This is a genomic window from Streptomyces zingiberis (genome assembly GCF_012034935.1).
Lineage (GTDB): Bacteria > Actinomycetota > Actinomycetes > Streptomycetales > Streptomycetaceae > Streptomyces > Streptomyces zingiberis.
In genome coordinates this window covers 173015-229870 of the sequence record NZ_JAATEN010000002.1, presented here as the reverse complement: position 1 = coordinate 229870, position 56856 = coordinate 173015, and the positions used below count along the sequence as shown (strand labels likewise).

At 72.1% G+C, this 56856-nt stretch carries 50 protein-coding genes and 1 tRNA gene (2 of these 51 only partly in view); 27 read left to right on the top strand and 24 right to left on the bottom strand.

Annotated elements, in window-relative coordinates; translation table 11 throughout:
- A protein-coding gene (locus HCK00_RS03220) for a class I SAM-dependent methyltransferase (protein WP_168100189.1) crosses the window boundary here: on the bottom strand, positions 1-206 show its 5' end (the start). Its footprint begins 448 nt before the window's first position; the window shows 206 of its 654 coding nt (coding positions 1-206); the start codon lies at positions 204-206; its stop codon lies beyond the left edge, outside the window.
- Positions 207-562: 356 nt separating this feature from the next.
- Between HCK00_RS03220 and HCK00_RS03215 the strand changes: the two genes are divergently transcribed.
- From HCK00_RS03215 to HCK00_RS03200, 4 genes are all read left to right on the top strand, one after another.
- The gene (locus HCK00_RS03215) at positions 563-1237 is read left to right on the top strand and encodes an HIT family protein (RefSeq protein ID WP_168100188.1); all 675 of its coding nucleotides are present in this window, start codon (positions 563-565) and stop codon (positions 1235-1237) included.
- 28 nt (positions 1238-1265) lie between these two features.
- Entirely contained in the window at positions 1266-1985 is a 720-nt protein-coding gene (locus HCK00_RS03210; RefSeq protein WP_168100187.1) for a (d)CMP kinase, read from the top strand.
- Positions 1982-3082 carry a thiamine-phosphate kinase gene (gene thiL, locus HCK00_RS03205; protein WP_168100186.1) on the top strand — a complete coding sequence of 367 codons (1101 nt, stop codon included), beginning with the start codon at positions 1982-1984 and terminating at the stop codon, positions 3080-3082. The genes HCK00_RS03210 and thiL overlap by 4 nt, the downstream gene beginning before the upstream one ends.
- Before the next feature lie 609 nt (positions 3083-3691).
- Positions 3692-3988: a hypothetical protein gene (locus HCK00_RS03200; RefSeq protein ID WP_168100185.1), complete on the top strand. Its 297-nt coding sequence runs from the start codon at positions 3692-3694 to the stop codon at positions 3986-3988.
- 44 nt (positions 3989-4032) lie between these two features.
- Here the strand turns inward: HCK00_RS03200 and HCK00_RS28625 are convergent, their stop codons facing one another.
- The 3 genes from HCK00_RS28625 to HCK00_RS03185 form a co-directional block, all read right to left on the bottom strand.
- Positions 4033-4464 (bottom strand): HIT family protein, encoded by a 432-nt coding sequence (locus HCK00_RS28625; RefSeq protein ID WP_168100386.1) that lies wholly within the window; start codon positions 4462-4464, stop codon positions 4033-4035.
- A gap of 932 nt (positions 4465-5396) precedes the next feature.
- Entirely contained in the window at positions 5397-6377 is a 981-nt protein-coding gene (locus HCK00_RS03190; protein ID WP_168100184.1) for a dipeptidase, read from the bottom strand.
- Between the two features lie 293 nt (positions 6378-6670).
- On the bottom strand, positions 6671-7648 hold the full coding sequence (locus HCK00_RS03185; RefSeq protein WP_168100183.1) for an IPT/TIG domain-containing protein: 978 nt from the start codon (positions 7646-7648) through the stop codon (positions 6671-6673).
- Between the two features lie 593 nt (positions 7649-8241).
- On the opposite strand from HCK00_RS03185, the gene HCK00_RS03180 reads away from it, so the two are divergent.
- Positions 8242-8706 (top strand): hypothetical protein, encoded by a 465-nt coding sequence (locus HCK00_RS03180; RefSeq protein ID WP_168100182.1) that lies wholly within the window; start codon positions 8242-8244, stop codon positions 8704-8706.
- 262 nt (positions 8707-8968) lie between these two features.
- Here HCK00_RS03180 and HCK00_RS03175 read toward each other — a convergent pair.
- Positions 8969-9043, bottom strand: a tRNA-Val gene (locus HCK00_RS03175).
- A gap of 303 nt (positions 9044-9346) precedes the next feature.
- Here HCK00_RS03175 and HCK00_RS28355 point away from each other — a divergent pair.
- The 3 genes from HCK00_RS28355 (at position 9347) to HCK00_RS28790 (ending at position 13094) form a co-directional block, all read left to right on the top strand.
- Positions 9347-10234 (top strand): DUF4097 family beta strand repeat-containing protein, encoded by an 888-nt coding sequence (locus tag HCK00_RS28355; RefSeq protein ID WP_168100181.1) that lies wholly within the window; start codon positions 9347-9349, stop codon positions 10232-10234.
- A gap of 800 nt (positions 10235-11034) precedes the next feature.
- Positions 11035-12450 (top strand): coiled-coil domain-containing protein, encoded by a 1416-nt coding sequence (locus tag HCK00_RS03165; protein WP_168100180.1) that lies wholly within the window; start codon positions 11035-11037, stop codon positions 12448-12450.
- A 416-nt stretch (positions 12451-12866) separates the two neighbouring features.
- Complete coding sequence (locus HCK00_RS28790; protein ID WP_168100179.1) at positions 12867-13094, top strand: FmdB family zinc ribbon protein; 228 nt, start codon at positions 12867-12869, stop codon at positions 13092-13094.
- Positions 13095-13540: 446 nt separating this feature from the next.
- On the opposite strand, the gene HCK00_RS03155 is transcribed toward HCK00_RS28790, so the two are convergent.
- The 4 genes from HCK00_RS03155 to HCK00_RS03140 form a co-directional block, all read right to left on the bottom strand.
- Positions 13541-14341, bottom strand: coding sequence for an O-methyltransferase (locus HCK00_RS03155; RefSeq protein ID WP_168100178.1), 801 nt, complete (start codon positions 14339-14341; stop codon positions 13541-13543).
- Between the two features lie 14 nt (positions 14342-14355).
- Positions 14356-15258 (bottom strand): HAD family hydrolase, encoded by a 903-nt coding sequence (locus HCK00_RS03150; protein WP_240965184.1) that lies wholly within the window; start codon positions 15256-15258, stop codon positions 14356-14358.
- Positions 15255-18470, bottom strand: coding sequence for a phosphoribosyltransferase (locus HCK00_RS03145; protein WP_240965183.1), 3216 nt, complete (start codon positions 18468-18470; stop codon positions 15255-15257). The genes HCK00_RS03150 and HCK00_RS03145 overlap by 4 nt, the downstream gene beginning before the upstream one ends.
- Before the next feature lie 131 nt (positions 18471-18601).
- Positions 18602-19777 carry an HpcH/HpaI aldolase/citrate lyase family protein gene (locus HCK00_RS03140; protein ID WP_168100177.1) on the bottom strand — a complete coding sequence of 392 codons (1176 nt, stop codon included), beginning with the start codon at positions 19775-19777 and terminating at the stop codon, positions 18602-18604.
- Between the two features lie 187 nt (positions 19778-19964).
- On the opposite strand from HCK00_RS03140, the gene HCK00_RS03135 reads away from it, so the two are divergent.
- Positions 19965-20864 carry a TerD family protein gene (locus tag HCK00_RS03135; RefSeq protein WP_206319855.1) on the top strand — a complete coding sequence of 300 codons (900 nt, stop codon included), beginning with the start codon at positions 19965-19967 and terminating at the stop codon, positions 20862-20864.
- Positions 20865-21126: 262 nt separating this feature from the next.
- Here the strand turns inward: HCK00_RS03135 and HCK00_RS03130 are convergent, their stop codons facing one another.
- The 6 genes from HCK00_RS03130 to HCK00_RS03105 all read right to left on the bottom strand — a co-directional run bounded on the left by HCK00_RS03130 (position 21127) and on the right by HCK00_RS03105 (position 25857).
- Complete coding sequence (locus tag HCK00_RS03130) at positions 21127-21882, bottom strand: TerD family protein (protein WP_168100175.1); 756 nt, start codon at positions 21880-21882, stop codon at positions 21127-21129.
- A gap of 177 nt (positions 21883-22059) precedes the next feature.
- A complete protein-coding gene (locus tag HCK00_RS03125; protein ID WP_168100174.1) occupies positions 22060-23196 on the bottom strand; it encodes a DUF475 domain-containing protein in 1137 nt (378 codons plus the stop codon).
- Positions 23197-23243: 47 nt separating this feature from the next.
- Positions 23244-23819, bottom strand: coding sequence for a TerD family protein (locus HCK00_RS03120; protein ID WP_168100173.1), 576 nt, complete (start codon positions 23817-23819; stop codon positions 23244-23246).
- A gap of 151 nt (positions 23820-23970) precedes the next feature.
- Positions 23971-24546, bottom strand: coding sequence for a TerD family protein (locus tag HCK00_RS03115; protein ID WP_168100172.1), 576 nt, complete (start codon positions 24544-24546; stop codon positions 23971-23973).
- Positions 24547-24728: 182 nt separating this feature from the next.
- On the bottom strand, positions 24729-25187 hold the full coding sequence (locus HCK00_RS03110; RefSeq protein WP_168100171.1) for a peroxiredoxin: 459 nt from the start codon (positions 25185-25187) through the stop codon (positions 24729-24731).
- A 229-nt stretch (positions 25188-25416) separates the two neighbouring features.
- On the bottom strand, positions 25417-25857 hold the full coding sequence (locus tag HCK00_RS03105) for a DUF3052 domain-containing protein (RefSeq protein WP_168100170.1): 441 nt from the start codon (positions 25855-25857) through the stop codon (positions 25417-25419).
- Between the two features lie 724 nt (positions 25858-26581).
- Between HCK00_RS03105 and aceE the strand changes: the two genes are divergently transcribed.
- On the top strand, positions 26582-29314 hold the full coding sequence (aceE, locus tag HCK00_RS03100; RefSeq protein WP_168100169.1) for a pyruvate dehydrogenase (acetyl-transferring), homodimeric type: 2733 nt from the start codon (positions 26582-26584) through the stop codon (positions 29312-29314).
- Between the two features lie 187 nt (positions 29315-29501).
- Here aceE and HCK00_RS03095 read toward each other — a convergent pair whose 3' ends face one another.
- The 3 genes from HCK00_RS03095 to HCK00_RS03085 form a co-directional block, all read right to left on the bottom strand.
- Positions 29502-29807, bottom strand: a complete 306-nt coding sequence (locus HCK00_RS03095) for a small hydrophobic protein (protein ID WP_168100168.1) — start codon at positions 29805-29807, stop codon at positions 29502-29504.
- 351 nt (positions 29808-30158) lie between these two features.
- Positions 30159-30629 (bottom strand): peptidase inhibitor family I36 protein, encoded by a 471-nt coding sequence (locus HCK00_RS03090; protein WP_168100167.1) that lies wholly within the window; start codon positions 30627-30629, stop codon positions 30159-30161.
- A 281-nt stretch (positions 30630-30910) separates the two neighbouring features.
- Positions 30911-32515: an MFS transporter gene (locus tag HCK00_RS03085; protein WP_168100166.1), complete on the bottom strand. Its 1605-nt coding sequence runs from the start codon at positions 32513-32515 to the stop codon at positions 30911-30913.
- 121 nt (positions 32516-32636) lie between these two features.
- Here HCK00_RS03085 and HCK00_RS03080 point away from each other — a divergent pair, with 121 nt between their 5' ends.
- The 3 genes from HCK00_RS03080 to HCK00_RS03070 all read left to right on the top strand — a co-directional run bounded on the left by HCK00_RS03080 (position 32637) and on the right by HCK00_RS03070 (position 35796).
- A complete protein-coding gene (locus HCK00_RS03080) occupies positions 32637-33326 on the top strand; it encodes a TetR family transcriptional regulator (protein WP_311765118.1) in 690 nt (229 codons plus the stop codon).
- A 266-nt stretch (positions 33327-33592) separates the two neighbouring features.
- Complete coding sequence (locus HCK00_RS03075; protein WP_311765117.1) at positions 33593-34825, top strand: alpha/beta hydrolase; 1233 nt, start codon at positions 33593-33595, stop codon at positions 34823-34825.
- 56 nt (positions 34826-34881) lie between these two features.
- Positions 34882-35796, top strand: coding sequence for a DUF4429 domain-containing protein (locus tag HCK00_RS03070; protein WP_168100164.1), 915 nt, complete (start codon positions 34882-34884; stop codon positions 35794-35796).
- Positions 35797-35920: 124 nt separating this feature from the next.
- On the opposite strand, the gene HCK00_RS03065 is transcribed toward HCK00_RS03070, so the two are convergent.
- Both HCK00_RS03065 and HCK00_RS03060 read right to left on the bottom strand, forming a co-directional pair.
- On the bottom strand, positions 35921-36943 hold the full coding sequence (locus tag HCK00_RS03065; protein ID WP_168100163.1) for an aldo/keto reductase: 1023 nt from the start codon (positions 36941-36943) through the stop codon (positions 35921-35923).
- Complete coding sequence (locus HCK00_RS03060; RefSeq protein ID WP_168100162.1) at positions 36940-37383, bottom strand: MerR family transcriptional regulator; 444 nt, start codon at positions 37381-37383, stop codon at positions 36940-36942. The genes HCK00_RS03065 and HCK00_RS03060 overlap by 4 nt, the downstream gene beginning before the upstream one ends.
- Before the next feature lie 350 nt (positions 37384-37733).
- On the opposite strand from HCK00_RS03060, the gene HCK00_RS03055 reads away from it, so the two are divergent.
- Complete coding sequence (locus HCK00_RS03055) at positions 37734-38549, top strand: serine hydrolase domain-containing protein (RefSeq protein ID WP_168100161.1); 816 nt, start codon at positions 37734-37736, stop codon at positions 38547-38549.
- An 80-nt stretch (positions 38550-38629) separates the two neighbouring features.
- On the opposite strand, the gene HCK00_RS03050 is transcribed toward HCK00_RS03055, so the two are convergent.
- From HCK00_RS03050 to HCK00_RS03040, 3 genes are all read right to left on the bottom strand, one after another.
- Entirely contained in the window at positions 38630-39538 is a 909-nt protein-coding gene (locus HCK00_RS03050) for a nucleotidyl transferase AbiEii/AbiGii toxin family protein (protein ID WP_168100160.1), read from the bottom strand.
- On the bottom strand, positions 39535-40143 hold the full coding sequence (locus tag HCK00_RS03045; protein ID WP_311765116.1) for a type IV toxin-antitoxin system AbiEi family antitoxin domain-containing protein: 609 nt from the start codon (positions 40141-40143) through the stop codon (positions 39535-39537). The genes HCK00_RS03050 and HCK00_RS03045 overlap by 4 nt, the downstream gene beginning before the upstream one ends.
- 142 nt (positions 40144-40285) lie before the next feature.
- Positions 40286-41077 (bottom strand): pirin family protein, encoded by a 792-nt coding sequence (locus HCK00_RS03040; RefSeq protein WP_446459011.1) that lies wholly within the window; start codon positions 41075-41077, stop codon positions 40286-40288.
- Positions 41078-41184: 107 nt separating this feature from the next.
- On the opposite strand from HCK00_RS03040, the gene HCK00_RS03035 reads away from it, so the two are divergent.
- The 5 genes from HCK00_RS03035 (at position 41185) to fabF (ending at position 46227) form a co-directional block, all read left to right on the top strand.
- A complete protein-coding gene (locus HCK00_RS03035) occupies positions 41185-42378 on the top strand; it encodes a PucR family transcriptional regulator (RefSeq protein WP_168100158.1) in 1194 nt (397 codons plus the stop codon).
- A gap of 89 nt (positions 42379-42467) precedes the next feature.
- Entirely contained in the window at positions 42468-43439 is a 972-nt protein-coding gene (locus HCK00_RS03030) for an ACP S-malonyltransferase (RefSeq protein ID WP_168100157.1), read from the top strand.
- Positions 43440-43451: 12 nt separating this feature from the next.
- Positions 43452-44486, top strand: a complete 1035-nt coding sequence (locus HCK00_RS03025) for a ketoacyl-ACP synthase III (RefSeq protein ID WP_168100156.1) — start codon at positions 43452-43454, stop codon at positions 44484-44486.
- A 153-nt stretch (positions 44487-44639) separates the two neighbouring features.
- The gene (locus HCK00_RS03020) at positions 44640-44888 is read left to right on the top strand and encodes an acyl carrier protein (RefSeq protein ID WP_168100155.1); all 249 of its coding nucleotides are present in this window, start codon (positions 44640-44642) and stop codon (positions 44886-44888) included.
- Positions 44889-44958: 70 nt separating this feature from the next.
- Positions 44959-46227, top strand: a complete 1269-nt coding sequence (fabF, locus tag HCK00_RS03015; protein WP_168100154.1) for a beta-ketoacyl-ACP synthase II — start codon at positions 44959-44961, stop codon at positions 46225-46227.
- Between the two features lie 227 nt (positions 46228-46454).
- Here fabF and HCK00_RS03010 read toward each other — a convergent pair whose 3' ends face one another.
- Complete coding sequence (locus tag HCK00_RS03010) at positions 46455-46949, bottom strand: DUF3145 domain-containing protein (RefSeq protein WP_168100153.1); 495 nt, start codon at positions 46947-46949, stop codon at positions 46455-46457.
- Between the two features lie 703 nt (positions 46950-47652).
- On the opposite strand from HCK00_RS03010, the gene HCK00_RS03005 reads away from it, so the two are divergent.
- The 8 genes from HCK00_RS03005 to HCK00_RS02970 all read left to right on the top strand — a co-directional run.
- Positions 47653-48429: a GDSL-type esterase/lipase family protein gene (locus tag HCK00_RS03005; RefSeq protein ID WP_311765115.1), complete on the top strand. Its 777-nt coding sequence runs from the start codon at positions 47653-47655 to the stop codon at positions 48427-48429.
- 438 nt (positions 48430-48867) lie between these two features.
- Positions 48868-50028, top strand: coding sequence for a mandelate racemase/muconate lactonizing enzyme family protein (locus tag HCK00_RS03000; protein ID WP_168100151.1), 1161 nt, complete (start codon positions 48868-48870; stop codon positions 50026-50028).
- Positions 50025-51047, top strand: coding sequence for a zinc-dependent alcohol dehydrogenase (locus HCK00_RS02995; protein ID WP_168100150.1), 1023 nt, complete (start codon positions 50025-50027; stop codon positions 51045-51047). Before HCK00_RS03000 ends, HCK00_RS02995 begins: the two co-directional genes overlap by 4 nt.
- Before the next feature lie 104 nt (positions 51048-51151).
- Positions 51152-52126 carry a hypothetical protein gene (locus HCK00_RS02990; protein ID WP_168100149.1) on the top strand — a complete coding sequence of 325 codons (975 nt, stop codon included), beginning with the start codon at positions 51152-51154 and terminating at the stop codon, positions 52124-52126.
- 32 nt (positions 52127-52158) lie between these two features.
- Complete coding sequence (gene chvE / locus HCK00_RS02985) at positions 52159-53265, top strand: multiple monosaccharide ABC transporter substrate-binding protein (RefSeq protein ID WP_168100148.1); 1107 nt, start codon at positions 52159-52161, stop codon at positions 53263-53265.
- Positions 53265-54875, top strand: coding sequence for a multiple monosaccharide ABC transporter ATP-binding protein (gene mmsA, locus HCK00_RS02980; RefSeq protein WP_168100147.1), 1611 nt, complete (start codon positions 53265-53267; stop codon positions 54873-54875). The genes chvE and mmsA overlap by 1 nt, the downstream gene beginning before the upstream one ends.
- On the top strand, positions 54872-56125 hold the full coding sequence (gene mmsB, locus HCK00_RS02975; protein ID WP_168100146.1) for a multiple monosaccharide ABC transporter permease: 1254 nt from the start codon (positions 54872-54874) through the stop codon (positions 56123-56125). Before mmsA ends, mmsB begins: the two co-directional genes overlap by 4 nt.
- A 90-nt stretch (positions 56126-56215) precedes the next feature.
- A protein-coding gene (locus HCK00_RS02970; protein ID WP_168100145.1) for an aldose epimerase family protein crosses the window boundary here: on the top strand, positions 56216-56856 show its 5' portion. The gene runs 550 nt beyond the window's last position; the window shows 641 of its 1191 coding nt (coding positions 1-641); its start codon is at positions 56216-56218; its stop codon lies beyond the right edge, outside the window.

Below are 56856 nucleotides of genomic sequence, written 5' to 3'. Positions count from 1 at the left end.
TCGACCGCCACCACGTGATAACCCAGAGCGGTCAGCCCAGCCGCGTCCCTGCCCGAACCGGCGCCGAGATCGGCGACCCTGGCCGGCGGGGGTGGGAAGAGCGGCAGCACCTCGCCGTGAACCTCCTGAAACGAGATGCTCTCGTACTGAAGTGCAAATATCTCCGCCGCGGGTCCGTAGCCCACTGTGCCGGCGACGACAACCATGAGATTCCCCCGCACCACTGATCAGCCGAGAGCGGGCGTCCGTCCCCGTCATGCCGTCACCCGGAGCCGACAACTCAGCGGAGGCCCGCACCACCACTCTGACACTTGGCTCAGGCGTCCATCTTCCGGTAGACGCGAGACCCACACCATCATCGAGAGGATGATGGACTTCCCCTGTAGTCAAAATAATTAACTGATTCAGTATGAACGATCACCAACATCGGCCGGAAGATCCCACGCAAGGGGGAGGATCTCAACGCTTGCGCAGGCACATGGAAGTCCGTACACTCCTGCCACCTATTCACTTGCAGGTTCTCTTCCCTTCCACTCCACACGCCCTGGACCAGGGGTGAAATATGAAGCACGAACTCCGGTGCGTCGAGTCAGATTTTTGCAACGAAATTTCAGGCCAGGAAGACACCACATTCTCGGCGATCTACGAGGGAAACCCTCCCGGCCGGGTGTTATGGGAATCGGGTAATTTTCGACTCCTTGCCGACATGTCCCCTCTTTGCCCCGGACACCTCTTACTGTTACCCATTGAACACCATCTCAGTTTTGCAGATCTCATCGAAACACACGGCGAGACGCTCAGCGGCATCCTGTCCACCGTGATCCCGATGTACCGGGAGACATTCGGCCGACTCACCTTCCTCGAACACGGCTCCTCCCTCGCCATGAAATCGGGTGCATGTATTTCGCATGCCCATTGGCATCTCCTTCCGGTCGACGGAAGAGGCGTCGACGCCCTCATCACGGCTGACGGACTCCCTTCGAATCTTCTCGAACACCTTGGGCAGTTGGCGACATTCTCCGGAAAACCATATTTTCTATGTGGCCACGAAGGCGAGTTTCGCGTCTACAACGGGGAACGCCCGATGCGGAGCCAGTATCTCCGTTCCGTGGTCGGCCGAATACTCGGAATCCCCGATCCTCTCTGGGACTATGCACTGGTCGTACGCAAGGAAATTCTGCGGGAGACCATGGATCGCGCAAGTCACTGGAGAACCCCCTTGGCTGATGCCGGCTGATTTCATTCACACTGACGGAGAGCGGCCCGTGCCTCGCATCTCGATCTCGATCGACGGCCCCACGGCCAGCGGAAAGACCACTTTGGCCACAGACTTGGCGCAATTCCTCGGGCTGGCTTTCCTGGACACCGGACTGACCTTCCGAAGTCTGGCCCTCGCGCATTTCAATGGGGATACCGAAAACCTGCACCATCATCTGGGATCTCATCTCAAACATCATCCTGCCGTGTACGGGACATCGGGAGAACTGGTACAGCGCCACAGAATTTTCCTGCACGAGAAAGAAATCACGGAAGACATCTGGAACCCCTCCATGGACGACTCCCTCAAGACGGTTTCCAGAGACCCAGCTGTTCGGCGAAGCATTCTGCAACTGCACCGCGAAGTCGTCGGCACATACGGTGACATCGTGGTCGTCGGGCGGGATGTGGCCGTCACCCTCCTCCCTGCGGCAACCCTGAAGATCTATCTGACGGCCAGCCTTGCCGTCCGAAGGGAGCGAAGACGAGCACAGTACCGTCTGCGAGGCCGATCGACAGCGGTAGGACCACCGACAGAACGCGACGCCGAGAATCGCGTCGCCGTCCGTTCTCTCCCCGACTCGGTCGAAATTGATTCGACTTATCTGCCCGCATCGGCCGTGTCGGCATCGGCCATGAACCGGCTGCACGCGTCCGCGGCATGGCGGTCGGCAGTGCCGGCGGAAGGCCGCGTCACACGTCCCGAAGAAAGGTGTGAAGAGGCGTGACCTTCAGCGAAGAGAAGTACTCGGATGAGCCGACACGGGTCCAGCAACTCGTGAAGGATTTCTTCAGCGATCAGTCCGGCGCCGATGTGGGAGCGGACGGTTTGCCCGTGACGCTCGCCCTCGGGGCGGACGCCAAGGACGATTGCGCTGTGTACGACATCGGGGCACCGGTCACTCTCGTCGTGGGGTCCGACTACATCAGAGGGCCTAAATTCATCCTCTATGAGATGGGACTTCTCTCCAATTTCGACATCGGCTACTACCTGGCCGCAGCCAATATCAGTGACGTGGCCGCGATGGGCGCCACCCCCATCGGACTGCTGAGCGTCATCCGCTACCCACACGAGCTGGATGATGCGGGTTTTCAGGATGTGGTGGCAGGCGTACATCAAGCCTGCACAGATTTCGGCACGCTCAACGTAGGCGGAGACATCGGGAATGCCGAACGTCTGATTCTCTCCGGAACGGCCCTGGGCATCTGTCCGCCGGGAAAAACGTTGAAACGGTCCGGCGCCCGTCCGGGAGACCTGCTCTGCGTTACAGGAACGTGCGGCCTCCTGGGAGCCGCCGTCGCCTACTTCCCCAAGCGGGACTCCTTCACGCACACGCTCCCTGCGGACGTGGAGAAGGAGTTGCTGGACAGTTGGCGGAAACCCCGTGCACGAGTGGCCGAGGGCCGTGTACTCGCCCAGAAATCCTTCGCCACGTCTTGTCAGGACACCTCGGACGGGCTCAAGGCGACGATCGAGCAGATCATGCATGCCAGCGGGGTCGGGTTCCGCATCGACGAGCGCAACGTTCCCGTTGCGCCGGCCGTCCGCATGGTCGCAGAGTTGATGAAAGTAGAGCCCTTGGCTCTGACCATGAGCGCATCGTCGGACTTTCAGCTGACTTTCACAGTTGCTCCGGACGACGTGTCAGCCTGCCGTGCGGAATTTACAGATCTGGGTCTGGATTTCCATGTCATCGGTGAGGCAACCGAGGAGAGAGGAGCGAGAGGGCTGGATGGCGAACGCAGCCGTCCACTGCCAGGAGTGGCCTGGAAGCATCAGAAATCGGACATCAGCCTTCTGGCCTCCGAACCATCAGACCCATGAAAAACCCTGATAACCGGAGCGGACAGCATAGGAAGGGACACTTCCCGCCGCACTGGCGGCCAACAGCGCAGTGCCGATTCTCAAAAGTGCCTCATAGCCCACTGGTGAGACACCTCGAATCTCAAATATCATGGCCCGATGAGGACCTCAACGGCCAAAATCATGGATCGGTCCATCCTCCTCGCAGCCACCCTGGGGCTGGCGGCACGCCAGTACGGCCTACCGGACGAGCAATTCTGGTCCCATATGGCCCGAGACAATCCCTGCACTTTGTTAGCACTTGTCTGCGCCGTCGGAATTTTCGGAGCCCTTCCTCCCTTCCAGGCATTCGCGAACAGGCAGAAATTGGAGCGCCGGTCCGTTGTCCGACAACAGGTATTGGTTCATTTCGGCAGGATGCTCAACGTAACACGAAGATCACGTCCAGCCATCGATATCGGAGATCTCGGCTTACACATATGGCTGATTCGGCGATCCTTTCGCCACCCGTTACGCGGACATCTCCGACGTGCTGTCACCTACCGTTTGGGGAGCACCCCGACCACCAGGTCCTTCGCACCGGTCAAAGGGGTGGGCGTGGTAGGGCTGTGCTGGAAGCGGAACGCAGAGGTGTCCTTCGACGTCTTGAGTCTGTCGAGCCGGTTGACAGATCAGCAAGAGTTCGACGCCTATCGTTCCGAAGAAGGCGCTGACGCCGTCATGGGATTCACCTGGTCCGAGTTCCTTCGCGTCTCCCACCGAGGAGCGGTCTTCGCAAGCCCCATCAGAAGCCGGAAAGGCGATTTCATCGGATGCATCAGTGTAGACGCCCGACACGGCCATGCCGCCATGAATGTGGACGACTTCTGGCATGAGGTGAATTCACTGTGCTCACGACTCGGGCACGACGACTTCGACGTTCTCTGAGCCTCAGGACCGGCCCACGGCAGACACGGCAGACACGGCACACTTCAACTGCGACTGAGCCGGACGTTGGTGAGCAACCTGGACCCGGCGTGGCCCTCCCCGTCGGACTTCTGAGTCCATACATCGGGATCACAGTTCGGCACAGCTTGCCTGATGCCCCCGCGAGGGTCCTCGACATCCCCGAAGTGCCTGGGAATCAAGTGAATATGAAGGTGATCGACGGTTCGTCCGGCCGCTCGCCCCTCGTTCACTCCGATGGTGAATCCATCCGGCCGGTACTCGTCCATAATCTTTTTCCGCGCGGCCAGGATGAGAGCATAGGCGTCCTTCAGTTCTCTGGGTGTCAACTCGAAGAACGACTCCACATGACGCTTGGGCACCACTTCAACATGGCCGGGCGCGGCCGGAAAATTATCATTACGGACGTAGAATGTCTTGTTCTGCTGAACGATCCGGTTGAGATCAGGCCGGCGCATCTCACAGAAAAGACACGTACGTTCATTTCCTTCCCCTCTCCGCCCGGAAGAACCCTTCTTTCGACTCCCTTGGAATACCCGAATCTTCACGAAATCCCGCAGAACGGAAGGTCCGAGCTTTACCGAGAGGCGGCGCAAAAACAAGAGGAAACCACTCGTTCGCAATTCGCCGAAAAGGAATGTGGACGTTTGGGATTTAGCGTTCATTACCTGCTCCGCTTCATCTGGAAGGCTCATACGTTACCGACTGGACACTGATGAGCGCACCTGAACGGCCGATCGTGAACCTTCCGCGGAGGCCTCCTGGGGCACGAGAATCCCCGTCGCCGGATGCCGCGCCGTGCAGATATTAAGGACATACTCATGAGGGCACCCACGTGAACCGCAACGGCAGCGAGCATCCTGGAATCTTGGCGAAAAGCTCATGGGCCGTTAGTTTAGGCTGCCCACACGTTGTGACACAACGGTACCGGCGAACAGGGCAGTCGTCCGTTTGTTCATCAGGGCTTGCCCGCAGAACTGCTAATTTTGTGCGACCGCTCCCCCACGGTGTCGATCTTGGGGGGTGACCCATCGGCTCCGTGGGGCCGGCTTCGGCCCGCTCGGGTTGAGATTCCACCTTTTCGCAGGTTGAAGGCCCGTACGCCGCTTCGACGAATCCTTCGGGGGCCCGCGGCTTCCGGCGAAGGACGCACACCTCACGGACCCCGGTGGATAGAGAACAGAGCGCGCCACTCCGGCCAGGGAAATTCGGGCCCACGGCTGGAACCCGCCGTCGGCACCAGAACGGGCAAGGAAGGGCGTGAACGGGCGCGCGAAGTCCCGTGAGCGCGCCCGATTGGTCACTCCGTGCCGTACCCGGTCGGTGTTCGCACCGTTCGTCGGAGGCCCGGCCGGCTCGACCTCCCTCGCGGGCCAGGGCGCGGTTCGCGCTACCGCCACACCTGCTGGGCCACGCGCCGGAAGTTGCCGCCCAGGATCGCCGACACGGCGCTGCCGGGGTAGCCCCGCGCGAGCAGCGCGTCCTCCACCGTCAGCAGCCCCTCCGGGGGCAGGAAGTCGATCTCCCCCCAGCGGGTGAAGCAGTCGGGGAACAGCTCGGGGTTCTGCGCGAGCATCGCGTTGAAGTCCTCGTGGTCGAACGGGTAATCGGTCGACAGGCCGACGTGCTCGGGGCCGACGAGATCGACGGCGTGGTCGATGTGACGGACCAGCGCCTCGACGGTCGCCTCGTTGGGGCCGAGGAAGATCCCGACCCCCGTGATCCCGACGACCCCGCCCGTGGCGGCACACGCCTCGGCCTGCTCGTCGGTGATGTTGCGGGGGTGGTCCCACACCGCGCGCATGCAGGAGTGGCTGTAGATCACCGGCCGTTCGGAGACCTCACACATGTCCAGCCCCGTGCGGGCGCCGCAGTGCGACCCGTCGGTCACCATGCCGACGGCGTTCATCTCCCGTATCAGCGCGCGGCCGTACGGGGTGAGCCCCTCGTCGACCTCGTCCAGGCAGCCGCCGCCCGCGGCGTTGCGGTTGTTGTAGCTCGGCAGCAGCGTGCGCACACCGAGGTCGTAGAACTCGCGCACCCGGTCCAGCCGCCCCTCCAGCGGGCCGGAGTCCTCCAGGTCGAAGGCGACCGCCACGTCCCCGGCCCGGCCCGCGGCGTTGACGTCGTCCACCGTCACCGCCGGCCGCAGCCGGTCGTCCGCGTCGATCCGCTTCCGCCAGCTCGCGATCAGACCGGTGACCTCGTCGGCGCCGTGCGGCGCGTACCCCACGTTCACCGAGACGAAGCTGCCGCCGGGCCTGCGGTACCGCGCCAGTTCACCGACGTCGGCACGCCGCTCCAACGGCAGACAGCAGTGCTGCTCCCACAGCAGGGGCGGACGGCGCGGCGACAGGTTTTCCTTCGGCATACCACCGATCATGCCCGTATCGGACCGGATCCGGACCACATGCCCAGGACGAGAGGCGGCACCGGAGGGTCGATCGACTCCTCGTACCGGTCCGGCCGAGACCTGCCAGGATCCACGGATGATGAGACGCGAACCGGCCCGTGGTGGTCGGCGCCGCCCGGCCGCCGGCCCGTACCCGATGCGATGAACGGTCCCAAGTGCCGGCCGCCGGATACCCGCCCGGCGGCGCCAAGGCCCGCACCGAGGACGGCCGGCAGAGGGCGCGCCCTGCTGCTCAGCGGTCGACGGCGTACTCAGTCGCTGCTCGTCGCCTTCGTGTAGGTGTAGGAGACTTGTACGTTCAGGAAGGTCGCCGACCCGTGGTCCTGGGCGCGGACGGCGAGCAGGTTGCAGCACTCGACGTCGCTCGCCGGAACGACGACGTCAATGGCGTTGGGCCGGCACCAGCCGCTCCGGACGCTCTGCACGAGGCTGCCGTTGAAGTAGACCTGCGCGTCGTTGTCGACCGTTCCGCTGATGCGGACCTGCTGCGCGCTGCGGGGGATGTAGACCCAGTGCCGCACCAGAAGGTCCGTGTTCGGGGTCCAAATGGTCTTGACCGTTTCCCTGTTGTTCCAGGGACAGGGCCCGTGGATACTCCCGAAGGCGGCCTGCCCGGTCGGCCAGTCGCTGTCGTCGAAGCCGCGCTTGTAGAACGAGGGCTGGTCCGCCGCGGGCGGTGCCTGCAGGTACCGCCAGTCGGTGCTGTCGAAAGCGAGCACGATGGTTTCGGCCGTTTCCACCTCCCCGTATTCGTAACAGACAGTATTACTGGAACCCGCGGGAGAGGCCACAGAGACGGACACAGCTCCCACCCCTGGCGGTGCGATCGCCACGATGCTCGTGTCACTGTTCACGGTGAAACTGGGCACCGGAGTCGAGCCGAATGACACCGTGGTGACTCCGGTGAATCCGGTACCGGTGATGACGACCGCGTTTCCTCCCGTCTCCGGGCCGCCGGACGGCGAGAGGGACGTAATCGACGGGGCCGAGACGTAGGTGTAGGAGGCCATGTGGAGCTCGGCATCCGCGGTGACGGCCACAACCGCCGCAGTGCCCGTGCCCGGCGGCGCGTTGACAACGACCTGCGTGTCACCGACGTGACTGACGATCTCAGCCGGCTGATCTCCGAACCTCACCGACGTGACCCGGGACAGACCGCTGCCGGTGACGGCCACCGGGTTCCCTCCGGCGGTGGGCCCGGAGTACGGCGTCAACGTGAAGGACGACATGGTTCCCACTCCTCGTGGTCGCTGGTGAAGCACACAGGTCCACTGTGGGATCGCCCTCAGCACGCGAACAGGGAGCGAAAGAGGCAGACGATGCACCTGATGGGGTCCCCTATGAATTCCCGATGAATACCCCCTGCGGAAGCGCACGCCTGGCTGATGAGGAAATACGCCCACCCACTCGGACCACCGCCTCATACCGCTCCCCGCGGGACGGTCTCGGAGAGCACAAGCGGCGGGAGAATCCGCAGAGCAGCAGCCGGCCGCATCCGATGCGCGACGGACCGGCAGGACATCCGGCAAGGTCGAGCACCCCTGCCGAACACCACCGTGCGGAGCGGGTCCCGGTGGCGGGCTGGGGATAACCCCCGAAGGGATACACAGGCCAACGGGCGGGCCACGGCCGTGTCGTGCTTGGAGTATCGGGAGCGCTGCTGATCGCCCCCAGCTCCCTCTCATGGATCGAGGTCACTGTGCCACGCTCTACCCGACAAGGTGTTCCCGCCGGCCGCGCTCGCGCCTCAGCCGAGACGCGTACGGCGGCCGATGCCCAGAAGCCACCCACACCGCTGCTGGCGGCATTCGTGTTATGGGTGGTGGCTGTTGCCGCCGGTGTTGTCGAGACGATTCTGGCGGTGGGCAGCATGGCCGCCGAGGGCTCCGGCTCCACCGCCGAGATCGTTACAGGTCTCGCGGTGAGGCTGCCCGTCTTCACCGCAGCGCTCTTGGTGGCCTCCCGCATGCGCCAGGGTCACAGCTGGGCTCGTACGACGTTGACGCTCGGCCTCGGAGTGGTGGGGACGGCGTCGATGGTGGTTGCCCCGATCCAGGCCGTGCTGCAAGGGCGCACTCCCGGTATGGTGCTGGCGGAGGCAGGACCGGCAGATCTTGTTTTCGGGGCCAGCCGAGTGGTGCACGTGACTGCCGTGCTCTCGGCTGTGGTGCTGATGTTCCTCCCCGCTGCCAACAGATACTTCCGGCGCGTCCACATCGACCGCACGCCCGGAGGCAACGGACGGACGCTCCTCCGTCGCGTGCGCATTCGCCGGTCTCCCGTATGACACGTGCCGCAACTGGACCATCACGCGGGCGTTGACGGCCCGCGTGGCGCGCGCCGGTCCAGCGGTACCCGTCAGCCATGGTCCCCGGCCCATCGCCGATCACGGGGACGAACGGATCCGCCGAACCAAGGGGACGGCCGGGCGGCACCGGCGGCCGCCATCTGGCACGCCCCTCCGGGAGCCTCCCGGCGGAGGGGCACGGCGAAGGCCCAGGTTTCCGGTTCAATACCGATTGACCTGGGCCTCTGCCGTGCTCGGAAGCTGGTGGGCGCAGACGGGTTCGAACCGCCGACATCTGCTTTGTAAGAGCAGCGCTCTACCGCTGAGCTATGCGCCCCGGGGGATGGACCGACAGAGTACATCGCTTCCGCTCCGCCGCCCCAAACCCGGCGGGGGCCGGACCGGCTTCCGAGGCGGCGCCCCGGCTGCGGCCCGGAAGGGTGCGGCCGGTCGGACCGCCCGGCGGCGGCGGCAGCAGCGGCAGCAGGGAGGAAATGGCCGGGGCGCCCGGCCGGGGTGGGGTTTCCCCCACCACGGGCGCGGTGGGCCGCTGGATCGTGGGTGGTGAGCCGGATCCGTACGGTCAGGGGGTACCGGCGGCGCCCTCCGCCGGTCCAGCGGCCTCTACCGGAGAGTCATCGTGATTCCTCAGCACCGCACCCACCAGTCCGGCCCCGCCGCCCCCGTCTCGCGCCGGTCGCATGACTCGCGCGTGGTCTCGGGCCCCCGTCGCCGTGCCGTGTTCGCCGCCGGTGGCGTGCTCGTGCTCGTCGCCGGCCTCAGCGGATGCGGGGCCGACGCGGGGGAGGACGGCGCTCCCGAGCGGCGGTCGTTCGCCTTCAGCGGGAAGACGCTGACCATCGACGCGGGCAACACCTCCCTCGACCTACTGCCGGACGACGGCAAGGGTGCCGGTGACGGTGACGGCAAGGCCGGTGGCGACGGGGGCGCGTCCGGCGACGTGCGGGTCACCCGCTGGTTCAGCGGGTGGTCGGCACTCGGCGGCGGGGTGAAGCAGGTGTGGGAGATGAAGGGCAACACCCTGCGGCTCGACACCGACTGCCAGGGGCTGATCGACAACTGCGACTCCCGGCACGAGGTGCGGGTGCCGCGCGGGGTCGCCGTGGTGGTGAACGGGGACAACGGCTCCGTCACCGCCACCGGTTTCGACACCGGCCTCTCGCTCACCACGGGCAACGGCTCCGTGCGCGTCCGGGACGTGAGCGGCGCGCTGCGGCTGGAGACGGACAACGGCAAGGTGAAGGGGACGGGCGTCACCTCGCGCCAGGTCTCCGCCACGGCGAACAACGGCTCGGTCGAGGTGGGGTTCCGCAGCGTTCCGGGCCGGGTGGACACCGTCACCGACAACGGCTCGATCTCCCTCGGGCTGCCGGATGCCGCCTACCGCGTCGAGACCAGGACGGGCAACGGGCGGGTGGACGTCTCCGTGGACCGTGACTCCGGCAGCGCGCACCACATCACGGCCCGCACCGGGAACGGCCGCATCTCCATCCAGCCGGCGGACTGACGCCCCTGGTGGGTGGGGCTTCCCGTCGGCCGCCTTCCCTGACGGCCACTTCCCTGACGGCCGCTTCCCCGACGGCCGCTTCGCCGACGGCCCGGCGCCGAGACAGGCCGGCGCCGCGGTGGACCGGTGCCCGAGGCCGACCGGCGCCCCCGCCGGACCGAAGCCCGAGGCCGACCGCTGTCCCCGCCGGTCCGGCGCCCGCGGCAGACCCGCGTCCCGCGGCGGGCCGATGTCCCCGGGCGGGCAGAGCGTTCCCAGAGGCCGGCACCTACCGGTGACCCGGCGTCCTGGATCCGCCGTGGGCCGCGTCGACGGGGACGCCCGCGCGCTCGTCCGTCCGTCGCTCGCCGAACACGCGGATCCGGCCGGCGCGGCACCCCCGGAGCAGCGCGCGTCCCGCGGCGAATCCCCCCGAACCATGCCCTCCCGGGCACCCCCGGTACCCGGCGGTGCCCGGTCTGTGTACGCGCCCGGCCGGGGTGGGACAATGGTCCTACCGGCGGTGATCCGCCGGCAGGGCGGACGCGGCACGGGAGAGGGATGTGACGGCGAGACCTACGCAGCCGTACGGCCGGCGACTGCGCCGCTTTCTGTCCGCCACCGGGCCGCCCTCCGCCGGGGCCCTTCCGGTCCCCCGCGCGCTCACCGGCCGTCCGCAGGTTCTCCCCGGCCTCCCCGGCCGCCCGCCACGCGACCCCGCGCCCGCCGGCCGGCTGCCCCGCCCGTCCGGCGCCGTGCCCGATCCGGCGCCGGACGCCGGGCGGGCGCCGGACGCCGGGTGCTCGCCGGACGCCGCCACCATGCCGGAGCCGCGCGCGATACCCGGACGGCCCGGGGCACGCCCCGGCGCCCCGGCCCCCTCCCCCGCCCCGTCCCCCTCCGTCCCGCCGCCCGGCGGCCGGCGGCCCCGTCCGGGCTTGGTGCTCGCGCTCCTGCCGCTGCTGGCCGCCGCGGCCCCGTACGCCTTCTCCGGCGGGTCCACCCGCCGCTGGTTCGGCGGCGGGCGGGACACCCAGCGCGCCCGCGCGCAGGAGGCCAAGGACGCCGCCGCGACCGCCTTCTACGAGCTCGACTCCGCCCAGCGCGACCTGCGGATCTCCGTGGAGACGGTCACCGCCGTGGACGAGTCCCCGCCCGCCCGCCGGGCCGCCGCCGACTTCGAGGCGCTGGGCCGGCGCATCGACGAGGTCAGCCACACGTACATCACGGCCGTCGACGCGCACGACCTCGACCGCGACGACCTGGACTCCTCCACCGCCTCCCGCGCCCGCGCCGACCTCGACCGGGCAAGTGAGGAGCTCCGCCGCACCAAGGCGGAGCTCGACCGGTTCGCCGAGAGCCTCACGCCCCTGCTGGACGCGGCGGAGACGCAGCTCGCGCGGCTGGCCCCGGCCGTGGAGCGCGCCCGGCAGGCGCTGCTCGCCGCCACCCGTGAGCTGGACACCGTCCGCGCCTCCGGCCTGCGCGCCGACGATCTCGCCGCCCGGCTCGCCGCCCTCTCCCCCGACCTGACCAAGCTCAACGAGGGCGCCGGCCGCCACGGTCTGCGGGAGACCCTGCGCCGCGCGGACGAACTGCTCCGCGCGGCCGAGGGGATCCGCAGTGAGGCGGCCCAACTCCCCGGCCGCGCGGCGGAGATCGACCGGCGGCTGGTCACCCTCCGCACCCGCGCCGAGGCGATCACCACCCGCACCGAGGGCGTCGGCCCCGTCCTCAGCGAGCTGCGCCGCCGCTACAGCGCCGCCTGCTGGCAGGATCTCCAGCGGGTGCCGGACGAGGCCGCCGCCGCGGTGGCCCAGGCGGAGGAGAAGCTGCGGGAGGCCCGGGAGGCGCGCCGCGAGCAGCGCTGGCCCGACGCGCTGGCCCGGCTCGGCACCGTACGGACCCTGCTGGACGGGGCCGACGAGGACGTCACCGCCGCGGGCGACCGGCTCCGGCGGCTGGACGAGGTCTCCGCCGACCCCTCCAAGGAGACGGAGCGGACCCGGTTCGCCATCCGCGACGCGCAGCGCCTCGCGATGGCCGGCCGCGCCACCCCCGACCCGCGCCACGCGCGCCCGCTGGACGACGCCGTCGCCCGGCTGGACCGCGCGGTGGCCGAGCTGGAGGGACGCCATCCCGACTGGTGGCGGTTCCTGACCGAGACCGAGGCCGTGCGCCGCAGCGTGGCCCGGGTGGTCACGGACATCCGGGAGGACCTGGGCGCGGGGCGCTGACCGGCCCCGGCCGCGCCCCCGCCGACTGCACCGGCCCGGAGACGGGCGAGCCTGTCCCTCCCGAGCCGGGCGTCGGCCACCTTCCCGCGGCTGGTCCCCGCGCGACGGCCGGCCGCGGCCGTTGACGGCGGCCGAGGTGTTCACCGTCACCCTGGCCACGGCCCCGCCCCGCCCCGCCCCGCCCCGCCCCGGCAGCGTCACCCGGCGCCGGGCCGGCTCCGTCCGCTGGACGCCCGGTCCGCCCCCGGTGACGCCGGAACGCCGGAGGAACGACGGGCCGACGGGGCCGACGGCACCACCGTCCTCCCGGTCCCCGCGAGCCTGAGTCCCGGGCCCGGTGAACGACCGCCCGGAGGCGACGGGATCCCCCGTCCCTCAGCGCTCCACCGGGGCCGCGCGCCGGTTAACCTGACGCCATGCCTCGTTACGAGTACCGCTGCCGCTCCTGCGGCGACACCTTCGAACTGAGCCGTCCGATGGCCGAGTCGGCCGCTCCCGCCGCCTGCCCTCAGGGCCACGACGACACCGTCAAGCTGCTCTCCACCGTGGCCGTCGGCGGAACCGCCACGGGCCGTGGCGCCGGTCCCGCACCGGCCGCCGGTGGTGGCGGAGGCGGGTGCTGCGGCGGCGGCTGCTGCGGCTGACGGGCGGCCCCGGGACCCGGGACGGACCCGGACGGACCCGCGGGTGAACGGACCGGCACGGCGCCGGGCGGACGGGCCCGCACCGGGCAAGGGGTGGGCGGAGCCCCGGCGGGCGCGTACCGGCCCCACCGCCGCGGTGTGCCACCGGCGACGGGGAGATCAGCGGAGCGGCAGGGTGCCGTCGCCGGCACCGCCCGGCCGGGGAGCACCGAGCCGCGTTCCCCTGGCCCGGGCGGAGACGGCCCGGGCGGGCGGAGGCGGCCGGCCGCAAGGGGGACGTACCGGCGGACGGCCGGGGGAGGGAGCCCCGCCCGCGAGGGCAGCCACCCGGCCCCCGCCGTGGACCCCCGCGCCGCCGGGTGACCGGCGTGCACCGCCCACCGCCCGGCCCACCGCCCGGCCCACGCCCGGCCCGCACCGCCCACCGCCCGGCCCGCGCCCGTCGCTCAGCGCTTGCGGGCCAGGGTCAGGCCGTCGGCGACGCTCAGCATGACCGTCTCCACGCGCTCGTCGGCCAGCGCGTGATCGTTGAACTCCCGTACCGCCGCGGCCGCGCCCGTCGCCTTCTCGTCGGTCACCCGGCCGTGGAGGAAGACGTTGTCCACCGCGAGCAGCCCGCCGGGGCGTGTCCGGGGGACCAGTTCCTCCCAGTAGTTGATGTTGTTCTCCTTGTCCGCGTCGATGAAGGCGAGATCGACGCCGGGTTCCCGCGGCAGGGCCCGCAGGGTGTCCAGCGCCGGGCCGATCCGCAGGTCGATCCGGTCGGCGACGCCTGCCTCCGTCCACGCCGCGCGGGCGAGCGCCGTCCACTCCTCGGAGACGTCGCAGGTGATCACCTTCCCGCCGGGTGGCAGGGCTTCCGCCATCCACAGCGCCGACATGCCGGTGAAGGTGCCGACCTCGACGATCAGCCGGGCCCCGGCAAGCTTCGCCAGGAACGCCAGGAGCGGCCCCTGCTCCTCGGAGATCTGCATCGCGGCGCGGCCGCCGAGCCGTTCGTAGGTGGTGTCGACGAGCCGCCGCCGCACGGCGTCGAGCGGCGGGTTGTGGCGCAGGAGGTAGTCGTAGAGTTCCGGGGTGAGCGGCGTGGTCTGCTCCGGGTCGAGCGGGCTGCGCCGGTCCGGCTCACGGACCGCCCCGGAGCCACGGCCCTGGCTTCCCGCCCCGGCTGCCGGGCCGGTTCCCGTGCCCGTCCCGCTCGCTCCGGTGTCCGTCCCGCTCGTTCCGGTGGTGAAATTCTCGGCCATGGCGCCATCCTGGCCTACGTCTCCACCGCCCGCAGCAGCGCGCGCAGAATCTCCTCCCCGGCCGCGACCCCCCGTTCCGGGACGGGGGTGACGTGCGGCGCGCCCCAGCCGGACTCGGCCAGCTCGCCGTGGCCGGGGCGCCAGCCCTCGTCACCGGCGAGCAGCAGGTCCGCGTCGAGCAGGGAGTCCCCGGCGGTGAGGACGCGGCAGGCGCCGGTCCGCCGGGCCACCTCGGCGACGGCCGCGCTCTTGGTGAGCGGTTTCGGCACGGCGTAGATCTTGCGGCCCTGGAGGGAGACGGTCCAGCCCTGGCCGTCGGCCCAGTCGGCGAGGTCCTTGACCCAGGTGTCGGGCAGCAGGGCCCGGTCCACCACGAGATACGCGAACAGGTCCTCGGCCACCCGCTCCTTCAGCAGCCACTCGGCGTCGGCCGACGCGAGCAGGTGCTCGCGGACGGTCGCGAGCGGGGCGCAGCCGGCGTCGAGCGAGCCGCGCACCTGCCGCTGCCAGTCGGGGTCGGACACGCCGTCCACCAGGACGTGCCCGCCGTTGGCGCAGATCGCGTAGGGGACCGGCGGGCCGGGGAGGTGGATGCGGCCGTACTGCTCGCGGGTGCGGGTGGTGGCGGGGACGAAGACGGCGGCGCGGGCGAGCCGTTCGAGCAGCGCCGCGGCGGCCTCGGTGAGGTAGGACAGCGGCCGGCGCTCGTAGACCTCGACGCAGAGGAGGCGCGGGGCGAGGGTGTCGGGGACGCCCAGGGCGAGGGCGGCCGCGGAGTAGATCAGGGTGCGGTCGAGGTCGCTGGCGACCAGGACGGGGGTGCCGGCCTCCGCCGGGCCGTCCCCGGCCGGGCCGTCCCCGGCCGGGCCGGGCCGGGGGACGTGCTCGGGGCCGTGGTGGGGTGCGGAACCGGTCATGCGGGCGTCACCGCCCTGCCGTCCGCCCCGGTGGCGCCGCGCGTGTAGCGGGGGTGGATCAGCCCGACGCAGCTGTACGGCAGCGCGTCGACCTCCTCCACCTCGACCCCGCGCTGCGCGGCCAGCAGCCGGATGTGGTCCAGGTCGGCGCCCGCGCCGCGCCGCGCCAGGACGCGCCAGGGCACGCGGCGCAGCAGCACCCGGGTGGTCTCGCCGACGCCCGGTTTGACGAGGTTGACGTCGTGGATGCCGTACTCCTCACTGATGCGTTCGACGGCCGCCCAGCCCTCCCAGGTGGGGGCGCGGCCGGTGGTGGCGAGCAGCGCGGCGGCGGCCTTCCCGGCCTCCTCGCGCACCTCGGCGAAGCGGGCGGTGACGGTGTCGAGGAACTCCGCCGAGACGTCGTCCCCGGCCAGGTCGCGGTAGAACTTGGCGCCGTGGAAGTCCCCGGGCCCGACGAGGTCGGCGCGGAGCACCGTGCGCGAGACCAGCCCGGAGACGGTGGAGTTGAGGCAGGCGGAGGGGATGAGGAAGTCCTCCCGGGTGCCGTAGGTGCGGACGCAGCCGCCCGGGTCGGCGAGGACCGCGATCTCCGGGTCGAAGCCGGTGACGCCCGTGGTGGCGGCGAACCCGTCGAGCGCGGCGGCCAGTTCGCGGGTGATCGCGCCCTTGCCGGTCCAGCCGTCGACGAAGACGGCGTCCGCCGGGTCGTGGTGGCGGGCGAGCCAGCGCAGGGCGGTGGCGTCGATGCCGCGGCCGCGGACGATGGAGACGGCGTAGTGCGGCAGGTCCAGGCCGTGCGCGTACCGCGCCCAGCGGCGCATCAGGATGCCGACGGGGGTACCGGCGCGGGCGAGCGAGACGAGCACCGGCCGGCCGGTGCCGCGCCCCGCGCGTTCGGCCAGCACCGTCTCGGTGACGGTGCCGACGGCGCGGGCGATGCGGGCGGCGGAGGCGTCGAGCGCGGCGCGGAACAGCCGCTGGTACGCGGCGTCGGGCTGGTACTCGACGGGCAGCGACTCGGCGTAGTGCGCACCCCCGCTCTGCACGGCCTCCTCGCGCTCCTCGGTGGGCGCCTCGAGGGTGACGGCGGAGAGGTCCTGGAGCAGCCAGCCCACCTCGTCCGGGCGGTACGAGGAGAAGGCGGGACCGCGCAGCGGCCCGGGCAGCGGCTCCGGGTCCCGCCGGTGCGGCGGCGCGCCCCCCGCGGAGGCGGCGGGGGCCGCCGGGCGCCGGTACGGGCCCGCCGCGCGCCCGGACGGGTCCTCCGCCCGGGGGGACGGGGGCTCGGTGCGCGGGGACGGTCGCTCCGGCCGCTGCGCCTGGTCCGGCGGTGCGGCCCGCTCCGGCCGGTGGGACGGGACGACGGCGAGCAGCAGCCGGCCGGTGTGCGCCGCCACCGCGGCGAGCAGGCCGTCCGGGGCGTGCAGCGCCGGGGTGTCGGCGGCGGAGTCCACGACGGCGACAACCGCGTCGAAGCGGCGGCGCGGGTCGGCGCCGGGGGCGACGTTGTAGGCGTACCGCTCCCCCGGCCCGTCCGCCGGGGCGTCGTGCGCGGGGAAGGCGATCCGGGTGCGGATGGCGTAGCCGGGGTCGTCGACGGCCAGCACGGGTGAGCGGGTCGTCGTGGAGTAGCGCACCTCGGCGGTGTCCCCGAGGTGGTGGCTCAGGGCCTGGGCGAGCCGCAGAGGCGCGTACATCAGCTCCTCACAGCCCAGGACGAGCACCCGGCCACCGGCGGGGCGGTCCCCCGGCGGCGGGAGGGGAGCCGGTCCGCCGGGCGCCGGGAGGCCGTGGGGGGCCGGGAGGCCGTCGGCGGCCCCCTGTTCCGGCGCCCGCAGCGCCCCGGCGAGGCGGGCCGCCATCGCGGGCAGCGCCGCCTCCAGCCGGGCCCGGTGGGCGGGGGTGAAGCCGTGCCGCCCTCCGTCGGGCAGGCCGGTGGGCCAGCCCAGCTCGACCCGCCGCACCACCGCCCCCGGGCCACCGGGGACGCCGGGACGGGCCCCAGCGGCGGTACCGACAGCACCGGTGGCACCGGCATCCGCGGCCTCGCCGGTGCGGCCAGGGGCCGGTGCCGCCGTTCCCGCCGGACCCGTCCCGGTGGCTGGGCCGCCGCCCGCCGCGGCCTCGTACTCCGCGACCAGGGCCCGTCCGCGCGCCAGGACGTCCGCCGGCAGTCCGACCGTCCCCGAGGCCAGGGTGACCAGGTCCACCCGGGCGCCGAGGTCCGCCGCGAACTTCCGCAGCGCGTCCCGGTGCTCCGGGGTGCGCAGGTCGACGAGGGCGCAGATCACGTAGTGGGTGCGGGGGAAGCGTTCGTGCAGCGCGCCGATCGTGTTGAGGACGGTGCGGCCGGTGGAGAACTCGTCGTCCACGAGCACCAGCGGCCCGTCCCCGGCGAGCAGCCCCGGGTCCTCGGGAAGCAGCAGATGTGAGGTGGCGTGGCTGTGTTCCTCCTCGAAACCACCGACGGGGGGCACACCGGGCACCGGCCGCCGGGTCGAGTGCAGACAGGTGGCGAGTTCCAGCCCGTCGGCGACGCTGTGGCCGAGCCCGGTGGCAGTCTCCGCGTACCCGAGGACGACGGCGCGGGCGGCGGCCTCGTCGCCGAGCAGGGTGCGGACCTCGCGGCCGAGGCGGAGCCCCGCCCCGTGGACGGTGTCGGGGCACTGCGGCACATGCTTGCCGAGCACCTGGGAGACGAGCAGGTGGGCGCGTTTGGGGTTGCGGCGCAGGGCGAGTCCGAGCAGGTCACGCAGGCGGGGCCGGGCGGACGGTGCCGCGGGGCCATCCCCGGCGGGCTCGAACGGCCCGGACGGCCCGGACGGCCCGGACGGCCCGGACGGCCCGGACGGCCCGGACGGCCCGGACGGCCCGGGCTCCGGGGAGCCCCCGGCCGCGGGGAGGCCACCGGCGTGCCCGGAGGGGCCCGTCCCCCCGGAGGTCCCGCCCGACGCGGGCCCGGCGCCCGGCGGCACGGCGGGCACCGCCCCTTCGCCCGCTGCCCCGGCGACCGCGGGCCCACCGGCCCCGGACCCGGCGCCCGCGGCCCCATGCGCGGACTCCGCGGCTCCTGCGGTGCCCGCCGGACCGCCGGCGCCCGGGGCCGCCTCCGCGGTCACGGGGCCGTCCTCGTGCGGATCGGCCTCCCGCAGCTCCACGCCGAGCCGCTCGGCGACCCATTGCCCGGACCACACCTGCCGTTGTCCCATCCCGTGAACGCCCCGTCTCTCCGCCGTCATCCGCGCCGCCGTCATCCGAATCGACTGTTCCGTCACCGCTCGTATCACGTCCGTGGCCTCTGTGTCTCGCGTCCCGCGGGGGCCTTCCGGTCGCGGTCTCCTCACGTGCCCCGGTTCCCCGGCGTGATCCCGGCCTCCAGCAGTTCGACGAAGCTGACCTCCTCGCGCGCCACTCCGAAGATCTCGGCGCGCAGCAGGGTCCGCTCGGCCCAGGCCCGGTGCGGCTTCACCTCGTTCATCTTGTTGGTGTAGGCCGAGCGCAGCACGCCGCCGCCGTCCCGTCCGGGCCGCAGGATGTCCCGCGCGTCGCTGTACTCCTCGTGGCTGACCACGGAGAGGGCGTGCACCGGGGCGACGTGCGAGGGATGGATGCAGGTCTTGCCCATCAGGCCGTTGGCGCGGTCGAGTTCGATCTCGCGGAGCAGGCCGTCCATGGCGTGCTCGATGAGCGAGGTGCGCAGCTGCTCGGCGCGCCCGCTGAACGGGGAGAGGCGGAGCTGCGGCTTGAACATGCGTTCGTGGATCCGGAAGTACTCCCACACGGGCCCGGTGACGGTGTACCCGGTGCCGTCCGCACGGCCGAGGGTGTTGACCACGTCGGCGATGACGGAGGCGATCAGCTGGACGTCGTACGCCGTCATGTCCGGCGATCTGCGCAGGCCATAGGCGGAGCAGAAGTCGGTGACGCCGAGGCGCAGGGCGAGGACCCGGTCGCGGTACTTGTCCACGCTGCGCCGGATTCCGGACAGGGTCTCGGCGCGGGTCTCCAGATGGAGGAGTTCGGGGGATTCCAGCACGGGCATCGCGAACAGTCGTCTGCCGCAGGCGGCCTCGGCCTCGGCGAGCGCCTCCAGGAACGGAACGCCGCGTTCCTCGGTGTACTTCGGGAGCACGAATCCGGACAGCAGCCGGACCGCGGATCCGAGCCGGCGGACGAGCTGGGTGATCTGTTCCGGCCACCGCACCCGGATGAAGAGCAGCGGCAGTTCCCGCTCCAGTCCGGCCAGTTCGCGCAGGTGCCGGACGAGGTTCTCCTCGGCCGCGAACACCTCGGTGTCACCGATGGAATCCTCCAGGCAGAGCACCATGGAGACGACTCCGCGGTCCATCTGCTTGACCACGTCCGCCGCGATACCGGGCCGCGTGGCCGGGCTGTAGAGAGTGGCGCCCAGTGCCATGGCGAGCCGCGGGGCCGGGGAGGCGGAGTCGAAGAGGCCCGGCTCCCGGTGGAACAGGGCCTGCCGTGTCCCGGGTGATACGTACCCGAAGTGACGCATAGGGCTCCCCAGTGCTCGGGTCGCGATGTGACGCGATCTGGCCGATAATCGTACGTTGCAGTCAGACTCGAAAGCCCTTGCGAGAATGAACATCGCGTTATCCCCGTGTGGACCCGCCGTGTCCGGTGCTGATCAGCCACCCGCCCCGCGTTGTCCCGCCGGGTGGGGGGAAGGCAGGATGGCGGCTATGACGCACGCGATGGTGAAGGGCTCGAACATCCCGCTGGAGGCCGGAGCCGTGAGGGCGGTGCTCCGCTGGGCCCCCGGCCCGGGGGTGCCCGACGTCGACGCCTCCGCCCTGCTGCTGGGCGCCGACGGCCGCGTGCGCGACGACGAGGACTTCGTCTTCTACAACCAGCCCACCCACCCCTCCGGTCAGGTGCGCCACCTGCCCAAGCAGCAGCTGGGCGAGTCCCTGACGGACACCGTGGAGGCGGAGCTCACCGGGCTCGGCCCGGAGGTGGACCGCGTGGTGCTGGCGGCCTCCTCCGACGGCGGGCCCTTCGCCTCCGTGGGCGACCTGCGGCTGGAGCTGTTCGACGCGGCCGGACCCGGCCCGGAGGGCGGGGACGAGCCGCTCGCGGTGTTCGACGTCGTTCCGGAGACGGGCGACGAGTCGGCGCTCATCTGCGGAGAGCTCTACCGGCGCGGGGACGCCTGGAAGTTCCGCGCCCTGGGCCAGGGGTACGACACCGGGCTGATCGGCCTGGCCACCGAGTACGGGATCTCCGTCGAGGACGGCGGGGCCGGCGGATCCGGGGACGACGGCCGCACGGCGACCGAACCGGACGGCGTCACCCAGCAGGTGCCCCCGCCGCGCCCCGAGCCCTCCGGCCCGGGGCCGGACGACGCCCCGCCGGAACCCTCCGGCTACGGCTATCCGGCGCCTCCCGCGCAGCCCCCGTTCCCGCCGCCGCCCGCCGCGCCGGCCCCCGTTCCGCAGGCGCCCCCCGCGCACGCCCCGGGCTACGGCTATCCGCACCAGCCCGTGGGGGCGTACGGCTATCCGCACCCGCCCGCGCCGCCGGTGGCCGACCCGGCGTTCGCCCTGCCGCCGCAGGGCCCGCAGTTCCAGCGGAACCGCTGACGGGCCCCGTCCCCACCCCGGCGCCGGGGGCCTCGGGGGACGGGCCCGCAACCCTGCTCAGGGCCGCGCGCCGGCGGGATCACCGCCGGTCCGGCCCCCTGCTCAGCCGCCCCCGGCAGGCGGCGGGAACGGCTCGCCACCCCGCGCCGTCACGGCCTCCACCGCCCGGGCCGGAACCAGGGCGGGCGGAACCGGGGCGGGACGGCGGCAGCGGCGGACCGGGGACGGCGCCCCGCGGGCGGCAGAGGCGGCGGGGGCCGGGTCAGACCTTCTCCTTCGTTCCCGGACCCCACTGAAGGCCCCAGCCGTACAGCCGGTCCAGCTCCGCCTGGAAGCCGTAGACGTAGCGCACCTCACGGCGCACCACCAGCTCGCCCTTGACGTTCTCGATCAGCAGCACGGCGCAGGACCGGGCCTGCGGTGCCCGCTCGTCCAGGCCGATCTCCAGCCGCGGCCCGTTGCTCGGGTAGAGGGTGACGACGGCGTGCGTGCGGTCGAACGCGGGGGTGCCGTCGTAGATGTAGACGAAGACCAGCAGCCGCTTGAACTCGTCCTTGTAGTCGAGATTGATGTAGATCGTCTCGCCGGAGGAGCCGCCGAAGCGGTCGTCGCCGCTGAGCTTCATGTACGGCGGGCTGTTGATGTCGCCGAGGAAGTTGCCGAGCGGCTGGACGACGCCCTTCGTACCGTCCTTCATCTCGTACAGGCAGGCCAGGTCCAGGTCGATCTTGACCACGGCCGGGCCCTGGGCCTGCACGATCTCCGGTTTGAACAGGCTCGTCGGGTTGCGCAGCAGCCCGCCGCGCCGGGTGGGGCCGCCGATGTCCGAGGTCCGCATCCGCCAGGAGAGGTTGACCCGGAGGTTGCCGGTGGCGGCGCCCTGCTTGCTGAGCGAGACGGTCTGCCGCCGTTTGGTCAGCTCTATCGCGTTGGTCGCGGGATCACCGCTGTCGAAGACGGTGCCGCCGCGCGACCACCGCCACCACCCCTCGCCGCTCCCCTTGTTCCAGAAGGCCACGCCGACACCACCCCCACCTGCGAAAAATCCCGACGCCCGCCCGCGGGGCGCGGACCGGGCAGCACCGCGGGGCGGCCCCGGACCGGCGCCTCCCGGCTGTCCGGGTGGATCCGATACCTGGCGGCCGCCCCGCTCAGAGCGTTCCTCATTTGGAGCGTGGTCACACTCCGAAAGGGGTCAGACCCCCGGTGAGACCTTGGTCTTCTCGTCCTCGCCCGCCGCGGCCAGCGCGCGGTTGCGCCGGACCGACGACCAGAAGGAGGCGGCGATCAGGCCGACGCCGATGAGGCCGGTGATGACCTCGGAGACGTGCCACTTGATGGTGATGAGCAGCAGCGTGGCCAGGGCGCCGATCGCGTAGTGGGCGCCGTGCTCCAGGTAGACGTAGTCGTCGAGGGTGCCCTCGCGGACCAGGTAGACCGTGAGGGACCGGACGTACATCGCGCCGATACCCAGGCCGAGCGCCATCCAGAAGATGTGGTTGGTGACGGCGAAGGCGCCGATGACGCCGTCGAAGGAGAACGAGGCGTCCAGCACTTCGAGGTAGAGGAACATGAAGAAGGCGGCCTTGCCGGCGAGCCCGACCATCGACGGGTCCTTGCCCTGGCTGCGGGCCTGCTCCTGGGCGGCTTCCTCCGCCTTCTCCTCGTCCTCCTCCAGCCGGTCCTCGAAGTAGCTGGAGAGACCGCCCACGATCAGATAGGTGACGAGGCCGGCGACGCCGGCGAGCAGGACGGTGCCCGACTTGTCGGTGTGCCCGCCCCCGTGCTGGACCGCCTCGGTGGCGATGGTGGTGGCCGAGATCAGCAGGACGATCAGCCCGATGCAGACGGCGAGCCCGTCCACCTTGCCGAGGCGGGCCAGCGGCTTCTCCAGCCACGGCACCCAGTGGTGTTCCTTCTCGTCGAAGAGGAAGTTGAGGAAGATCATCAACAGGAACATGCCACCGAAGGCGGCGATGGCCGGATGGGCGTCGGTGACGAGCATCTCGTACTGATCGGGGTCGCGCATGGCGAGCTCGACGGCCTCGATCGGGCCGACCTTGGCCGTGACGGCCACGATGACGACGGGGAAGACCAGCCGCATGCCGAAGACGGCGATCAGGATGCCGATGGTGAGGAAGATCCGCTGCCAGAAGGCGTTCATCTTCTTCAGCACACCGGCGTTGACGACCGCGTTGTCGAAGGACAACGAGATTTCCAGGATGGAGAGTATCGCCACCACGGCGAAGCCCTGCCAGCCCCAGAAGTAGGCCGCGGCGGCGAGCCCCACGGCGGTGACGCCGAAGGACCAGCCGAAGGTTTTCAGGAGCACTGGCCACCCAATCGTGAGTAGGGGTCCCCCGCGCGCAGTGCGCGGCTTTACGAAACGTTGACCCCGAAGTCTAGGACGATCCCCCGCAGCCCCGACGCGTACCCCTGTCCGACCGCCCGGAACTTCCACTCACCGCCGTAGCGGTAGACCTCACCGAAGATCATCGCCGTCTCGGAGGAGGCGTCCTCGCTGAGGTCGTAGCGGGCCAGCTCGCTGCCGTCCGCCTGGTTGACCACCCGGATGAAGGCATTGGCGACCTGGCCGAAGGTCTGGCCCCGCACCTCGGCGTCGTGGATCGAGACCGGGAAGACGATCTTGTCCACCTCGGCCGGGACCCGGGCGAGGTCCAGCAGCAGGGACTCGTCGTCGCCGTCGCCCTCGCCGGTGAGGTTGTCCCCGGTGTGCTGGACGGAGCCCTCGGGGCTGCTGAGGTTGTTGTAGAAGACGAAGTACTCGTCCCCGAGCACCCGGCCCTGCCGGCAGAGCAGCGCGCTGGCGTCCAGGTCGAACGGCGCTCCGGTGGTGGACCGCGCGTCCCAGCCCAGGCCGACCAGGACCTCGCGCAGGTCCGGCGCGGCCTTGGACAGGGATACGTTGCCGCCCTTGGCGAGCGTGACTCCCATGATGTGTTCCTCCCCCTCGTGACGCTTCCGGTGGCGCCGCCGCCCCGGGCTCCCGGCGCCGCCCCCGCCGTCACCGGTGGGCTACCGGTGACGGCGGGGGCGGCGCGGGCCGGGACGGCGGTCGTGGTGGGTGTGCGGCGGCGGCCGTACGTCAGACGTTGACGCCGAAGTCCTGGGCGATGCCGCGCAGGCCCGAGGCGTAGCCCTGGCCGATGGCGCGGAACTTCCAGTCGCCGCCGTGCCGGTAGAGCTCGCCGAAGACCATGGCCGTCTCCGTGGAGGCGTCCTCCGTCAGGTCGTAGCGGGCCAGCTCGCGGCCGTCGGCCTGGTTCACCACGCGGATGAAGGCGTTGCGCACCTGGCCGAAGCTCTGCTGGCGGCTCTCGGCCTCGTAGATGGAGACCGGGAAGACGATCTTGGCGACCTCTGCGGGCACCGCGGCCAGATTGACCTTGATCGACTCGTCGTCGCCCTCGCCCTCACCGGTGAGGTTGTCCCCGGTGTGCTCCACCGAGCCGTCCGGGCTCGTGAGGTTGTTGAAGAAGACGAAGTGCCGGTCGGAGAGGACCTTGCCCTCGGCGCTGGTCAGCAGCGCGCTGGCGTCGAGGTCGAAGTCGGCTCCGGTGGTGGTGCGGACATCCCAGCCCAGACCCACGGTGACCGCCGTCAGGCCCGGCGCCTCCTTGCTCAGAGAGACATTGCCGCCCTTGCTGAGACTGACTCCCACAAGTCCTCCCCTGGGTATACGGGGGGGCGGCGGACACGGCCCCGCCCCCGTCGTGCGATGGCGTCGGATCGACGCTTCGATCCTAGTCAGCGGCCACACTCCGGGGACAGGGCCCTCGGCGGGCCGTCCCCGGAGCACCCCACACGGCGGCGGTGCCCGGGTGGGCCGGCCGGCGCCCGCGGTCAGAGCTCGCCGAGCGCCTTGACGTAGTCGTTCAGGTCACGGGCGTCCGGGATGGCGTTGACGACCGTCCAGCGGACGACGCCCTCCTTGTCGATGATGAAGGTGGCGCGGACGGCGCACCCCTTCTCCTCGTCGAAGACGCCGTAGGCGCGGGAGGCCTCGCCGTGCGGCCAGAAGTCGGAGAGCAGCGGGTAGCTCAGCCCCTCCTGCTCGGAGAAGACCCGGAGCGAGAACGGGGAGTCGTTGGAGACCGCCAGCAGCTGCACGTCGTCGTTGACGAACGCCGGCAGCTCGTCGCGCAGGGCGCAGAGCTCACCGGTGCAGACGCCGGTGAAGGCGAAGGGGTAGAAGAGGAGGACGACGTTCTTCTCACCGCGGAAGTCGGAGAGCTTCACCAGCTCGCCGTGCTGGTTCTTCAGCTCGATTTCGGGGGCCTTGGTGCCGACGTCGATCGCCATGGGTGGTGGGTGCCTCTCGTCGAGGGGGAACGGTCACCCCCAGTCTGTCACCACGCTCCGTCACCGCGCTCCGCGGGGAGACCCCCACCGCACGGCCGGGAGGCCACGCGGCGCGCCCCGGGGCGCACGCCGCGTGCCCCCGCGGCGAAGGAGCCGCGGGGGCACGTACGGGCGGGTCAGGGCGGGGGCGCGGTCCTACGGGGCCGCCGGGCGCCGGGCCCGGGTGGTGTCACCGCTTGCCGGAACGGGCCGCCTTCGGCGTGACCAGACGGCTGCCGGCCCAGTCCTTGCCGGCGTTGACACTGCTCGTCTGGGCGAGCCCGGCGGTGGCGGCGGCCTCGCCGATGTCGCTCGCCTCGACGTAGCCGTCCCGGCCGGTCTTGGGGGTCATCAGCCAGATCGGGGCACCCGCGTCGATCATGGTGGTGGCGTCCACCAGCGCGTCCGTCAGGTCGCCGTCGTCATCGCGGAACCACAGCAGCACGGCGTCCGCCACGTCGTCGTACTCCTCGTCGACGAGTTCGGTGCCGGTCAGCTCCTCGATGGCCGCACGCAGATCCTGCTCGGTGTCGTCGTCGTAGCCGAGCTCCTGGACCACCTGCCCGGGCTGGAAACCCAGCCTCGCGGCAGGGTTGGTCCGCTCCTCCGCGTGGTCCGCGGTCGCGCTCACGGATTGCCTCCTGTCGTATTTCGTATCGTTTCGGTGCCCCACGCACGCGCGAGGCTTGGGCGTAGTCCACACGTGCCGGGCGGATCGCGCAAGTACCTCGCCCTCCATCCCGCCCAAACGTTGACTTGTCGTCGCAAGACGCACGCCGCGGGTACGCGCCGCGCGCCGGTCCCCGGGCGGCCCGACACCGCTTTCCGGCCCCTCCCGGCGGGACCGCGGGAGGCAGGTGACAGGGTTGCGCCGATCAGCCGTGAGGGCGGCGGACCGCGCACGCCCGGAAGGGACGCCCGGGGCCCCGGCACCGCCACCGGCAGGGGAGAGCGGCCCGCTCCCGCGGCCCGCGGGAGCGGGCGGGCGAGGGCCGGCAACGAGGGGCGCGCGGGAGAGAGCCGCACGGGAGAGGCGTGCGGAGGGGAGGCGCCCCGCGCGGGCCGGCGAAGCCCGGAGCAGGGAGAAGACCGGCGCCGGAGGAGGGCGGGGCGGGGCCGCGGGACGGCTCGGCGTAAGGTGGCGAGTCGGCCGAGCCACCCAAGTCGGCCGCAACCGGTCGACAACCGGTCAACCGGTCGCCGTCTCGCAGAGTGGCGGTTACCTCACAGTACAGCTTATTACCGATCAGTAGAGATGACGTACGCGCCTCTGCGGTCCACGATGGAGGCGGCGCGACACCAGCAGAGCACGATTCCACAGCGTGCACGGTACGAACGAATAGCGAAGGAACAGCGTGGCTTCCGCATCCGATCGCAACCCGATCATTATTGGCGGCCTTCCCAGCCAGGTCCCGGACTTTGATCCCGAGGAGACCCAGGAGTGGCTCGACTCGCTCGACGCGGCCGTCGACGAGCGAGGCCGGGAACGCGCCCGTTACCTGATGCTCCGCCTCATCGAGCGGGCACGCGCCCAACGCGTCGCCGTCCCGGAGATGCGCAGCACGGACTACGTCAACACCATCGCCACCAAGAACGAGCCGTTCTTCCCGGGCAACGAGGAGATCGAGCGCAAGATCCTCAACGCGACCCGGTGGAACGCGGCCGTGATGGTCTCGCGCGCCCAGCGCCCGGGCATCGGCGTCGGCGGCCACATCGCCACTTTCGCCTCCTCGGCGTCCCTCTACGACGTCGGCTTCAACCACTTCTTCCGCGGCAAGGACGCGGGGGACGGCGGCGACCAGATCTTCTTCCAGGGGCACGCCTCCCCCGGGGTCTACGCCCGCGCCTACCTCCTGGACCGGCTCTCCGAGACCCAGCTCGACGGTTTCCGCCAGGAGAAGTCCCGGTTCCCGGACGGGCTGTCCAGCTACCCGCACCCGCGGTCGATGCCGGACTTCTGGGAGTTCCCGACGGTCTCCATGGGCCTCGGCCCGCTGGGCGCGATCTTCCAGGCGCGGATGAACCGCTACATGGAGGCGCGCGGCATCGCCGACACCTCCCGCTCCCACGTCTGGGCCTACCTCGGCGACGGCGAGATGGACGAGCCCGAGTCGATCGGCCAGCTCTCCATCGCCGCCCGTGAGGGCCTGGACAACCTCACCTTCGTGGTCAACTGCAACCTGCAGCGCCTCGACGGCCCGGTGCGCGGCAACGGCAAGATCATCCAGGAGCTGGAGTCCGTCTTCCGCGGCGCCGGCTGGAACGTGATCAAGCTGGTGTGGGACCGCAGCTGGGACCCGCTGCTCGCCCAGGACCGGGACGGCCTGCTGGTCAACAAGTTGAACACCACCCCCGACGGCCAGTTCCAGACGTACGCCACGGAGAGCGGCTCCTACATCCGCGACCACTTCTTCGGCGACGACCAGCGACTGCGCACGATGGTCGAGAACATGACCGACGACCAGATCCTGCACCTGGGGCGCGGCGGCCACGACCACAAGAAGATCTACGCGGCGTACAAGGCGGCCAAGGAGCACAAGGGCCAGCCCACGGTGATCCTGGCGCAGACCGTCAAGGGCTGGACGCTCGGCCCCAACTTCGAGGGCCGCAACGCGACCCACCAGATGAAGAAGCTGACGGTCGACGACCTCAAGATGTTCCGCGACCGGCTGCACCTGCCGATCCCGGACAAGGACCTGGAGTCCGGCCTGCCGCCGTACTACCACCCCGGGCCCGACTCCGAGGAGATCCAGTACATGCACGACCGCCGCAAGGCGCTGGGCGGCTACGTGCCGACCCGGGTCGTGCGCGCGAAGCCGCTGCCGCTGCCCGCGGACAAGACCTACGCGACGGTCAAGAAGGGCTCCGGCCAGCAGCAGATCGCCACCACCATGGCGTTCGTCCGGCTGCTGAAGGACCTCATGCGGGACAAGGAGATCGGCAAGCGCTTCGTGCTGATCGCCCCCGACGAGTACCGCACCTTCGGGATGGACTCCTTCTTCCCGAGCGCGAAGATCTACAACCCGCTGGGCCAGCAGTACGAGTCGGTCGACCGCGAACTGCTGCTCGCCTACAAGGAGTCGCCGACCGGCCAGATGCTGCACGACGGCATCTCCGAGGCCGGCTGCACCGCCTCGCTGATCGCGGCGGGTTCGGCGTACGCCACCCACGGCGAGCCGCTCATCCCGGTCTACGTCTTCTACTCGATGTTCGGGTTCCAGCGGACCGGCGACCAGTTCTGGCAGATGGCCGACCAGCTCTCGCGCGGTTTCGTGCTCGGCGCCACGGCGGGGCGGACCACCCTGACCGGTGAGGGGCTCCAGCACGCGGACGGCCACTCGCAGCTGCTGGCCTCCACCAACCCGGCGGCCGTCTCCTACGACCCGGCCTACGGCTACGAGATCGCGCACATCGTCAAGGACGGCCTCCGCCGCATGTACGGCGAGGACAGCGAGGACGTCTTCTACTACCTCACCGTCTACAACGAGCCGATCCAGCACCCGGCCGAGCCGGAGAACGTGGACGTCGAGGGCATCCTCAAGGGCCTCTACCGCCTCAGGCAGGGCGAGCGGGGAATGATCCCGGCGCAGATCCTCGCCTCGGGCGTGGCCGTGCCGTGGGCGCTGGAGGCACAGCGCCTCCTCGCCGAGGAGTGGGACGTCCGGGCGGACGTCTGGTCGGCCACCTCCTGGAACGAGCTCCGCAAGGACGCCGTCGCGGCCGAGGAGCACAACCTCCTCCACCCCGAGGAGGAGCAGCGGGTGCCGTACGTCACCACCAAGCTCCGGGACACCGAGGGGCCGAAGGTGGCCGTCTCCGACTGGATGCGCGCGGTGCCGGACCAGATCGCCCGCTGGGTGCCGGGCACCTACCAGTCACTCGGCGCGGACGGTTTCGGCTTCGCGGACACCCGGGGCGCGGCGCGCCGCTTCTTCCACATCGACGCGCAGTCGATCGTGCTGGGCGTGCTCACCGAGCTGGCCCGGGACGGCAAGGTGGACCGCTCCGTGCTGAAGCAGGCCATCGACCGCTACCAGCTGCTGGACCCGACGGCGGCCGACCCGGGCGCCGCGGGCGGCGACGCCTGACCTGACCGGCCGCCGGCTCCCGGAAGGCGGGCCGGCCGTCACCGGACACCCGGAGGGCCGGGTTCGGACCAAGGATGCTTGGTCCGAACCCGGCCCTCCGGCCGTGGCGCGCCCCGCCCTCACGGGCGGTGGCACGGCGCCGGCCGGTGCCGTCACGCGGCGGGCGGGCCCTCCGTCTCCAGATGCGTCAGAGGGCTCCGCCGCCGTTCAGCCCGGTCAGCCACAGCAGGGCCATCACCGTGTCGATGGCGCCGAGGACGACCGCGACGAGCGCCGGTACGGAGGCGCCACGGAAGTTCCACGTGCGTCCCATCGACAGCCAGCCGCAGACGATCGCCGCCGGTCCGAGCACGATGCCCAGAGCGAAGAATCCGGCGATCGCGCAGACCAGCCCGATGATGCCCAGAGACGCGCTGTCCAGCCCGTTCCACGACCCCGTCCGGCCGCTCTCACGGGGGTTCCCGCGCGCGCTGGTGTTCCACGAGCCCGCCATATTCCCTCCCGGGGGTCGACGTATCGGGCTGCTCTCCGTATGCCCCCGCCCCCGGGCGGAATGCACGGGCCGGCCGGAGGCGGGGCGGACAACGGGCGACGCGCCCCGGGGGGGCGGTGAGTGGCGCGCGCCGGTCCCGCGGGGCGGGGGACCCGGCAGGCCCCGCCGGACAGCCGGGCCCAGGGCCGAACGGCCCTGGCCCCCGGATCAGTTCGCGTGGAGCTGCCGGCGCCGTCCGCTGCGGGGCCCGGGTACCACCTGCGGCCCGGTGACGGCCCCCGGCGAGCCGGCGAGCCCCTGCCCGGCAGGAAGACAACGCCGTTCAGGGGCTCGCCCGCCGGTGCCGAACCCTCAGTTCTCCCAGATCTTGAACGCCCGCACCTGGTAGGGGGAGGCGGGCACCCAGGTGCCGTCACCGGGGTAGGTGTCGAACTCCCCGGTCTCCCCGCACACGGCGCTCTGGTAGGTGGTGACGGGCCGGCCCGTGCGGTTGGCGAACGACTCCGCGGTGGTACCGGCGGGCAGCGGGACGCAGCTCTCGATGTCGGTGGCGGACAGCTCGTGGGTGCGGCGCTCGCCGGTGAAACCGGCTCGGTCCCAGAGGCAGAGCGCCCCGACGGGACAGGCGCCGGCGGCAGGCCCGGCGGTCGGAACCACCCGGCTCGCCGCCACCGGGCTTGCCGCGGCCCGGTTCGCGGCGGTCGGGTCCGCGGCAGCCGGGTTCGCGGCAGCCGGTGCGGCCGGCAGCAGGGCGACGGCCGTCAGGGCGGCCGCGGCGGTCAGGGCGGCGGTCAGGGCGGCGGTCGCCGGAAGGGTACGCATCAGGATCACTCCCCCGTGAGGTGCCGCCCCTGCCGGGCACGGCACGGTTTCCGCCGCCGGGCCGGACGGCCGGCGGCGCTCGCGGGACGAGCCTTCCCGACGCGGGACGGCCGCCGCCAGAACCGGCGGCGCGGTCCACCCGGATAGGGGACAATCCTGCCGAGGCTGACGCCAACAGGACGCCGCACAACCGGAGTTGACGATCCCGGCGCACTGCGCGGTCGGCGCCCGGCACCCGGCCCGGGGCCGTCACCGCACCGCGCGACGCGGCCCCGTCCGTCTCAGATGTGCGCCCCCGGGACCCCGGCCTCGGCGTTCTCCCCGCGCCGGGTCAGGAGGGCGACGAACACGGCCAGCACCGCCACGCCCCCGGCGACGGTGAACGAGAAGCCCATGCCGGACACGAACGTGTCATGCGCGACGCCGGTGATCGTCTCGGCGATCTGCGGCGGCGTCCCGTCGGGCACGGGCGCGATGCCCACCTCGACGGCCTCGGACATCCGCGCCATCTGCTCCGGGGTGACCGGCGGAAGCTGTGCGTCCGCCCAGTTGCCGGGCAGTTCGCCGTCGACCCGGGCGGCCATGGTGGCGCCGAGGACGGCCGTGCCGAGGCTGCCGCCGACCTGCATGGCGGCCTGCTGGAGACCGCCCGCCACGCCGGAGAGCTCCAGCGGCGCGTTGCCGACGATGACGTCCGTCGCGCCCACCATCACGGGGGCCAGGCCGAGGCCGAGCAGCGCGAACCACAGGGACATCACCCCACTGCCGCTGTCGCGCTCCAGGGTCGCCAGGCCGAAGCTGGCGGCGGCGGTGAACGCCATGCCACCGACCAGCGGGACCCGCGGCCCCACCTTGGTGATCAGCGCTCCCGCGACCGGGGAGGCCACGATCATCATGCCGGTGAGCGGCAGCAGATGGAGCCCGCTGTCCACGGGGCTCATGCCGTGCACGTTCTGCAGGTAGAAGGTGACGAAGAAGATCCCGCCCATGAAGGCGAAGGCCATCAGCACCATCAGGACCGTGCCCGCGGAGAGCGGCACCGAACGGAACATCCGCAGCGGGATGAGCGGTTCGCGGACCCGGGTCTCCCAGACGGCGAAGGCGATGAACGCGCCCACCGCCGTGGCGAGGAAGAAGAGGGTGACCCCGTCGCCCCAGCCCCACTCCGGGGCCTTGATCAGCGCCCAGACCAGGAAGAACATCGCCGAGGAGAGCAGGACGATGCCGGGTATGTCGAAGGTGCGCGGCGCGTTCGGGGCGCGGTGGTCGACGAGGATCACCAGGCCCAGGGCGAGCGCGGCGGCGCCCACCGGCACGTTGATGAAGAAGACCGACTGCCAGTTGACGTGCTCGACCAGCAGCCCGCCGACGATCGGGCCGGCCGCGGTCGAGGCGCCGATCACCATGCCCCAGATGCCGATGGCCATGTTGAGCCGCTCGGCGGGGAAGGTGGCGCGCAGCAGGCCCAGCGCGGCGGGCATCAGCAGCGCGCCGAAGAGGCCCTGCAACACGCGGAAGGCTATGACCAGCGGCACGGTGGTGGAGAAGCCGATCGCGGCCGAGGCCAAGGCGAAGCCGACGATGCCGATGAGGAAGGTCTGCCGGTGGCCGAAGCGGTCGCCGAGCTTGCCCGCGGTGATGAGGGAGACGGCCAGCGCGAGCAGATAGCCGTTGGTGATCCACTGGACGTCGGCGAGCGAGGCGCCGAGGTCCCGCTGGATGGCCGGGTTGGCGATGGCGACGATCGTGCCGTCGAGCGCGACCATCATCACGCCGAGCGCCACGGAGAAGAGGGTGAGCCAGGGGTGGCCGCGCAGCCCCGTACGGGGAGCGGCCGTCTCGATACGGTCCGGCGCCGGTTCGGCGACGGGAGTCTGGGACGTCATGGCCGGGAGATTATGTCAGCGACTGACAGTTGACAAACCCTTTCGGCCGGGAGTAACTGTCAGCGCCACCCCACCCTTCCGACCAGGGAGAACAGCCATCGACCCCAGGGAGGAACACCCGGTGACGACACGGCGACCGGTGAGCGGACCGTGCGGACTGCGGGAGCGCAAGAAGCAGCGCACCCGGGCCGCGCTGATCCGCGCCGCCCTGGGGCTGTTCACCACCCGGGGCTACGAGCGGACGACGGTGGACGAGATCGCCGAGGCCGTGCAGGTCTCCCAGCGCACCTTCTTCCGCTACTTCTCCGGCAAGGAGGACGTGGCCTTCGCCGTCCAGGAGAGGGTGGAGGAAGAGATCCTGGAGGCGTTCGCCGCCCGGCCCCCGGACGAGCCGCCGCTGGCCGCGCTGCGCGGCGCGCTCTCCGCCGGCTGGGACCGCATCGCGGAATCGGTCACCGACACGGTCGAACCCGAGCTGCACCTGCGGATGTTCCAGGTCATCGAGTGCACCCCGGCGTTGCTCGCCGTGATGCTGCGGCGCTGCGCCGCCTGGGAGGACCGGCTGGCGCGGGAGATCGCCCGGCGGACGGGCACCGACCCCGGCACCGACCCGCGCCCCCGGGTACTGGCGGCCACGTTCATCGGCGTCACGCGCGCCGCGGGGCAGGTGTGGGGCGCCGGCCCGGACAACTCGGCCGAGGCACTCCGCGCGATCACCGAGCGCCACCTCGACCAGCTCGTCCCCGCACTGGCCGAGGACTGGCACCGTCCCGCCGCCGCGCCCTCCGAAACCGCGTCCGCACGGCGCTGACGAGGGACGACGGACACGGGGACGGCGCCGCCGAGCCCCGGTGGCGCCGGCGTGGCGCGCGCCCGGCGGCGGGCCCGTACGGGAGGAGCGCCATCGGTGCGCCCCCGGAGATCACCGAGGGTTACCGGCCGCTCAAGGGCCGTGACGCAGCGCGGATGCCCAACCTGTCCCTTGTGGCCGCTTTGCCCGGCCGTAAACGTGAAATGACTCACGGTGGGACGCCGGATAACGATTCGGCAGCGGTCCGTCTCCTAGGGTGTCCCGCAGTGTCTTCCATCTCCGAGCTCGGCTCCTCCCCCAGCCCCTGGTTCAGCGGCTCCCCGGCATCGCGGGCGGCGCTGATCCTCTGCCTGGTGCTGGTCCTGCTGGCCACCACCGGCTGGACGGCGCTGCGCACCCAGCACCCGCGCCCGGGGCCGCGCGCCGCGGCGGAGGCGGCGTGGAACCGGGACACGGCCGGCGGGCGGCGCCTCCCCCGCGCCGACGCGGCGCCGGAGGAGATCCGCGCGTTCTTCGGGACGCTCGCAGCGGAGCAGCGCCGGCGCCTCGCGGACCGCCATCCGCTGGTCGTCGGCAATCTGGGCGGCGCCCCGCCGTCCCTGCGCTACCAGGCCAACCGCGCCGCGCTGCGGCGGGCGCTGGTGTCCGAGCGGGCGCGGCTGCACGACAGCCGGCTCACCCCGCTCGGCCGCGAGCAGACCGCCCGCCGCGCACAGCGCTACGCGTCGCTCCTCCGCCCGGGCCGGCAGATCCTCGCCTTCGACCCGACGGGCCCCGGCCGGGTCGCGGAGGTGTTCGGCGATCTGACGGCCGCCCGGAGGGTGTCGGTGGTGGTGCCGGGGGTGGACACCGAGGTGGTGACCTTCGAGCGCAGCCGCGGGCCGTACTCCGCGCCCGTCGGCATGGCGCGCGCGCTGCACTCCGCCGAGCGCGCGGCGGCCCCCGGCGTCCGTACCGCGGTCATCGCGTGGGCGGACTACACCGCTCCGGCCGGCATCGGCATGGACGCCGCTGCCGGGCGGCTGGCCGCGCGGGGCGCGCTCGGCCTCACCGCGCTCGTCCGGGCGCTGCCGGGGACGGCGAAGGTCGCGCTGTTCTGCCACAGCTACGGCTCCGTGGTCTGCGGGGTGGCGGCGCGTTCGCTGCCGCCGCGGGTCACCGACATAGCGGTCGCGGGCAGCCCGGGGATGCGCGCCGAGCGCGTCTCCGACCTCGGAGGACACGCCCGCGTCTGGGCCACGCGGGACACCGGTGACTGGATCGAGGACGTGCCCAACCTCGAACTCGGCGCGCTCGGCCACGGCGTGGACCCCGTCTCCCCCGGTTTCGGGGCGCGGCGGCTCTCCGCCGAGGGCGCCTTCGGCCACGCCGGCTACTTCGTCCCGGGCACCGCGAGTCTGGAGAACTTCGCCCGGGTCGGCGTGGGAGACCTCGCCGCGGTCCGCTGCTCCGGCGGCGCGCACTGCGGCACCGCGGACCAGGGAGGCCACGAACGGTGATACGCGCGGCACTCGGCGGGAGGACGGCCACAGCCCCGCCGCCTACGATGAAGCGCATGGGTGAACAGCTGGCCGGTTTCCACACCGTCTGGGAGTTCGACACGGACTCCGTGCTCATCCGCTTCGAACGGGGGATCCGCACGCCGAGACTCTTCCATGTCCTCGGTGAACGACGTGTCCCGTACGAGGCGCTGTCCGCCGTGGAGCTCACTCCCGGCAGAAAGGGGAGCGTGGTACTGCGGGCCGTACCCCGGCCCGGCGCCGATCCGCTGATGGACGCGGCGGACGGCCAGCTCAAGGAGGGCTCCGACCCCTACCGTCTCGTGCTCCCCGCCGAGCGTGAACTCCTCGCCGAGTACTACGCGGAGGAACTGCGCTCCGCCCTCGGCCCGGACGCCGGGCGCCCCGCCGAGTGCCATCTCGTCGCCGCGCCGCCGCCACCGCTCAGCTTCAAGGCGTACGACGGCAAGGCGCGCTTCGACGGCGAGTCCGTCGTCTTCCGCTGGTTCTGGACGGGCGCCTCCTCCGCCAAGTGGAAAGCGGGTGACCAGCGGTTCCCCGTGGGCGAGCTGGGCGGGGTGGAGTGGCGCTCCCCCGAGGTGTTCGACGGCCATCTGCGGCTGCTGCGCCGCGGCGCGGACACCCCGGGGACGGGCGACGCCGACCAGGACCCCGCCTCGGTGGTCTTCGGTCTCGGCTACGGCCTCGTGCACGAGTCCCTGCCGTTCGCCGCCTCGGTGCTGGAGGCCGTCAAGGCCGCGTCCCCGGCCACCACGGACGGCGGCGTCTCGCCGTGCGCCGGCACCGCCGCCGCCCCGTCCGTCCTCACCGCCGGCGCCCGCGCGCAGGCCCGCCCCGACCCGGCCGACGTGGCGGACCGCATCCGCCACCTCGGCGCGCTGCACGAGGCGGGGCTGCTCACGGACGACGAGTTCAGCTCGAAGAAGGCGGAGCTGCTGGCGGAGTTGTGACGGCGAGGCCGCCGGCGGGCGCCGCGTGACGGAGCGCCCCGGACCGGGGCGGGACGGTCCGCCACCGGGGGCCGGTTCCGACTCCGCCGGGCCCCCGGTGCGCGGCCCCGCGGGCGCTGTGCCGCTACTCGCGGCCGGCGGAGGTGGCCGCCATGCTCGGGTAGCGGGTGCCGCTCACGCGGTCGGCGATGGTGTCGAGGCGCGCCAGTTCCTCCTCGGTGAGCCGGAGTCGGGTGGCCGCGGTGTTCTCCTCCAGACGGGAGCGCTTGCGGGTGCCGGGGATCGGGACGACGGCCAGCCCGTGCCGGTCGGCCTGCTGGTGCACCCAGGCCAGGGCGATCTGCCCGAGGGTGGCGCCGTGGGCCTGGGCGACGGCCCGTACGGGCTCCAGCAGCGCCGCGTTGGCGGTGGCGTTCTCGCCGGTGAAGCGGGGCATGGTGCGGCGGAAGTCACCGGCGCTCAGCTCCTGCCCCGCGTCGGTGAACGCGCCGGTGAGGAAGCCGCGGCCGAGCGGCGAGTAGGGGACGAAGGCGACGCCCAGCTCCCGGGCGGCGGGCACCGCCGTGCGCTCCACGTCCCGGCTGAACAGGGACCACTCCGACTGCACGGCGGTGATGGGGTGTTCGGCGTGCGCGGCGCGCAGCTCCGCGCCCGTCACCTCGCTCAGCCCGAGGTATGTGACCTTGCCCTCCCGCACGAGTTCGGCCATGGTGCCGACGGTCTCCTCGATGGGCACGTTCTCGTCGCGGCGGTGCATGTAGTAGAGGTCGATGACGTCCACGCCCAGCCGGCGCAGGCTGCCCTCGACGGCGCGGCGGATGTAGTCGGGGGCGTTGCTGATGGTGCGCCGGGAAGGGTCGGCGGGGTCGGCGATGATGCCGAACTTGGTGGCGAGGACGATCGCGTCGCGGTGTGCCGCGACGAACGGGGCGAGGAAGGCCTCGTTCGCGCCGTTGCCGTACAGCTCGGCGGTGTCGTAGTGGGTGACGCCCAGTTCCAGGGCCCGCTCCAGGGTGGCGCGGGCCTCGGCCTCGTCGGTGGGGCCGTAGGCGAAGCTCATGCCCATGCAGCCGAGCCCCTGGACGCCGGCCTCCGGGCCGTCCGTGCCGAGGCGGGTGCGGGGGATGGTGGCGTTCTGCTCGTTCATGCCGTTTCGGACCTCTCCGCATAGGTGTCGATCTTGGAGTCGAGTACCGCGAGAGTCTCCTGGAGTTCGGTGATCCGGCGCCGGACGTCCTCCCGGTGGGCGCGGAGCAGTGCGTGCCGCTCGGAGACGGTGTGGTCGCCCGCGCGGACCAGTTCGGCGTAGCGGACCATGTCGGCGACGGGCATCCCCGTCAGCCGCAGCCGGCCCACGAAGGTGAGCCAGTCCAGGTCGCGGTCGGTGTAGCGGCGGCGGCCGGTGTGCGAGCGGTCCACGTGCGGCATCAGGCCGATGCGCTCGTACCAGCGGAGGGTGTGGTCGGTGAGACCCGTCCAGGCGGAGACCTCGCTGATGGTGTAGGCGTCCTGGCCGGCCGGGCGCGCGGGCGCGGCCCGCTCCGGGCACAGTCCCCGCCGCGCGGTCACGCTCTCCGTCACACTCATGGGCCCCGCCCTGCCTTCCGCCGCTGCTCCGCTGTTCTGCTGTCCTGCTGTTCTGCTGTCGCGCCGTCCCGCCGTCCCGCCGGTACGCCGTCGTGCTCTCGGCCCGGTACCCGGCGCCGCCCACGCTAATGACGTGGAGCGCACTCCAGGCAAGCACCGCCGGGCGCGGCTTCCGGCCGTCCTCGGGTCCGCCGGTCGCCCCGGGGCGCCCGGCGGTTCTCCCGGAACCCGGTGGCTCCCGGAACCCGGTGGATCCGCGCCCCGCCGGTGCCACCGCCCCGCCCGTCCCCGTGAGGCTCCGGCCCCGGGCGGGGCGGGGGCTCTCCGGACGGAACGTTAGGCTCCTGGGCATGGAGAGTCTGCGCCTGATCGAGAACTGGCCGGTCCCCACCGCCGCCGCCGCGGTGGTCCGGGCCGACGGCACCGTGGCCGGATCGCACGGCCCGGACGACCACCGCTTCCGCCTCGCGTCCGTCACCAAGCCGCTGAGCGCGTACGCCGTCCTCGTCGCGTACGAGGAGGGCGCCGTCGAGCTGGACGAACCGGCCGGCCCGGAGGGTGCCACGGTCCGCCACCTGCTGGCCCACGCCTCGGGGCTCGCCTTCGACGAGGACCGGCCGATGGCGCCCCCCGGTGAGCGGCGCATCTACTCCAACGCCGGCTTCGAGGCCCTGGGCGACCACATCGCCAAGGTCACCGGGATCGCCTTCCCCGAGTATCTGCGCCAGGCGGTGCTGGAACCGCTCGGCATGGCCTCCACCGACCTGCCCGGCTCCCCCGCCAAGGACGCCGTCTCCACGGTGGCGGATCTGGTGCGGTTCGCCGCCGAGGTGCAGGCGCCGCGGCTGCTCCACCCGCGGACGGTGGCCGAGGCCACGCAGGTCGTCTTCCCCGGCCTCAACGGCGTGGTCCCCGGCTACGGGCAGCAGCGACCCTGCGACTGGGGCCTCGGCTTCGAGATCCGCGGCCACAAGTCCCCGCACTGGACGGGCGAGCGCTCCTCGCCGCGCACCTGCGGCCACTTCGGGCAGACGGGCACCTTCCTCTGGTTCGACCCGGAGGCCGGGGCGGCCTGCGTCGCGCTCACCGACCGCGACTTCGGCGACTGGGCCATCGAGGCCTGGCCCCCGTTCACGGACGCGGTCCTCTCCGAACTGGGCGGCTGACACGGGAGACCGTCACGGGCGGCTCGTGATCGCCGCAGCCGTTCCACGGGTGGTCGAGGCCGGTGCGGTGCGGCCTCAACTCAGCCGCCTCCCCCGGACCGGCCGTGTTCACGCGCGTCTCCGGCCAGGGCCGTCGCCCAGACCTCGCGCACCAGCGCGAGCACCGCATCCACGGTGGCCGGGATCTCGGTGACCAGTTCCCCGGCCGGCCGTGGGTATTCGGCCCGCCACGCGGGCGGTGGGTCGGGCACGTCGCGCGGAAGGTCGTGCGTCGCACGTACCGCGAAGACATGCCGCACGACGCCGGCGAGCACGGCGTCTCCGGCAAGGCCGTCCTCGATGAGCAACACGAGATCCGCCAGGTTCTTGACCCGCGTGTTGGGGCGGTTGCCGTAGTCACGGGTGAAAGCGTGCAGCTTCTCCGCGAAGTGCTGGCGGCGGTCGACCGCCTCGATCGTCCGCTGCGGGGTCCCGGCAAAACTCAGCGTGTTGGGGAGGGAAAGGCACTCGGTCCGGGCGATCTCCTCACCCCGGTCCACCACATCCACACGGATGCCCGCGAAGAGTTTGCCCGCAAGGTGCGCCTCGACGGAGAACCGCCAGCCACCCCGCCCGGCGGTGTCCGCCCGCAGCGGCACCGGGGCACCGACACGGAAGCGGAAGCCGTCGCCGTCCAGGTCCACCGCCAATGCCTCGATCAGCAGGTCACGTACCTCGCCCCCATCGGCGCCAAGACCTTCCTCGGGCCGGAGCGCGAGATCCAGATCCTTGGTGGTACGAGCCCGCCCGGGTAGCCGGAACTCCATGACGGCCCCGCCTTTGAGGATCCAGCCGCCGGTTCCGTCCACGGCGAGGCGGGCCGCCATCCGGTCGAAGACGACGAGCCGCCGACGGCGGGACAGGTCGGTGCCCGACTTCTCGGACTCCTGCTTCAGCCGGGCCTCCAAGGCACGCCGCAGCGCGGGCGCGTCACGGTACCGGCCGGTCATGACGCGGCTCCCAGCGCCCGTTCCACACCCAGCTCCGCGCGGGATCCCAGCAGTTGCGCGGCGTGGAGCAGGCCGCGACGCGTCACCATGCCGCGTTCCAGCGCCTCGGCCACCGCGCCCTCCAGGACATCCTGGTCGTATCCATCCGCGGCGGACTCCACGAGGGCCCGGATCGGGGTGGTGAGACGGTATCCCTGTCGGTGCTCGACATCCGCCGCCCGCAACTCCGCGCGGTGCAGGATCACCGTTTCCGATTTCTGCCGGAAACCACGCGGAACCGTCAGATGGATCCGTGAAGGGTTCGCCGTGCCGAGGTCGTGGGCGGCCAGGGCGCTGGCATGTGAGATGACCGCGCGGCCCTTGCTCCAGAGCCACCAGCGCACGAGTTGCTCGTCTCCCTCGGTCGGCAGGTCGGAGAACTCGGGCAGGCGGTAGAGCCCACGGTCCACGGAGACCCAGTTGCCCCGGTGTGCGTGATATCGCTGACTTTGATATGAGTAGCCGGATTCCACGGCCTGCGCCGCGGTGAAGTAGCCACGCTGCCCGGCAGCGATCCGCCACAGGGCACCGCGGCGGACGAGGCTCCCTCGATGTTCCACTGCCACCCCTGCACCGTAGCAAAGTAAAAAGAGTTTTTAGTTTGCCACACCAGGCACACGTGAAACTAAAGAAAACTACGGGTTACTTGCGAGTAGGAGGATGCGCCCGACAACGGCGGGAACAGCCGACCGCAAGGGGCGGCACCAGTTACGGCAGTTCCCAGACCAGGAGTTCGGAGGGTTCCTCGGCGGTCAGGGAGCGGGGGGCCGTGAGACGGAGGGCGTCGCCCGGGGTGAGGGGCGGTTCCGCGGGTGCGCCGCCGCCGTCGCCCGCGCCGTCCAGCCGCAGTGCGCCGGCGGTCACGTGGACGTAGCTGCGCGGGGCGTCCGGGAGGGCGACGCGCGCGCCCGCCGCCGGGCGGCGGAGGTGGAGGACGGCGCCGGAGCGCTCGACGGCGAACGGGGTGCGCTCGGCGAGGCCGCGGACGATCTCGTACTCCGGTTCGCCACCGGGCTCACGCGGGGTCAGCCACATCTGCACGAAGACCAGCGTGCGGTCGCCGTCGTTGCGCTCCTCGTGCTCCACGCCGGAACCGGCGCCGAGGCGCTGGACGTCGCCGGGGCGGACGACGGTGGTGTGGCCCGCGGAGTCCCGGTGGGTCAGCTCGCCCTCGACGACCCAGGTGACGATCTCGGTGTCCCGGTGCCGGTGGGCGGCGAAGCCCGCGCCGGGCGCCAGCCGCTCCTCGTTGCAGGCGATCAGGGGGCCGAAGCGCAGGTTGTCCGGGTCGTAGAAGCGGCCGAAGGAGAAGGCGTGCAGGGTCACGATGCCGGGGGCCGCCTCCCCGGTGGCCCCGCCGGCCGTCTCGGTGGCGGCCCCGCCGGCCCCGGCCGGCCCCGCGCCCCCGTCACCGGTCCCGTCGCCGTCCTCGCCGCCGGTCACGCCGTCCCCGCCGCGGTACCGCGCCTCCGCCCGCCAGACCTCGCTCATGTCCCTCACGCTAGCCCTCCCCCGTGGGCGCGGCACACGTGGGGACGCTCCCGTGCGGGGGGCCGGTCCCGGACCCCCGGCCCCGGATGTCCGGGGGATGAGGCAGGCTAGTCCACGTGCCAGAACCTGCATCCGGATCACCCGACCGCGCCCATCCGCACGCCGCGACGCTCCTGAGGCTGGAGAAGTCCGCCGCCTCGCTGGCGGCCGACGCCATCGCGCGCATGGACGAGACGCTGCCGTGGTACCGGGCGATGCCGCCGGAGAACCGCTCCTGGATCGGGCTGGTCGCGCAGGCCGGTATCGCGGCCTTCACCGAGTGGTTCCGCCACCCCGAGGCGCCGCAGGCGATCAGCACCGACGTCTTCGGCACGGCCCCGCGCGAGCTGACCCGGGCCGTCACGCTGCGGCAGACCGTGGAGATGGTGCGCACCACCATCGAGGTCATGGAGACGGCGATCGAGGAGGTGGCCGCACCGGGGGACGAGTCCATGCTCCGCGAGGCGCTGCTCGTCTACGCGCGGGAGATCGCCTTCGCCACGGCGCGGGTGTACGCCCAGGCCGCGGAGGCGCGCGGCGCGTGGGACGCCCGGCTGGAGTCGCTGGTGGTCAACGCGGTGCTCTCCGGCGAGGCGGACGAGGGCACCCTCTCCCGCGCCGCCGCGCTGGGCTGGAGCTCCCCGGAGCACGTCTGCGCCGTGCTGGGCACCGCCCCCGAGGGGGACAGCGAGCTGACCGTGGAGGCGATCCGCCGGGCCGCGCGGCACGCGAAGGTCCAGGTGCTGACGGGGGTGCTGGGCAGCCGGCTGGTGGTGGTCGCGGGCGGCAGCACCGATCCGCTGCGCATCGCGCGGGATCTGATCGGCCCGTTCGCGGCGGGCCCGGTGGTGGCCGGACCTGTCGTCGGCGACCTGCTGTCGGCGACGCGCTCGGCGGCGGCCGCCGCGGCCGGGCTGCGGGCGTGCTCGGCCTGGCCGGACGCCCCCCGCCCGGTGCTCGCGGACGACCTGCTGCCGGAGCGCGCCATGGCGGGCGACGCGAGCGCGCGGCAGCAGTTGGTGGAGGAGATCTACAGACCGCTGGAGGAGGCCGGCTCGGCACTGCTGGAGACGCTGAGCGTCTATCTGGAGCAGGCGAGCAGTCTGGAGGGCGCCGCGCGGATGCTCTTCGTCCACCCCAACACCGTCCGCTACCGGCTGCGACGTGTGACGGACGTCACCGGATGGTCACCCTCCGATGTGCGCTCCGCGTTCACCCTGCGCATCGCCCTCATCCTGGGCCGCCTCGCCGACGGGGATTCCCTGTCCTGAGCCTTTGTGGGGTACGCACAATTCCCCTGACGGTTCTTGGTCCCTGTCCCCACGGGCGGCGGAGCCCGGCGCCGGGAGAGAGTGTGAGAGTGCTCGTACTCGTCGCTCCCGGCCAAGGCGCCCAGACGCCCGGCTTCCTGACCCCCTGGCTCGACCTCCCCGGCGTGGCCCCGCGCCTCGCGGAGTGGTCGGCCGCCACCGGACTGGACCTGGTGCACCACGGCACCGAGGCCGACGCCGAGACCATCCGGGACACGGCGGTGGCCCAGCCGCTGCTGGTCGCCGCGGGCCTCGTCGCCGCCCACGCGCTCTTCGACGACCTCGGCTCCGGGCTTCCCGCCCAGGTCGGCGCCGTCGCGGGGCACAGCGTCGGCGAGCTGACCGCCGCCGCGCTGAGCGGGGTGCTCTCCGACGCCGAGGCCGTGACCCTCGTCCGGGAGCGCGGCCTGGCCATGGCCGAGGCCGCCGCCGTCACCGAGACGGGGATGTCGGCGGTGCTCGGCGGGGACCGGGACACCGTCCTGGCCCACCTGGAGAAGCTGGGGCTGACCCCGGCCAACATCAACGGCGCCGGGCAGATCGTCGCCGCCGGCACCGCCGCCCAGCTCGCCGGACTCGCCGCGGCCAAGCCGGAGAAGGCGCGGGTCATCCCGCTGAAGGTGGCCGGCGCGTTCCACACGGGCCACATGGCCCCGGCGGTCGCGCGGCTGGAGGCCGCCGCGGCGCGGCTGTCGCCCGCGGACCCGCGCCTGCCCTGGATCTCGAACAAGGACGGCCGGGCCGTGGCGTCCGGTCCGGACGCCGTGGAGCGCCTGGTCCGCCAGGTCTCCAACCCGGTCCGCTGGGATCTGTGCATGGAGACGTTCCAGGAGCTGGGCGTCACCGCGCTGATCGAGGTCCTGCCGGGCGGCACCCTCACCGGGCTGGCCAAGCGGGCGCTGCCCGGGGTGCGGACCCTCGCCCTGAAGACCCCGGCCGATCTCGACGCCGCCCGCGAACTGATCGCCGAACACGCGGGACAGGCCGGGCAGAAGCCCGCCGCCCCCTCTTCCGCGGAATAGGAGCCCACCCGCATGACCGCGAAGATCAAGCCGAGCCGGGGTGCCCCGTACGCGCGCATCATGGGGGTGGGCGGTTACCGCCCGACCCGCGTGGTGCCCAACGAGGAGATCCTCAAGCACATCGACTCCTCGGACGAGTGGATCCGCTCCCGCTCCGGGATCGCGACCCGCCACTGGGCCTCCCCCGAGGAGACCGTGGCCCTGATGTCGGTCGAGGCGGCCGGGAAGGCCATCGCCGACGCGGGGATCGCCCCGGAGCAGATCGGCGGTGTCATCGTCGCCACCGTCTCGCACTTCAAGCAGACCCCGGCCGTCGCCACCGAGATCGCGCACCGGATCGGCGCGGGCAAGCCGGCCGCGTTCGACGTCAGCGCGGGCTGCGCGGGCTTCGGTTACGGCCTGGCGCTCGCCAAGGGCATGGTCACCGAGGGCAGTGCCGAGCACGTCCTGGTCATCGGTGTCGAGCGGCTGTCGGACCTCACCGACCTGGAGGACCGCGCCACGGCCTTCCTCTTCGGCGACGGTGCCGGCGCCGTGGTCGTCGGCCCCTCCGAGGAGCCCGCGATCGGACCGGTCGTCTGGGGCTCGGAGGGTGACAAGTCCGACACCATCAAGCAGACGGTCCCCTGGGACGAGTTCCGCGCCGGCGACCTCTCCCGGCTGCCCCTCGACTCCAAGGGCGAGGTCAAGTTCCCCGCCCTCACGCAGGAGGGCCAGGCGGTGTTCCGCTGGGCCGTCTTCGAGATGGCGAAGGTCGCGCAGCAGGCCCTGGACGCGGCCGGGGTCGACCCGGCCGACCTGGACGCCTTCATCCCGCACCAGGCCAACATGCGGATCATCGACTCGATGGTGAAGACCCTCAAACTGCCGGACACCGTCACGGTCGCCCGTGACGTCGAGTCCACCGGCAACACCTCGGCGGCGTCGATCCCGCTCGCGATGGAGCGGCTGCTGGCGACCGGCGCCGCGAAGAGCGGGGACACCGCGCTGGTCATCGGCTTCGGGGCGGGGCTCGTCTACGCCGCGACGGTCGTTACCCTCCCTTAGGCACCGCACGCGCCGGTACGGGGCAGCCCGTCCCGCCGAGCATGCGGCCCCACCGCGTCCTCCGGCCTCCGCCGGGCGGCGCACCGCGGGGGAAGTCCCCACCCGAGTCCCACCCGTACAGCACCACCCGAACACCGAATGGAGAGCGCCACCATGGCCGCCACGCAGCAAGAGATCGTCGAAGGACTGGCGGAGATCGTCAACGAGATCGCCGGCATCCCCACCGAGGACGTCCAGCTGGACAAGTCCTTCACCGACGACCTGGACGTCGACTCGCTGTCCATGGTCGAGGTCGTCGTCGCCGCCGAGGAGCGCTTCGACGTGAAGATCCCGGACGACGACGTCAAGAACCTCAAGACCGTCGGCGACGCCACGGACTACATCCTCAAGCACCAGAGCTGACCTGGGCGTTCGTCGCCACCCCGGCGGTGGCGGTGGTCCGCACCACCCCTGAACACGTGGAGACATTCCTGTGAACCCGACCAACCGCACCGTGGTCGTCACCGGTATCGGAGCAACCACACCGCTGGGGGGCGACTACGCCTCGACCTGGGAGGGCCTGCTCGCCGGCCGGTCCGGAGTGACCGTGCTGGAGGGCGAGCGCTTCGCCGAGCTGCCGGTCCGCATCGCCGCTTCGGCGGCCGTGGACCCCTCCGAGATCCTCCCCCGGCCGATGGCCCGCAAGCTGGACCGCTCGGCCCAGTTCGCGATCATCGCCGCCCGGGAGGCCTGGGCCGACGCCGGTTACACCGGCGCGGCCGGCTCGGAGGAGAACGGCGCCGTGCGCCCGGAGCGGCTCGGCGCCGTCATCGCCTCCGGCATCGGCGGCGTCACCACCCTCCTCGAGCAGTACGACGCGCTCCGTGACAAGGGCGCGCGGCGGGTCTCCCCGCACACCGTGCCGATGCTGATGCCGAACAGCCCCTCGGCCAACGTCGGCCTGGAGGTCGGCGCCCGCGCCGGGGTGCACACCCCGGTCAGCGCCTGCGCCTCCGGCGCCGAGGCCATCGGCTACGCGGTGGAGATGATCCGCACCGGCCGCGCCGACGTGGTCGTCGCGGGCGGCACCGAGGCGGCCATCCACCCGCTGCCGATCGCCGCCTTCGGCAACATGATGGCGATGTCCAAGAACAACGACGACCCGCAGGGCGCCTCCCGCCCCTACGACGCCGACCGCAACGGCTTCGTGCTCGGCGAGGGCTCGGGCGTGGTGATCCTGGAGTCCGCGGAGCACGCCGCGGCGCGGAACGCCCGCGTCTACTGCGAGGTGCTCGGCCAGGGCATCTCGGCCGACGGCCACCACATCACCCAGCCGGAGCCGGAGGGCCGCGGCATCGCGGACGCCCTGCGGAACCTGCTGGACTCCACCGACCTCAAGCCGTCCGAGATCGCGCACATCAACGCGCACGCGACCTCCACCCCGCTGGGTGACGTCGCGGAGATCAAGGCGCTGCGGAAGGTCTTCGGGGACGACGTGGACCACATGGCGGTCTCCGCGACCAAGTCCATGACCGGGCATCTGCTGGGCGGCGCGGGCGGCGTGGAGACGGTGGCCACCGTGCTGGCGCTGTACCACCGGACGGCCCCGCCGACCGTCAACATCACCAACCTCGACCCCGAGGTGAGCGCCGACGTCGTCCGTGACGAGCCGCGCGCCCTGCCGGAGGGCACGATCGCCGCGCTGAACAATTCGTTCGGCTTCGGCGGCCACAACGTGGTGCTGGCCTTCCGGACGGTCTGAGGCAGCACGGTCCGGGGCAGCACCGCCGGAGGCAGCGCTCCTGCCCCCGCCCCGGCGCCGCCATGGCCCGGGGCCGGGGGCCCGCCGGGGTCTTCGGCCCCTTCCACGGCGGTCCGTGTACAGATGAGGTCCCCGCCCGGGGTGTCCGGGGCGGGGACCTCGTGCGTTCTCCCCGGCCGGTCGGCGGCGGCCGGGGAGGGGAAGCCCGGGACGCCCGGGGCGGGCCGTCAGACGACCTGGTGGAGCCAGCGGACGGGGGCGCCCTCGCCCGCGTAGCGGAACGCCTCCAGCTCGTCGTCCCAGGGCTTGCCCAGCAGTTTGGCGATCTCGGCCTCCAGGGCCGTCTCCCCGCGGGCGGAGCGGGCCAGCGCCGCCCGCAGCCGGTCCTCGGGGATGAGGATGTCGCCGTGGACGCCGGTGACGGCGTGGAAGATGCCGAGGTCGGGGGTGGCGCTGTAGCGCTCGCCCTCGGCGCCGGCGCAGGGCTCGGCGGTCACCTCGAAGCGGAGGAGCTGCCAGCCGCGGAGGGCGGAGGCGAGCTTGGAGGCCGTGCCCGTCTCCCCCTGCCAGCTGAACTCGGCGCGCCAGGTGCCCGGTTCGGCCGGCTGTTTGATCCAGTCGAGGCTGACACGGACGCCGAGGACGCCCGCGACCGCCCACTCCACGTGCGGGCAGAGCGCGCGCGGGGCGGAGTGCACGTACAGGACTCCACGTGTCGTCACCGGGACCTCCAGTGTGGGACGAGGTGCGCCTTCCCCTGCGGCCTCGCGCCCGTACCGATCTCGTCCGGAACAGGGCTTGACATTCTGCCCCAGAGACCACTCCCGCACCAGGCCCCGAGATGACCAACAGTAAACAACATCGGGGGCGATCCTCTGCAAAAGGGACACTCTGGTGACGTGCCGTGAACGGACGGGGCGGGGCGCGCTACTCCGGTCGAAGGACCGGGAAACCCGCCACGGACACGGCGTCGGCTGCCCCGGGAGAAAGCTACCGTGCGGCGGAGACCGCCGGGTGACGTACGGTCGGTCAGGCACAGATATCACGGAAGCTTCACCCTCGGGAGCGTCCCCGAATGGCGTGACCGGATGCCGCCCGACCGGGTGTACCGACCCTCCGTACGGAGGAGCCGGCGGCTTCCGGTTGACGGGATCCGGGTGCCCGGAGCGAAGGGAAGCAGGGATGCGGGAGACGGAGCGGCAGGGCCCCCGCGGAGCGCGTGGCGCCCGCACCCCGCGGCGCGCCGGACAGCCGCCTGCCCCCGGGCGCGCCCGGCGCGCCCTGACTGCCCGGGCCACCCGGAGCACCCGGACCACCGGCCGCCCCGGAGCGGCACTGGCGGCCGCGCTCGCCCTCGCCGTGCTGCCACTCGCGGGCTGCGGGTCCGGCCCGGACGGCGGGGGCGGGGGTGAGCGGCGGAGCCCCGTGGCCACGCCCACCTCGTCCCCGGCGCGGCCGCCGGAGGGCGGCCCCGGCTCGCTCGCCGCGCTCGGCGACTCGATGAGCCGCGGTTTCGACGCCTGCCGGCTGCTCGCCGACTGCGTCCGGGCGTCCTGGGCGACCGGCACGGACCCGGAGGTGAACAGCCTGGCCACGCGGCTGCTGGCGGACCCGCGCGCGGACAGCGTGAACCTCGCCCGCACCGGCGCCGCCATGGCGGACCTGCCCGGCCAGGCGGAGCGCGCCGTACGCCACCGGCCGGAGCTGGTGACGGTGCTGATGGGCGCCAACGACGCCTGCCGGAGCGGCGTCGCGTCGATGACGCCGGTGGAGAGCTTCCGGGCGGACTTCCGCGAGGCGCTGCGGACGCTGCGCGAAGGGCTGCCGGAGACCGAGGTGTTCGTGGCCAGCGTGCCGGACCTGTACCGGCTGTGGGAGCAGGGCCGGGGCAGTGATCAGGCCAAGCAGGTCTGGGCGCTGGGCATCTGCCCGTCGATGCTGGCCGAGCCCGACGCGGTGGGCCCGGCGGCGGTGGAGCGGCGGCAGGCGGTGCGGGACCGGGTCGTCGCCTACAACCGGGTGCTGGAGGAGGAGTGCGGCCGGGACCGGCGGTGCCGGTACGACGGCGGGGCGGTCTTCCGCTTCCGGTTCACCGGGGCCCAGCTGAGCCCGTGGGACTGGTTCCACCCGAGCCGCGAGGGGCAGCGCCGGCTGGCGGAGCTGGCCTACCGGGTGATCGCCGGGGAGCGGCCGGCGGGCTGAGCCGCACGGGCGGGCCCGCCGCCCGCGGTGCCCTTCCATGCCGTGCCCTTCCATGCCCTTCCATGCCGTGCCCTTCCATGCCATGTCGTGCCGTGCCGTGCCATGCCGCGCCGCGGCGGGGCGGGGCGGGCCGAGGCTGCGCCGCCGCCCCCGTAGCCCGTCCGCGTAGCCCCTCCGGCCCCCGCCCCGCTGCCCCCGAGGGCAGCCGGCGCCCGGCCGGAAAACACCGCCCGCCCGCGTCCGGCGCGGTGGCGGAGAGCCGCCGCCCACCGGAACCGGCCCTTCTGCGCACAAGCGGGGTGGGGGCGCGGCGGGCGGGGAAGGACGGTCTGGTGCACGCCCATTGACACTGCTCCTGGGCCGTCATTACCGTCGCGCCCAGAATTTCGAACGGTTGACGATATCTCGAACATCGAGAACCACCGAAGGGCAGGGGCCTTGCGCATCACCGGCATCACCACCCATGTCGTCGGCACCCCGTGGCGCAATCTGACCTACGTCCTCGTCCACACCGACGAGGGCCTCACGGGCGTCGGCGAGACCCGGATGCTCGGCCACACCGACGCGCTGATCGGTTATCTGCGCGAGGCGGAGGTCAACCACCTCGCGGGGTCCGACCCGTTCGCGGTGGAGGATCTCGTCCGCCGGATGAAGTACGGCGACTACGGCCGGGCCGGCGAGATCGTCATGTCCGGCATCGCCTGTGTGGAGATGGCCTGCTGGGACATCAAGGGCCAGGCGCTCGGCGTGCCCGTCTGGCAGCTCCTCGGCGGCCGGGTCACCGACCGGGTCAAGGCGTACGCCAACGGCTGGTACACCGTCGAGCGCACCCCCGAGGCGTTCCACGCGGCCGCCCGCCGGGTCGTCGAGCGCGGTTACCGGGCGCTGAAGCTGGACCCGTTCGGCACCGGCCACTTCGAGCTGGACCACGCCGAGTCCCTGCACTCCATAGCCCTGGTCGAGGCGGTGCGGGACGCCATCGGGCCGGAGACGGAGCTGCTGGTCGAGATGCACGGCCGGTTCAGCCCCGCGACGGCGGTGCGGCTCGCCGGCGAGCTGGAGCGGTTCCACCCCTCCTGGCTGGAGGAGCCGGTGCCGCCGGAGAACCTCAAGGCGCTGGCCAAGGTGGCCGAACGGACCCGGCTGCCGATCGCCACCGGCGAGCGGATCCACGACCGGATCGAGTTCCGCGAGCTGTTCGAGTCGCAGGCCGCCGACATCATCCAGCCGGACGTGGGGCACATCGGCGGCATCCTGGAGACCCGGAAGCTGGCCGCCACGGCCGAGACGCACTACGTGCTCCTCGCCCCGCACAACGTGGGCGGCTCGGTGCTCACCGCGGCCTCGCTCCAGGTGGCGGGGTGCACCCCCAACTTCAAGATCCTCGAACACTTCAACGACTTCGCCGACGCCGACATCAAGAAGGTGGTGAAGGGCGCCCCCGAGGTGGTGGACGGCTACTTCACGCTCTCCGACGCCCCCGGGCTCGGCGTCGAGTTCGACCCGGAGGCGGCCGCCGAGTTCCCGCAGCAGCGCGCCCACTTCGACCTCTGGGCGGAGGGCTGGGAGAAGCGCGACCCGACCGGGAGGCCCTCATGAGCCCGGGGGCCGGGCGCGCCGTCCTGCTGGAGCGCCCCGGCTCCCACCGCCTCGTGACGGCCGAACCGGCTCCCCCCGGGCCGGGCGAGGTGCTGGTGCGGGTGGCGGCGGCCGGGGTGTGCGGCAGCGACCGCGAGCTGTACGAGGGCAACCGGGCGCCGGACTACGTCCGCTACCCCGTCGTCCCCGGCCATGAGTGGTCGGGGACGGTGGAGGCCGTCGGCGAGGGTGTGGACCCGGCGCTGACCGGCCGCGCCTGTGTCGCCGAGGGCTTCCGCAACTGCCGCAGCTGTGACCGCTGCCGGGCCGGGGAGACCTCGCTGTGCAGCGGCGGGTACGACGAGACGGGGTTCACCCGGCCCGGCGGCTTCGCCACCACGCTCACCGTGCCCGCCCGGCTGCTGCACCTCCTCCGGCCGGGGACGGATCTGCGGGCCGCGGCGCTGCTGGAGCCGGCCGCGGTGGTCGCCGCGGCGGCGCTGACGGCGGCGGCGCGCCCCGCCGAGCGGATCGCGGTCGTCGGGGCCGGCACGCTCGGGCTGCTCGCCGTCCAGCTGCTGGCCGCCGGCTCCCCCGCCGAACTGCTCGTCGTGGACCCGCGCGCGGACCGCGCCGGGCAGGGGGTGGAGTTCGGCGGCACGGGGGCGCGCACCCCCGGCCAGCTCGGCCCGCTCGCCGGGCGGTACGACCTGGTGGTGGAGACCGCGGGCGCCGCCGGCAGCGCGGCCGGCGCGGTCGCCCTGGCGCGGCGCGGCGGCCGGGTGGTGCTCACCGGGCTGCCCGCGCCCGGCGCCACGGGCCTGGATCCGACGGAGCTGGCGATGCGCCAGATCACCGTGCACACGGTGTTCGGCGCCCCGTCCGCCGCCTGGGCGCACGCCGTCCGGTGCTTCGAGGCCGGACTGCTGGACCCCGCTCCCCTGATCACCCACGAGCTGCCGCTGGAGGGGTACGCCGACGCGGTGAAGCTCGTCGGCGGCGGCGATCCGGGGGTGGGGAAGGTGCTGCTGCGCCCCTGAGACCCGGCGCCGGCGCCGGTGTCCCCACCGGGTGGCCTCCGGCCACGCGGTCCGGCCCGCCGAACGCCATCCGTGATCCGGAACAGTTGAAGCAGAGGAGCCCCGTGTCCGACACCACCCGTCCCGCGCCGCGCCGCCCCGGCTCGGCCGCCCTCTCCCTGCTCGGCGAGGCCGTCCCCGCTGACGACCCGGCCGACGCGTCCCCGCACTCCTTCCCCGACGGCGGCACCTGGCGCACCGAGGTGCCGTCCGTGGAAGGCCCGGAGGCGCTGGCGACCGTACTCAAGGAGTCCGACCGGCTGGAGGTGCCGGTCCACCGCGTCAGCCAGGGCAGCGGCGTCTGGATGCTCACCGACGCCGAGATCTCCGAGATGCTCGGGCTCTGCGCCGGACGCGACATCGAGCTCTGCCTGTTCACCGGGCCGCGCGGCACCTGGGACATCGGCGCCGCGACCCGCACCGACTCGCGCGGCGGCGGTCTGCGCGCCCGCGGGCACGACGGGCTCGCCGGCTGCGTGGAGGACGCGGTGCGCGCCGTCGAGCTGGGGGTGCGCTGCCTGCTCGTGGCCGACGAGGGCGTGCTGTGGACCCTGCACCGGCTGCGCGCCAGAGGCGTGCTCCCCGCCGACACCACGTTCAAGGTGTCCGCCCTGGTCGGCCCGGTCAACCCGGCCGCGTACGGGGTGTGGGAGCGGCTCGGCGCGGACTCCGTCAACATCCCCTCCGACCTGGGGCTCGACCAGATCACCGAGATCCGGCGATCCTCCCGCGCCCCGATGGACCTCTACATCGAGGCCCCGGACGACCTCGGCGGTTACGTCCGCATGTACGACGCGGCGGAGCTGATCCGCCGCGGCGCCCCGATCTACCTGAAGTTCGGGCTGAGCAAGGCCCCCGCCATCTACCCCTACGGCGCCCATCTGCGCGACGTCACGCTGGACACCGCACGGGAGCGGGTCCGGCGCGGCCGGCTGGTCCTCGACCTGCTGGCGCGGCACGGCGCGGACGGCGCCATGTCTCCCCTCGGCTCGCGTCTTCCGGGACCGCTGCGGCGCTTCCCGGAGGGCGAGGACTCCTGAGTCACCGGCACTACGGAAGGACCCCGACCATCATGCGAACGTTCCGAGCCGCGGCCGCGGCGGCGGCAGTTCTCACGCTCACCCTCACCGCCTGCGGGCAGGACAGCACCGGCGTCGACGACGACCGCAAGGGGGGCGACGAGAAGGGCGGCACCATCGGGCTGGCCATGCCCACCAAGTCCTCCGAGCGCTGGATCGCCGACGGGCGCAACCTGGCGAAGGAGTTCGAGTCCAAGGGCTACAAGGCGGACCTCCAGTTCGGCAACGACGACGTCGACGAGCAGGTCGCCCAGATCGAGAACATGATCTCCAAGGGCCACCGGCTCATCGTCATCGCCGCCATCGACAGCGCCGCGCTCACCAATGTGATCCAGCGCGCCGCCGACGACAACATCCCGGTCATCGCCTACGACCGGCTGCTGATGGGCACCGAGCACGTCGACTACTACGCCACCTTCGACAACTTCAAGGTCGGCGTCCTCCAGGGCACCTACATCGCGGAGAAGCTGGGGCTGAAGGAGGACGGCGGCGAGAAGGGCCCGTTCAACATCGAGCTCTTCGCCGGCTCCCCCGACGACAACAACACCCGCTTCTTCTTCGACGGCGCCATGAGCGTGCTCAAGCCGTACATCGACGACGGCAAGCTGGTCGTCCGCTCCAAGCAGACCAAGCTCAACCAGATCACCACGCTCCGCTGGGACGGCGGCGCGGCCCAGCGGCGGATGGACGACCTGCTCTCCAAGGCGTACACCAGCGAGCGCGTGGACGCCGTGCTCTCCCCGTACGACGGCATCTCCATCGGCGTCCTCTCCGCGCTCAAGAGCGTCGGGTACGGCACCAAGAGCCAGCCGTTCCCGGTGATCACCGGGCAGGACGCGGAGAAGGCCTCGGTCAAGTCCATCATCGACGACGAGCAGACGCAGACCGTCTACAAGGACATCCGCAAGCTCGCCAAGTCCGCCGCGCAGATGGGGGACGCGATCCTGACCGGCGGCAAGCCCGAGGTCAACGACACCAAGTCCTACGACAACGGCAAGAAGGTCGTACCGGCCTACCTGCTGCAGCCGGTGAGCGTGGACAAGTCCAACTGGAAGCAGCTGGTCGAGGACGGCACCTACACCGAGGCCGAGCTGAACTGATGGCGGAGGCAACCGAACCCGGCGGCGCGGCCACCGCCGCGCCCCCGCGCCCCGTGCTGGAGATGCGCTCCATCACCAAGACCTTCCCCGGCGTCAAGGCGCTCTCGGGTGTGGACATCTCCGTGCGCGAGGGCGAGATCCACGCGATCTGCGGGGAGAACGGCGCCGGGAAGTCCACCTTGATGAAGGTGCTCAGCGGGGTCCATCCGCACGGCAGTTACGAGGGCGAGATCGTCCTCGGGGGCGAGCCGTGCGCGTTCAAGGACATCCGGGCCAGCGAGCGGCGCGGCATCGTCATCATCCACCAGGAGCTCGCGCTCATCCCGTACCTGTCGATCGCCGAGAACATCTTCCTCGGCAACGAGCAGACCACCCGCGGGGTGATCGACTGGAACGACACCCTGGGGCGGGCCGGGAAGCTGTTGCGCCGGGTGGGCCTGACCGACTCCCCGCAGACCCGGATCGCGGACATCGGCGTCGGCAAGCAGCAGCTCGTGGAGATCGCCAAGGCGCTCGCCAAGGAGGTGCGGCTGCTCATCCTGGACGAGCCCACCGCCGCCCTCAACGACGAGGACAGCGCGAAACTCCTCGATCTGCTGCGGGAGTTCCGTGCCCAGGGGATCTCCTGCATCCTCATCTCGCACAAGCTCGGCGAGGTGCTGGGGATCGCGGACACCGTGACCGTGCTGCGGGACGGCCGGACGGTGGAGACCCTCACCGTCCGCGAGACCCCGGACGCCGAGCCCGCCGTCACCGAGGAGCGGATCATCCGGGGCATGGTCGGCCGCGACCTCGGCCACCGCTTCCCCGAACGCCCCCGGTACGAGGGTGGGGACGCCACCGCGCCGCCGGCCCTGCGGATCGTGGACTGGACCGTGCACCACCCCATCGACCAGCAGCGGAAGGTGGTCGACGGGGTCTCCCTGGAGGTGCGGCGGGGGGAGGTCGTCGGCATCGCCGGGCTGATGGGCGCCGGCCGCACCGAGCTGGCGATGAGCGTCTTCGGCCGCTCCTACGGGCGGCACGCCTCGGGTCACGTGCTCCGCGACGGCCGGGAGGTCTCCACCCGTACCGTGCCCGAGGCCGTCGCCCACGGCATCGCGTACGTCACGGAGGACCGCAAGACCTACGGGCTCAACCTCGGTGACGACATCCGCCGCAACGTCACCATCGCCTCGCTCGGCAAGGTCTCCCGGCGCGGGGTGATCAGGGAACACGAGGAGACCCGGGCCGCCGAGCGCTACCGCACGTCGCTCAACATCAAGGCCCCCACGGTGTTCGAGACCGTGGGCCGGCTCAGCGGCGGCAACCAGCAGAAGGTCGTCCTCGGCAAGTGGCTCCAGGCCGGCCCGGACGTGCTGATCCTCGACGAGCCGACCCGCGGCATCGACGTGGGCGCGAAGTACGAGATCTACACGGTGGTGGGGGAACTGGCCGCCCAGGGCAAGGCGGTGCTCCTCATCTCCTCGGAGCTGCCGGAGCTGCTGGGGATGTGCGACCGGATCTACACGATGGCCGCCGGCCGGCTGACCGGCGAGGTGGACCGGGCGGAGGCCACCCAGGAAGTGCTGATGCGCCACATGACCATGGACAGAGGACGAACGCGATGAGCACCACGACCACCACCAAGGACCCGGGCCCCGGACCAGGGCCCGGCTCCCCCGGCCCGTCCGGCTCCGCCGGTTCGCAGCTGGCCGCCACCGTGCTGCGCGGGATGCGCGCCAACATGCGGCAGTACGGGATGCTGCTCGCGCTGGCGATGATCGTCGTGCTGTTCCAGGTGTGGACCGACGGCATCCTGCTCAAGCCGCAGAACGTCACCAACCTGGTCCAGCAGAACAGTTACATCCTCATCCTGGCCATCGGCATGATGATCGTCATCATCGCGGGCCACATCGACCTGTCGGTGGGCTCGCTGGCCGCCTTCACCGGCTCGGTCGCGGGCGTCCTGATGATCAAAAACGACATGCCCTGGGTACCGGCCCTGATCATCTGCCTGCTGATCGGGGTGGCGGCCGGCGCCTGGCAGGGCTTCTGGATCGCCTACATCGGCGTCCCGTCGTTCATCGTCACCCTCGCCGGGATGCTGCTCTTCCGCGGGGCCACCCAGATCATGCTGGAGGGCCAGACCCTGCGGCCCTTCCCGGACGGCTTCCAGTCGCTGGGCAACGGCTTCATCCCGGAGATGGGCCCCTCCACCAACTACCACAACCCGACCCTGGTGATCGCCCTGGTCCTGGTGGTCTACGTGGTGTGGCGGGAGTGGAGCGACCGCCGGCAGCAGGAGCGGTACGAGCTGGAGACCATGCCGATCGGCCTCTTCGCCGTGAAGTGCGCCGCCCTGGTGGCGGCGATCATCGCCTTCGCGATGACCCTGGCCAGCTACCACGGCGCGCCGATCGTGCTGCTCATCCTGTGCGGTCTGCTGATGGCGCTGGGCTTCGTGATGCGCAAGGCGGTCATCGGCCGGCACGTCTACGCGATGGGCGGCAACCGGGCGGCGGCCAAGCTGTCCGGGGTGAAGGACAAGCGCGTCACCTTCCTGGTCTTCGTGAACATGGGCATGCTCGCCGCCCTGGCGGGGGTCGTCTACGCGGCCCGGCTGACGGCGGCGACCCCCAACGCCGGCATCAACTTCGAGCTGGAGGCCATCGCGGCCGCGTTCATCGGCGGGGCCTCGGCCAGCGGCGGGGTCGGCACGGTGCTCGGCGCGATCATCGGCGGCCTGGTGCTCGGCGTGCTCAACAACGGGATGTCGCTGGTCGGCATCGGCACCGACTACCAGCAGGTCATCAAGGGCCTGGTGCTGCTGGCGGCGGTCGGCTTCGACGTCTGGAACAAGCGCCGGGTCGGCTCGTAACGGCCCCGGCACGGCGGGCGGCCCCCGGTGGGGCCGCCCGCTCCCCTTGTCCGCTCTGTCCCCTGTAGCCCCTGAGAGGATCGGCACGGCATGACATCGAGACGCACGGTGATAGCGGCCGCGGCCGCTGGATTGGCGGCCACGACCATGACGACAGCAGGTACGGCGGAGGCCCGGGAACAGGGCGCCGCGGAGCGCGGGGCGGGCGTTCCCGCCGGGCGCGGCGCCCCCGTCCGTGACACCTTCGGCACCCTCCCGGACGGCACCCGGGTCGACCGCTGGACGTTCTCGAACGGCGGCACCCGGCTGCGGGTGCTCTCCTACGGCGGCATCGTCCAGTCGCTGGAGATCCCCGACCGGCGCGGCCGGACGGCCAACGTCTCGCTCGGCTTCGCGGACCTCCCCTCCTACCTGGAGCACAGCCCCTACTTCGGGGCGCTGATCGGGCGCTACGGCAACCGCATCGCCCGCGGCCGCTTCACCCTCGACGGCAGGACGTACCAGCTCCCCGTCAACGACGGGGACCACAGCCTGCACGGCGGCGACCAGGGCTTCGACAAGCGCGTCTGGAAGGTCGAGCCGTTCACCCGCGGCGGTGACACCGGGCTGGTGCTCAGCCGGGTCTCCCCGGACGGTGAGATGGGGTACCCCGGCGCGCTGACGGTGCGGGTGGAGTACGTCCTCACCGGTGACGGGGACTTCCGCATCACCTACCGGGCCACGACGGACGC

Excerpts from the sequence above, each read along its gene's own strand:
- HCK00_RS03085 (WP_168100166.1), bottom strand. The coding sequence starts at position 32,515 with ATGACGTCCCAGACTCCCGTCGCCGAACCGGCGCCGGACCGTATCGAG.
- HCK00_RS03120 (WP_168100173.1), bottom strand. The coding sequence starts at position 23,819 with ATGGGAGTCACGCTCGCCAAGGGCGGCAACGTATCCCTGTCCAAGGCC.
- HCK00_RS03025 (WP_168100156.1), top strand. The coding sequence starts at position 43,452 with ATGACCGCGAAGATCAAGCCGAGCCGGGGTGCCCCGTACGCGCGCATC.
- HCK00_RS03070 (WP_168100164.1), top strand. The coding sequence starts at position 34,882 with ATGGGTGAACAGCTGGCCGGTTTCCACACCGTCTGGGAGTTCGACACG.
- HCK00_RS28790 (WP_168100179.1), top strand. The coding sequence starts at position 12,867 with ATGCCTCGTTACGAGTACCGCTGCCGCTCCTGCGGCGACACCTTCGAA.
- HCK00_RS03050 (WP_168100160.1), bottom strand. The coding sequence starts at position 39,538 with ATGACCGGCCGGTACCGTGACGCGCCCGCGCTGCGGCGTGCCTTGGAG.
- HCK00_RS03165 (WP_168100180.1), top strand. The coding sequence starts at position 11,035 with ATGCCGGAGCCGCGCGCGATACCCGGACGGCCCGGGGCACGCCCCGGC.
- HCK00_RS03185 (WP_168100183.1), bottom strand. The coding sequence starts at position 7,648 with ATGTCGTCCTTCACGTTGACGCCGTACTCCGGGCCCACCGCCGGAGGG.
- HCK00_RS03020 (WP_168100155.1), top strand. The coding sequence starts at position 44,640 with ATGGCCGCCACGCAGCAAGAGATCGTCGAAGGACTGGCGGAGATCGTC.
- HCK00_RS03110 (WP_168100171.1), bottom strand. The coding sequence starts at position 25,187 with ATGGCGATCGACGTCGGCACCAAGGCCCCCGAAATCGAGCTGAAGAAC.
- HCK00_RS03065 (WP_168100163.1), bottom strand. The coding sequence starts at position 36,943 with ATGAACGAGCAGAACGCCACCATCCCCCGCACCCGCCTCGGCACGGAC.
- mmsB (WP_168100146.1), top strand. The coding sequence starts at position 54,872 with ATGAGCACCACGACCACCACCAAGGACCCGGGCCCCGGACCAGGGCCC.
- chvE (WP_168100148.1), top strand. The coding sequence starts at position 52,159 with ATGCGAACGTTCCGAGCCGCGGCCGCGGCGGCGGCAGTTCTCACGCTC.
- HCK00_RS03155 (WP_168100178.1), bottom strand. The coding sequence starts at position 14,341 with ATGGCCGAGAATTTCACCACCGGAACGAGCGGGACGGACACCGGAGCG.
- HCK00_RS03215 (WP_168100188.1), top strand. The coding sequence starts at position 563 with ATGAAGCACGAACTCCGGTGCGTCGAGTCAGATTTTTGCAACGAAATT.
- HCK00_RS03140 (WP_168100177.1), bottom strand. The coding sequence starts at position 19,777 with ATGCGTCACTTCGGGTACGTATCACCCGGGACACGGCAGGCCCTGTTC.
- HCK00_RS03055 (WP_168100161.1), top strand. The coding sequence starts at position 37,734 with ATGGAGAGTCTGCGCCTGATCGAGAACTGGCCGGTCCCCACCGCCGCC.
- HCK00_RS03190 (WP_168100184.1), bottom strand. The coding sequence starts at position 6,377 with ATGCCGAAGGAAAACCTGTCGCCGCGCCGTCCGCCCCTGCTGTGGGAG.
- HCK00_RS03150 (WP_240965184.1), bottom strand. The coding sequence starts at position 15,258 with ATGACCGGTTCCGCACCCCACCACGGCCCCGAGCACGTCCCCCGGCCC.
- mmsA (WP_168100147.1), top strand. The coding sequence starts at position 53,265 with ATGGCGGAGGCAACCGAACCCGGCGGCGCGGCCACCGCCGCGCCCCCG.
- HCK00_RS28625 (WP_168100386.1), bottom strand. The coding sequence starts at position 4,464 with ATGCGCCGGCCTGATCTCAACCGGATCGTTCAGCAGAACAAGACATTC.
- HCK00_RS03145 (WP_240965183.1), bottom strand. The coding sequence starts at position 18,470 with ATGGGACAACGGCAGGTGTGGTCCGGGCAATGGGTCGCCGAGCGGCTC.
- HCK00_RS03095 (WP_168100168.1), bottom strand. The coding sequence starts at position 29,807 with ATGGCGGGCTCGTGGAACACCAGCGCGCGCGGGAACCCCCGTGAGAGC.
- HCK00_RS02995 (WP_168100150.1), top strand. The coding sequence starts at position 50,025 with ATGAGCCCGGGGGCCGGGCGCGCCGTCCTGCTGGAGCGCCCCGGCTCC.
- HCK00_RS03135 (WP_206319855.1), top strand. The coding sequence starts at position 19,965 with ATGACGCACGCGATGGTGAAGGGCTCGAACATCCCGCTGGAGGCCGGA.
- HCK00_RS03090 (WP_168100167.1), bottom strand. The coding sequence starts at position 30,629 with ATGCGTACCCTTCCGGCGACCGCCGCCCTGACCGCCGCCCTGACCGCC.
- HCK00_RS03060 (WP_168100162.1), bottom strand. The coding sequence starts at position 37,383 with ATGAGTGTGACGGAGAGCGTGACCGCGCGGCGGGGACTGTGCCCGGAG.